This is a genomic window from Kitasatospora sp. NPDC002543, from assembly GCF_053594915.1.
In genome coordinates this window covers 1-50,338 of record NZ_JBSFWR010000060.1, presented here as the reverse complement: position 1 = coordinate 50,338, position 50,338 = coordinate 1, and the positions used below count along the sequence as shown (strand labels likewise).

The following is a 50,338-nucleotide window of genomic DNA, read 5'->3' as shown; positions in this document are numbered from 1 at the left end:
CGGCCCCGGGGGGGTGCCCCTCCCGCCCCCCGGGGGGGGGGGCCCCCCGGGCCCCCGGGCCCCCCGCCGCCCCTTCGCCGCCGGCCTGTCGGCTCCACCCGGTGGGTGTGAGGCCTTCTGTTGCGAGGTATTGCACCTTCATGAACAGTGGCCTTCAAAACCAAGGTCATCGAGGAATCTGACCTACGGTTGCCAGCATGCTGAGCACCAACAAGCGCCGGTACGCGGCCACCGCCATCGCCGGTCTCCTCGCGATCGCCACCCTCACCGCCTGCGAGGACAAGGACTCCCACGGAGCGGGCGGCCGGATCCGGATCGGAATCTCCGGCAGCAGCTCCGACTGGGACGTCCTGGCCCGCAAGGCCAAGGCCGAAGGCCTCGATGTCGAGCTGGTCACCTTCGACGACTACTCGCTGCCCAACAAGGCCCTGGCGGCCGGGGACATCGACCTCAACGCCTTCCAGCACCTGGCGTTCCTCAGCCAGTTCAACGCCGCCAACCACACCGACATCGTGCCCATCGGCGCCACCGCCGTCGCCCCGCTCGGCCTGTTCTCCAAGAAGTACAAGTCCGTCGGCGAACTCCCCGACAAGGGGCAGATCGCGATCCCCAACGACCCGACCAACCAGGGCCGGGCGCTGCGCGTCCTGGAGCAGGCCCAACTGATCAGGCTCAAGGACGGATCGGGCCTCCAGAGCACGCCCGAGGAGATCACCGACAACCCCAAGCACCTGAGGATCACCCCGATCGACGCGCAGCAGACCCCGCGTGCCCTGGAGGACACCGACGGCGCGGTCATCAACAACGGGGTGGCCGGCCAGGCCGGGATCGACCCGACCGGCTCGATCTTCCACGACGACCCGAACAACCCGTCCACCCGCCCGTACATCAACGTCATCGCGGCCCGGGCGAAGGACAAGGACAACCCGACCTACCGCAGGATCGTCGAGCTCTACCACTCGCCCGAGGTGCAGAAGGCCGCCGCCGAGGAGTCCAAGGGCGCCAAGGTGCTGAGCGACCTCGACCCGGAAGCGCTGCAGGCCGAGCTCGCCGGCCTGGCGAAGGCCGCGAAGGCGGGCTGATCCGTGATCGAGCTCCGCAACCTCTCCAAGACCTTCCCCGGAAGCGGGAAGTCCGCCCCCTTCACCGCCGTCGACGACGTCTCCCTCACGATCCCGCGCGGGAGCGTGTTCGGCGTCATCGGCCACAGCGGCGCGGGCAAGAGTACCCTGCTGCGGCTGATCAACCAGCTGGAGCGTCCCACCTCGGGCAGCGTCCTGGTGGACGGCCAGGAGCTGTCCGGCCTGAGCGAACGCCGACTGCGCGAGCACCGGCGCGGGATCGGCATGGTGTTCCAGCAGTTCAACCTGTTCGACTCCCGGACGGTGTACGGCAACACGGCCTACCCGCTGAAGCTCGCCGGACTGCCGCGGGCCGAGGTGCGGGAGCGCGCCGAGCAGGCGCTGCGCTTCGTCGGCCTGGCCGGCCTCGCCCGCCGCCACCCCGAGCAGCTCTCCGGTGGACAGCGCCAACGCGTCGGCATCGCCCGGGCGTTGGCCGCCTCGCCGAAGGTCCTGCTCAGCGACGAGGCCACCTCGGCACTCGACCCGGAGACCACCGGCGAGGTGCTGGCCCTGCTGAAGCGGGTCAACGAGGAACTGGGCATCACCATCGTGCTGATCACCCACGAGATGGACGTCATCCGCCGGATCTGCGACCGCGTCGCCGTGATGGACGGCGGCCGGGTGGTGGAGACCGGCGACGTCTACGAGGTCTTCGCGAACCCCCGGCACCCCACCACCGCCGCCTTCGTCCGCTCGGTCCTGCCCGAACGGCCCGCCGGCGAGGCGCTGGAACGGCTGCGCGAGCGGCATCCGGGGGCGCTGGTGACCGTCCCGTTCCGGCACGACGGCGACCTCGGGCGGGAGCTGTCCGGCCTGCTGCGCCGGCACGGCCTGGACTTCTCCCTCGTCTCCGGCGGGATCAGCGAGGTCGGCCGGCGGCCCCTGGGCAGCGTGACGCTCGAACTGCACGGCACGGAGGCCGAGGTGGCCGCGTTCCTGGCGGACCCGCAGGTCGTCGGCCTCACGTCCGCGGCGGACGCCCGCAAGGCGGTGGCGGCATGAAGGTCGACTGGGAGCTGTTCCGGCCCAAGCTCGTCGACGCCACCGGCGAGACCGTCTACATGGTGCTGGTCACCCTGCTGCTCTCCTCCGTGCTGGGGCTCGCCCTGGGCCTGCTGCTCTACGCCACCCGCAAGGGGAACCTGCTGCAGAACCGGCCCGTGTTCGCGGTGCTCAACCTGCTGATCAACCTGGTGCGCCCGGTGCCGTTCATCATCGCGATCATCGCGCTCGCGCCGCTCACCCGGGCGGTGACCGGCACGATGATCGGCACGGACGCCGCGGTCTTCCCGATGGTCGTGGTGGCGACCTTCGGCGTGGCCCGGATCGTGGAGTCCAACCTGGTCTCCGTCGACCCGGGCGTCATCGAGGCCGCCCGGGCCATGGGGGCCGGTCCGCTGCGGGTGCTGCTCACCGTCCTCGTCCCCGAGGCGCTCGGTCCGCTGGTCCTCGGGCTGACCTTCGTCCTGGTGGCCCTGATCGACTTCTCCGCCGTCGCCGGGATGGTCGGCGGCGGCGGGGTCGGCAACCTGGCGATGACCTACGGCTACCAGCGCTTCGACACCTCGGTGATGGTCGTCACCGTCGCGATCCTCGTCGCCCTGGTGCAGCTGGCCCAGCTGGCCGGCAACCTGCTCGCCCGCAAGGTCCTGCGCCGGTGACCCGTCAGGAGGCCGGGGCCTGACCGGCCCCGCGCTCGCGGGGGCCGGCACCGGGCCCGGGTGCGCCGGGCGCTGCGGCGGGCCCGCTGACCTCCACCCGGGAACGACCGGCAAGACGCCCCCGAGCCCTTCCCGGGCCCGGGGTTCCGTCATATCGTCGGTTTTCGCCGAAGGCGCCGGGTGCGCCGGACGCCGGGCCCGAGCCACCTCACCACAGCGGGGATGACGATGAAGAGTCTTGCGGCGCGACTGCTCGCCCTGGCCGCGGCCCTGCCGGTGCTCGCCGGCCTGGCGGCGGGGCCCGGGGTCGCGGCGCCCGAGGACGGGACCCGGGCCCCCGCGGCCGCGTCCTGGACCGGCCCGCTGAGCACCCGCGGCCGCTACGTCGTGGACGCCAGGGGGGAGCGCTTCAAGCTGAAGTCCGCCAACTGGGCCGGGGCGCAGGGCACCTGGCAGGGCAGCGGCAGCACCGACGACCCGGCGAACAACCAGGCCGGCCAGGTGTCCCACAACATCCCGCTGGGCCTGGACCGGGTGCCGGTGGCCCGGCTGCTGGCCGACTTCCGAGGCCTGGGCATCAACAGCGTCCGGCTGCCGTTCGCCAACGCGATGATCCACGACACCACGCCCGTCCCGGACTCCGCCGTCGCCGCCAACCCCCAGCTGCGCGGCCGGACCCCGCTCCAGGTCTTCGACGCCGTGGTGGCCGCGCTCACCGCCGACGGCTTCGCGGTGGTCCTCAACAACCACACCACGAGCTACCGCTTCTGCTGCGGCCTCGACGGCAACGAGCGCTGGAACAGCGGTCAGTCGACGGCGCAGTGGGAGGACGACTGGCTGTTCATGGTGAACCGCTACAAGGCCGACAAGCGGGTGGTCGGCGTCGACCTGCGCAACGAGGTCCGCCGGGACGTCTGGGACGACCCCAACTGGGGCCTGGGCGACGCCCACGACGAGTACGCCGCGTTCGAGGAGGCCGGCAACCGCATCCTCCAGGCCGACCCGGACCTGCTGGTCGTCATGGAGGGCATCAACTGGTACGGCGTCCCCGCCGTGGGGTTCAGCCACGGCCGCCCGATGCTCACCCCGGTCCGCACCCTGTCCCACACCCTGATCGACTCCGGCAAGCTCGTCTACTCCGCGCACTTCTACGGCTACACCGGCCCGGCCAACACCGGCGCGGGCAGCGGCCCGGGCTCCACCAGTGACCCGCGCTACCAGGACCTCACCCCCGAGCAGCTCGCCCGGGCGGTGGACGACGAGGCGCTGTTCGTCACCGGGGCCGGCCAGCACTTCACCGCCCCGGTGTGGATCAGCGAGTTCGGCGCGAACGGGCGCGGCTCGACCGACGCGAAGGAGCAGGCCTGGCTGCACTCCTTCACCGACATCCTGGTCCGCGACGACACCGACTTCGCCGTCTGGCCGCTGGTCGGCTGGGCCGACGCCGCGGGCCGGCCGCTGGACGGCTGGGCGCTGCTCTCCTACGGCCCGGACGGCACCCGGACCGGCCTGACCGACCCCGGGGACTGGCGGGCCGCCGACTGGAACCGGCTGGTCGGCGCACCGGCCGCGAGCGGCCCGGTGCCCGCGGTGGACCACTGGAACGTGCTGGCCCTCGACCACGCCGATCAGAACCTCTCCCGGCGGATGCTCGCCCGCGCGGACTGGAGCCCCGGGAACCGCAAGGGCGACTGCCCGGACGGCCAGCGCCTGACCGCCCTCGCCCGCGGCGACAGCCGGGCCCTGTGCACGGACGCGGGCGAGCCGGCCGTCGGCGGCGGCGACTGGACCACCGTCACCGACGAGCGCTACGTCACCGGGGGCGACTGGGCGTCCGGCTACGACAAGCTCCAGTGCCCCGACGGCGCCTTCGCGGTCGGCTACGGCGTGCGCGACAACGGCATGGCCGCCCTGCTGTGCGCCCCCGCTGCCGCCCCGCTGCCGCGCACCGGCCGCACCCTCTGGTTCGACCGGGGCGACAACCGGCCCGCCGCCGGCGGCTCGGTGGCGAGCGACTGGGCTCCGGGCCGCTACAAGGGCCAGTGCGCGGACGGCGAGTACCTGGCGGGCGTCGCCTCCACCTGGCAGCGCCTGCAGTACGGCGCCCCGGCCGCCCTGCTCTGCCGCCCGCTCGGCTGACCCCGGGGACCCCGGGTCCGGCGGGGGTGCCACCCGGGCGGCCGGTGTGACGATGACGAACGATCAGAAGTTCGTCGGTGAGGCCACGTTCCCGCAGGTTGGACGCGTGCATGACGTGTTTTCCGGAGGTCGGGACGACCCTTGACGGCACTGGGCTTCTCTGCCAACCTCTCGGCAGGTCTGGACCAAGATCGGTCTCTCCTCGGGGGAGGGGGCCGGCGCCGATCCGGTCGTCCGCAGGGGGGAACTGCGGGCCGGGAGGGTCGAGGCCGCAGCGGCCCGTCGGCCGCGCCGCCAGAGAATCCGCGGTGCCGGCCACGCCGGCGCCCGGGCACGGGGAACGCACCATTCACCGACTGCCGAATCGAGCCGCCCATGCCGCACACCCTCCCCCCGCAGGCCTCGCCCTCCCAGCGGGGCGTCTGGATCACCGAGTGCCTCGGCCAGGCGCACGGGGTGTTCCACATGCCCGTCCTGGTCTCCTTCGACCGGGTCGACACCGAGGCCCTCGCGCGGGCCGTCGCCGTGGTGACGGAGCGTCACCCCGCGCTGTCCCAGGTGTTCGTGGAACGCGACGGCACCCTGGTGCCGGAGGCCGGCACCCCTCCCGTCCTCGACGTGGTCGACGCCGCCGGGGACTGCGCGCGGAGCCGGGAGAAGCGGCTGGCCGAGGACACCGCCCGCCCGTTCGACCTGCGGCACGGGCCGTTGGCGCGGTTCACCCTCTACCGGGGCCCCGGCGACACGGCGGCCCTGCTGGTCGTCGTGCACCACGCGGTGTTCGACGGGGAGTCGAAGGACGTCCTGGTGGCCGAGCTCGCCGCGGCCTACGCGCACGCCCTGGACGGGGCCGCCCCGGCGCCCGGGCGGATCCCGCCCGCGCCCGTGGCCCCGCCCGACCCCGGGCTGGTGCGCCGCGCGGCGGACCGGTACGGCCCGCGCTGGGCCGCGGCGACCGATCCCGTCCTGCCCGGGCTGCCGCGGGCCGTCACGGCCCCGGCGTCCGGTGCCTCGGTCGGGTGGCGGACCGACGCGCCGGGGCGGGCGGCGCTGGCCGCCGCGGCGGAGCGCTGCGGCGTCACCGTCTTCGAGTTCCTGCTCGCCGCCCTGCACGGACTGCTGCTGCGCTACGGCTCCGAGGCGCCCACGGTCTCCGTGCCGCTGTCCGTCCGGACGCCCGAACAGGCCGGGGAGATCGGGCTGTTCGTCAACGAGCTGCCGGTGCACGCCCCGGCCGGCGCGGACGCCGGGACGCCCTTCGCCGCGTACGCCCGGGCCGTGCGCGCCGAGGCCCGGGGCGGGTACCCGTTCCGCGCGGTGCCCTTCGGCGAGGCGGTCGGCGGTCTGACGCCGCGCGCCGGGCTGGCCCCCGTGTCGTTCGGCTACCGGCGCGGCCGCTCCGCCGACCCGGTGTTCCCGGGCAGCACCGCCCGGGTGGACCGCGCGGTGTTCAACGGCGCCGCCCGCAACACGCTGCACCTCCAGGCCGTCGACACCGCCGAGGGGATCGCCTTCTCGCTCCAGTACGCCCCGGCGGTCCTGGCGCCGGAGGCCGCGGAGCGCGTCGCCGGGCACTACGCGGCCCTGCTGGCGGCCGCGACGGCCGAGCCCGAGGCCCCGCTGGGCACCCTGGAGCTCCTCGGCGAGGCCGAGCGGCACCTGGTGACCGAGGAGTGGAACGCCACCGCCTCCGCCTACCCGCACCATCGCACCGCCCTGGACCTGGTGCGGGAGCGGGCCGCCGAGGCGCCGGACGCCGTCGCCGTCAGCGCGGGCGCCGAGCGGCTGACCTACCGCGCGCTCGTGGAGCGGACCGACGAACTGGCCGCCGTCCTGCGCGGGGCCGGGGTCCGCCCCGGCGACGTCGTCGCCCTGCACCTGGAGCGCTCCGCCGACCTGCCCGCCGTCCTGCTCGCGGTGCACGCCGCCGGGGCCGGCTACCTGCCGCTCGACCCCGGCCACCCCGCCGAGCGGCTCGCCTTCCTGCTCGCCGACTCGGGCGCGGCCCTGCTGGTCGCCGACCGGAAGCCCGCGCCCGACGTGGTGGCGGCGGCACCGGCCGTACTCCGGCTCGGTGAGGGCCGGGCCGAACCGGGCCCCGCCGGGGAGGCGGCGGCCGCGCCCGGCACCCTCGCCTACGTGCTGTACACCTCCGGCTCGACCGGGCGCCCCAAGGGCGTGGAGATCGGGCACCGGGCCCTGGTGAACCTCCTGACCGCGTGCGCCCGGCTGCTCGGCTCCGGGCCGCAGGACGTCTGGCTCGGCCTGACCTCGCTCTCCTTCGACATCTCCGGGCTGGAGATCCTGCTGCCGCTGACCACCGGCGGCCGGCTGGTCCTCGCGCCGGACGGCGCCGCCCTGGACGCGCCGGGCACGGTCGGTCTGATCCGGCGCGAGGGCGTCACCCACCTGCAGGCGACCCCCTCGGGCTGGCGGGTGCTGCTCGGCGCCGGGCCGCTGCCGGCCGGGCTGACCGGGATCGTCGGCGGGGAGGCGCTGCCGCTGCCGCTGGCCCGGGAACTGCGCGGCTCCCTCGGCCGGCTGGTCAACGGGTACGGCCCGACCGAGGCGACGATCTACGCCACCTGGGCCGACGTCCCCGCCGGTGCGGACGCCGTGGTGATCGGCCGTCCGGTCGCCAACACCCGGGCGTACGTGCTGGACGCCGACGGCCGGCCGCAGCCGGTCGGCGTCCCCGGGGAGCTCCACCTGGGCGGCGACGGCCTGGCGGAGGGCTACCGGGGGCGGCCCGAACTCACGCAGGAACGTTTCCTCGATGACCCGTTCACCGGCGGCCGGATGTACCGCACCGGCGACCTCGCGGCCTGGACGCAGGACGGCGAACTGGAGTTCCACGGCCGGATCGACGACCAGGTGAAGATCCGAGGCCACCGGATCGAACTCGGCGAGATCGAGGCCGCGCTGCTCGACCACCCCGCCGTCACCGCCGCGGCCGTCGCCGTGCGCGAACAGGCCGACGGGGCGCCCGCGCTGGTCGGCTACCGGGTGCCCACCCCCGGCAGCGCGCCGCTGACCGACGCGGACCTGCGCGACCACCTGCTGCGCACCCTGCCCGCCGTCATGGTGCCCCGGCAGTTCGTGGCCCTCGACCGGCTGCCGCTCACCCCGAGCGGCAAGCTCGACCGGCGCGCGCTGCCCGCCCCGCCGCCCCTCCCGTCGAGCACCGCCGCCGAACCGGCCGGCGGCGAGCAGGCCGACGAGCTCACCGCGAGCATCCTGGCGATCTGGGAGGAGGTGCTGGGCACCTCCGGCCTCGGCCCCGACGACGACCTCTTCGACCTCGGCGGGCACTCGCTGACGATCATGCAGATCACCGCCCGGATCCGCGCCGCCCACGGGGTCGAGCTCGCCTTCGACCTGTTCTTCGACGCCTCCACCCCGGCCGCCCTGGCCGCCGTCGTCCGAGAGTCGCGTTGACCGCCGCCGACCGCCCCAGCGCGCCCTCCCCGCTCCACGCCCGAACGGACTGCCGATGACCGACACCCAGGACCTGCCCGCCGGCTGGTCCGCCACCAAGAGATCCCTCCTCGCCCAGCGCCTGCGCGGCGCCACGGCCCCGGTGCGGGCGGTCGAACCCCGCCCCGAGGGCAGCGCGCCACCCCTGTCCAGCGGACAGGAACGGCTCTGGTTCATGGACCAGTTCACACCCGGCGGGACGGCGTACACCCTCGCCCCGGCCCGGCGGCTGCGCGGGCCGCTGGACCGCGCGGCGCTGGACGCCGCCCTGACCGCCCTGGTGGCGCGGCACGAGGGCCTGCGGATGACCTTCCCGGTCAGCGAGGACGGCCGGGCCGAGGTCCTGGTCGCCGCCCCGGGCCCCTTCGCCGCCGCCTTCGTGGACGCCTCGCCCGACCCCGACCCCGGCCGAAGAGCCGCGGACGAGATCGGGGCACTGACCGCCACGCCCTTCGACCTCGCGGCCGGACCGCTGCTGCGCGCCCTGCTCGTCCGGCTCGCCGACGAGGACCACGTCCTCGCCCTGGTCATGCACCACATCGTCGGCGACGGCTGGTCGATCGACATCCTCAACCGGGAACTGGACCTGCTCTACGAGCGGTTCGCCCACGGCGCCGAGAACGAACTCCCGGCCCTACCCGTACAGTTCGGGGACTACGCGCGCTGGCAGCGGGACCGGCTGGACAGCGGCGCCCTGGCCGCCTCCCGCGACTACTGGCGCACCGAACTCGCCGACGTCCCCGCCCTGGAACTGCCCGCCGACCGCCCCCGCCCACCGCTGATGACCTACGGCGGCGCGGCCGTGGAACTGCACTGGAGCCCGGAGCTCGCCGGCGCCGTCGCCGAGTGCGCCCGCGCCCACGGGGCCTCGACGTACATGGTGCTGATGGCCGGGCTCCAGGTGCTGCTCGGCCGGCACACCGGCCGACAGGACTTCGCGGTCGGCTCCGCGGTGGCCGGCCGTCTGCACCGGGAACTGGAGGGCGTGGTCGGCGCCTTCGTCAACATGCTGCCGATCCGAGCCCGGCCGACGGACGGGCTCACCTTCGGCGGGCTCGTCGGCCGGGTGCGGGAGACCACGCTCAACGCCTACACCCACCAGGAGGTGCCCTTCGAGCAGATGGTCGCCGACCTGGACATCGAACGGGACGTCAGCCGCTCCGCCGTGTTCCAGGTGACCTTCGCCTACCAGAACTACGGCGACCGCGCGGCCGCCGCCGCACCCGCCGCCCCCGCCGAGGGATTCGGGCACGCGGCCACCACCAGCCACTCCGACCTCGCCCTCTACCTGCGGGAGAAGAAGGACGGCGGGCTCTTCGGCCTGATCACCTACCGCACCGACCTCTTCGACGCCGACACGGTGCGACGGCTCGTCGAGCGCTTCGAGGTGCTGATGACGGCGGCGACGGCCGACCCGGACCGCCCCGTCGACACCCTGCCGGTGTCCACCGCCGCCGAACACCGCGACCTGGTCGAACGGTGGGCGGCCGGCCCCGAACTCCCCGCGGACGGACCGGGAACGCTGACCGCACTGCTCTCGGCGGCGGCCCGGCAGGCGGGCGACCGCCCCGCGCTGGTCTTCGAGGACGCCACCGTCACCCACCGCGAACTCGACGCGCGGGCGACCGCGTTGGCCCGGCGGCTGAAGGCCCTGGGCGTCGGCCGGGACGACCGGGTCGCGGTCTGCCTGGAGCAGTCCCCGGAACTGGCCGTCGCCCTGGTCGCGGTGCTGAAGGCGGGCGGCTGCTACCTGCCGCTCGACCCGGAGCAGCCACCCGCGCGCCTCTCCCACCTGGTGGCCGACGCCGACGCGCGCGTGCTGGTGACGGACGCGCGGCTGCGGGACCGCTTCCCCTCGTACGCGGGCACCGAACTGCTCGTGGACCGGCCGGACGGCCCGCGGGACGAAGCACAGGACGGACCGCTCGCCGAGACCTCCGGACCGGACGACCTCGCCTACGTCATCTACACCTCCGGCTCGACCGGGCAGCCCAAGGGCGTCGCCGTCCAGCACCGCGAGATCCTCAACTACCTCACCGGCGTGCGGGACCGGCTGCGGATCGAACCCGGCGCCCGCTACGGACTGCTGCAGTCCCTGTCCTTCGACTTCAGCATCACCATGCTGTACCTGGCGCTCACCACCGGCGGCAGCGTGCACCTGCTGCCGCGCCGCATCGCCGGCGCCGAACTCGCCGACCACATCGAGGCCTCCGCCCTCGACTACCTCAAGATGACGCCCTCCCACCTGGCCGCGCTGTCCGCCGACGCCCCCGTCGAGCGCCTCCTGCCGCGCCGGGCCCTGGTGCTCGGGGGCGAGGCCTCCTCCTGGGCCTGGGCCGCCGACCTGGCCGGCCGGGGCGACTGCGCCGTGTTCAACCACTACGGCCCGACCGAGGCGACGGTCGGCGTCACCGTCCACGAGGTCCTCCCCGGGGAGCACGGACCCGGCAGCACCCCGATCGGCACCCCGCTCGCCGGTGCGCGCTGCTACGTGCTGGACGCGGCCCGCCGCCCGGTGCCGCCCGGCGTGACCGGCGAGCTCTACCTCGGCGGGGAACGGCTGGCCCGCGGCTACCTGGGCCGCCCCGACCTGACGGCCGAACGCTTCGTCGAGGACCCGTTCGCCGGCGGCCGGATGTACCGCACCGGCGACCTCGCCCGCCGGCGCGCGGACGGCGTGCTGGAGTACCTGGGCCGCGCCGACGACCAGATCAAGGTCCGCGGCTACCGGGTCGAACCCGGCGAGATCGAGGCCGCGCTCACCGCCCTGCCCGGCATCACCCAGGCCCACGTGACCGTCCGCGGCGAGGGGATCCGGCAGAACCTCGTCGCCTACCTCGAACACCCCGACCCCGCCACCGCCCCCGCCGCGGCCGACCTGCGGACCGCGCTCGGCGCCGTCCTGCCGGACTACATGGTCCCCGCCCGCTTCGTCGTCCTGGAACGCCTGCCGCTGCTCGCCCACGGGAAGATCGACCGCAAGGCGCTGCCCGAACCCGAGGACGCCGCCCCGGCCGCCGGACACGTCGAACCCGAGGGCGGGACCGAGACCCTGATCGCCGAGATCTGGGCCGAGGTGCTCGACACCGCCCAGGTCGGCGCCCTGGACGACTTCTTCGAGATCGGCGGGCACTCGCTGCTCGCCACCCAGGTCGTCGCCCGGCTGCGCCGCGCCTTCCCCGACCTGCCGACTCCGGTCGGCGTGATGGACCTCTTCCGCTTCCCGACCGTCCGCGCGCTCGCCGCCCTCGTCACCGACCCGGGCGCCGACCGGGGGCCGCGCGGACTGCTGCACCGGCTCACCCCCGAACGCCGCCGCACCACCGCCAGCGTGGTCTGCGCGCCCTACGGCGGCGGCAGCGCGCTGATCTACAAGCCGCTCGCCGACGCCCTGCCCGAGGACTGGGCGCTGCACTCCATCGCCGTCCCCGGACACGAACTCGGCGAGGAGCCGATGGACGTCGACGAGGTCGCCGACCGCTGCGCCCGCGAGATCGTCGAGAACGTCGAGGGCCGGATCGTCCTGTACGGGCACTGCGGGGTCGGCGTGCGCCTGGCCGTCGAGATCGCCCGCCGGGTCGAGGCCGCCGGCCGGGAGATCGACGCCGTCCACCTCGGCGGCATCTTCCCCTTCGCCCGGCCCAAGGGGCGCGGCGCGGCCGTCGGCGAGCGGTGGGCCCAGCTCCTCGACCGGATGCGCAGCGACCAGGACATGATCAACGGGCTGGCCGCCGCCGGGATGGACACCGACGACCTGGACCCGGAGCAGCTGCGGCTGATCGTCCGCAACCGCCGCACCGGCACCAAGGACGTCGAACGGTACTTCACCCGGATGTTCGGGACCGAGGGCGGACGGATCAAGGCGCCCGTGATCGCCGTCTGCGGCGACCGCGACCCGGCCACCGAGTTCTACCAGGAGCGCTTCCGCGAGTGGCACCGGATCGCCGACACCACCGCCGTGGTGGTCCTCGACGAGGCCGGCCACTTCTACCTCAAGTACCGGGCCGCCGAACTCGCGGACATCGTCACCGGCGTCCACCGGTCGATCGCCGCGGGGCGGGAGGACCGCCACCGCCGGACGGACGGCGCGACCTGGTGGCTGGCCGGGCTCTCCCGCGACGCCGAACGGCCGGCCGCGGACGACGCGCGGGCACCCGTCCGACCCACCATGCGCCGGTTCCTCACCGTCGCCTCCGGGCAGCAGGTGTCGATGATCGGATCGGCGCTCACCGAGTTCGCCCTCCCGGTCTGGATCTACCTGCGCACCGGCTCGCTCGCCCAGTTCGGACTGCTGGCCGCCTGCGGCCTGGTGCCCGGCATCCTCGCCGCCCCGATCGCCGGCGCCATCGTCGACCGGGGGGACCGGCGCCGCACCATGCTCCTCGGCGACCTCGCCGCCGGCGCCACCCAGGCCCTGCTGCTCGTGCTGTACGCCACCGGCGGCCTGGAGGTCTGGCACGCCTACGCGCTCGTCGCCGTACTGTCCGCCGCCCTCTCCTTCCAACGGCTCGCCTGGAACGCGTCCGTCCCGCAGCTCGTCCCCAAGCGCTACCTCGGCCGCGCCAACGGCGTGGTCCAGATGGCCTTCGGCCTCGCCCAGTTCCTCGTCCCGCTGTTCGCCGTCGGCCTGCTCGCCGCGATCGGGCTCGGCGGCATCCTCGCCCTCGACGTGGCCGGCTACGCCGTCGCCATCGGCGTCACCCTGGCCGTACGGTTCCCGGACGTGATGGGCGCCACCCGGCGGGAGAGCATCTCCGCCGAGATCCGCGAAGGCTTCCGACGGGCCCTCGGCAGCAGCCACTTCCGGGCGATGCTGCTGTACTTCGCCGTCCTGAACGTCTTCCTCTCCCCGCTGTTCCTGCTCACCACCCCGCTGGTGCTCTCCTTCGCCCCGCTCTCCGCGGCCGGCTGGGTCTCCACCGCGGCCGGCCTCGGCGCCGTGCTCGGCGGGATCACCCTGGTCGTCTGGGGCGGACCGCGACGGCAGAAGCTGCGCGGGGTCCTGCTGTCGACCCTCGCGGTCGCCGCGGCCTGCCTGCTCACCGGGCTGCGCCCGTCGACGTGGACGGTCGCCCTCGGGGCCTTCGGCATGACCTTCGCGCTCTCCCTGCTCAACGGCGCCTACGCGACCATCGTGCAGACCAAGGTGCCGCTGCGCTTCCACGGCCGGGTGATCGCGGTCAACACCATGGTCGCCTGGTCCACCCTGCCGGTCGGGTTCGCCGTGGTCGCCCCGTTCGGGCCCGGGCTCCTCCAGCCGCTGATGGACCGTGACGGCGCCCTCGCCTCCACCCTGGGCCGGCTCATCGGCACCGGCGACGGGCGCGGCATCGGACTGCTCTACCTGCTGTTCGGCCTCGCCATGGCCGCGCTCGCGCTGGTCTGCCTGGCCGTCCCGGTGCTGCGCCACTTCGACCGGGACGTGCCCGACGCCGAACCCGACGACCTGGTCGGCCTCAAGACCCTCCAGGACCGGGCGGCCGTCACCGCCGTGACCGAAGCCACCGCCGTCGCCGAAGCCGCCGCCGAGGCCGCCGAGGCCGCCGAGGCCGCCGGGGCCACTGAGGCCGCCGGGGCCACTGAGGCCGCCCGCCCGTACCGCTCCGACCTTCCGCACCGCTCCGAGACCGAGGTGACCGTCCGGTGACCACCGCCACCCACCCCCTGACCACCGAACAGCGCCGGCTCTGGTTCCTCCAGCAGCTCCACCCGGACGACGCCGGTTTCAACATGTACCTCAACCGGCGCTGGACCGGCCCGATCGACCCGGAGGCCCTGCGCACCGCCCTCGGTGCCCTGGCCGCCCGGCACGAGATCCTCCGCACCCGCTTCGTCGTCGACGGCCCCGACGCGGCGGAGCCCGTCCAACGCGTCCAGCCCCCCGCCGGGATCGACCTGGTCACGCTCCGGCTGCCCGAGGGCGCCACCGAGGCGGACTTCACCGAGGCCTGCCGCCCGTACGTCAACGCGCCCTTCGACCTCGCCGCCGCGCCGCCGCTGCGCGCGACCCTGATCAGCGCGGGGGAGCGGGAGCACGCGGTCAGCGTCGTCGTCCACCACATCGTGGCCGACGGCTGGTCCTTCCGCACGATGTGGCGCGAGCTGCTCGCCCTGTACCGCGAGGCGATCGGCGAGGCCCCCGCCGAGCTGCCGGAACTCCCGCTCCAGTACGGGGACTTCGCCCGCGCCGAACAGGCCAGGACGGGCGGGGAGGCGGGCGAGGAGGCGTTCCGGTTCTGGGCCGAGCGGCTCGCCGGCACCGGCGTGCTGCGCCTGCCCCTCGACCGGCCGAGGCCGGCGAACCCCACCAGACCCGCCGGATTCGTCAGCGTCGACCTCGGCCCCGGGCCGACCGCCGCCCTCGACCGGCTGGCCCGGCAGGAGCGCTGCACCCCGTTCATGGTGCTGCTCGCCGGCTACCAGTGCGTGCTCGCCCGCTGGACCGGCTGCCCGGACTTCGTGGTCGGCACCCCGCTCGCGGGCCGCACCGAGAAGGCGCACGAGGCGCTGCTCGGCTACTTCAACCGCACCGCTGTGATCCGGTCCGACCTCACCGGGGAGCCGGGCTTCCGCGAGGTGCTGAAGCGCACCAGGTCCGCCGCGCTCGCCGCGCTGAGCCGCCCCGACGCCCCCGCCGAGCGGCTCGCCGCCCACCTCGGCCTGCCCGCGGACACCGGAGCCGGGCCGCTCTACCAGGCCGTCTTCGTCCACCAGAGCCAGAACGAACTCGCGGACGGCTCCGGCGGGCCCGCGCTGCCCGCGGGCGTGCGCACGACGAGCATGGACTCCGGCTTCGAACAGGCCAAGACCGACCTGCTGCTCGACAGCTGGCGCACCGCCGACGGCGGCCTCACGCTGTCCTTCAGCTACGACCGCGAGCTCTTCGACCGGGAGACCGTCGAGGGGCTCGGCGGCCGCCTCCGCGAGCTGTACGCGCGGATCGTCGAGGACCCGGAACTGCCCCTGTACGGCGACTGGTTCGTGGGAGCGCGGGAACGGGAGGCACTGCTCGCCCTGGGGACGGGCCCGGCCGCGCCCGCCACCGTGCGCACGGTGCTGGAGCGGTTCGCGGAGCAGGCCGCCGCGCGGCCGGACGCGCCGGCCCTGGAGTGCGACGGCCGGACCCTCTCCTACGCCGAACTCGACCGGCGCTCCACCGAACTGGCGCACCGGCTCGGACCGGTGGCCGGCCGGGTGGTCGCGGTGTCGATGGCGCCCTCCTTCGACCTGGTCGTCGCACTGGCGGCGGTCTGGAAGGCCGGCGCCGCCTACCTCCCGCTCGACCCGGCCCTCCCCGAGGAGCGGCGGGCCCTGATGGTCCGCGAGGCCGACGCCGTCCTCACCCTCACCGGCACGGACCTGCCGGGGACGGTGGCCGCCGAGCCCGCCCCGGTGGACCGGGAGGGCCTGGCCTACGTCCTCTACACCTCCGGCTCCACCGGGACGCCGAAGGCCGTCGCCGTCGACCACGCGGCGGTGTCCGCCCGGGTCGACTGGATGGCGGGCCCCGACGGCTACGCGCTGGGCCCCGCCGACCGGATCGTCCAGTTCGCCTCCCTCGGCTTCGACACCCACGTGGAGGAGCTCTGGCCGGCGCTGGCGACCGGGGCGTGCGTCGTGCTGCTGCCCGGCGGCGGCCGGACCCTGCCCGACCTGCTGGACGGCCCCTCCGGACGGACCGTCACCGTGCTCGACCTGCCGACGGCCTACTGGGAGGAGCTCGTCGGCCTCGGCGAACAGACCCGCTGGCCGGACGCGCTGCGGCTGGTGATCGTCGGCGGCTCCGAGGCCCGGGCCGACACCGTCGCCCGCTGGCGCCGGCGGCACGCGGACACCGTCCGGCTGGTCAACACCTACGGCCCCACCGAGGCCACCGTGATCGCCACGGCGGCCGAGCTGACGGCCGAGGACGCCGAACGCCGGCCCTCGCTGGGCCGCCCGCTGCCCGGGGTCAGGCTCCACGTGCTGGACGAGCGCGGCGGCCCGCTGCCCCGGGGGTCCGAGGGCGAGCTGTACATCGGCGGCAGCGGCCTGGCCCGCGGCTACCTGGGCCGGCCCGACCTGACCGCCGCCGCCTTCCTGCCCGACCCCTTCGCCGGCGGCGTGATGTACCGCACCGGGGACCGGGCCCGGTGGCGGGCGGACGGCCGGCTGGAGTTCCTGGGGCGCGGCGACGCCCAGGTGAAGCTGCGCGGCTACCGCATCGAGCCCGCGGAGATCGAGTCGGCGCTGACCGCGCACCCGGCCGTGGCGCAGGCCGCCGTCCTGGTCCGCGACGGCCGGCGGCTGGTGGCCTACGCCGTCCCGGCCCCGGGCGCCGAGCCCGGGCCGGCCGAGCTGCGCGAGCACCTCGCGCTGCGGCTGCCCTCGTACATGGTCCCGGACACCGTGCTCACCCTGGCCCGGCTGCCGCTGACCCCGAACGGCAAGCCCGACCTCGCGGCCCTGCCCGACCCCGGGACGGCCACCGGGGCGGAGTACGTCGCGCCGCGCACCGATGCCGAGCAGCTGGTCACCGAGCTGTGGCAGGAGGTCCTCGGGGTGCCGAAGGTCGGGGTGTTCGACGACTTCCTGGCGCTGGGCGGGGACTCCCTGCTGGTCACCCGGGTCGCCGCGCGGATCCGCGCCGGGATCGGCCTGGACGTCCCCATCCGCGACGTCTTCGAGAGCAGCACACCGGCGGCCCTCGCGGCACGGATCGAGGCGCTGCTGATCGCCGAGATCGACGCGCTCACCGAGGAGGAAGCGGCGGGGCGCCTCACCGGCTGAGCGGCCGAACGGTCCGGGGCCCGGCGTCCGCGTGTCGCGGAGCCGGGCCCCGGCAGTGGTCCGGCCGGGCGGCGGTCAGGGGGTGCGGTCGGGTGGCGGTCAGGGGGTGCGGTCGGTGACGGCCGCACCCCCTCGGCACACCCGCGTCACACCCCGGCCGCCTCCGCCAGCGCGGCGGCGAGGTCCTCGGCCAACGCCGTCACCGTGCCCGGCTCGAAGGCGTGCTCGTTGTACCGCAGCCAGCACCGCAGCCCGCCGTCCGGCAGCTCGGTGACCGCGAGCTCCGGGACGTGCCGGTCGCCGCCGGGCAGCGGGTACGGCACGGTGGCGTTGCGCGGCAGCTCCCAGGCGGCGCAGGCCACCCCCGGCAGCTGGGCCGGCGCGCTCCAGCTCTCGTACCGCAGCCAGGCCGCGAACGGGGCCTGCGGGCTGAACTCCGCGAACGGGTACAGCTGGTGGTCGAGCGCGGCGGTGGCGGCGGCCCGGACGCGGTCGAGCAGTTCGGCGAACCCCGGCGCGCCCGACACGTCCACCCGCACCAGCAGCGACTGGACGAAGCAGCCGACCGCCCGCTCCGCCTCCGGGCGGGTCCGGCCGGGCACCGGCGTCATGAGGACGAAGTCCGGCTGCCCGCTGCGGGCGGCCAGCAGGCCGCTCCAGACCGCCGCCACCGCGAGGAACGGCGTGGCGCCCAGCTCCGCCGCCCGGGCCCGCAGCGCGCCCGCCTCCCGCGGCGGGACCGTGAACGCGTGGGCGGCGCTCAGCACCACCTCGGTGTGCCGGCGCCCGGGGAAGGGGTCGATCGCCTCGGGCGCGTGCGCGAGCGCCGTCGCGAAGTGGTTCCGGGAGTCCGGCCAGTGGGCGTTCGACCACTCCACCAGCTCGCGGTACTCCGGGCCGGGCCGGGCCGCCGGCGCCCGGCGGCCGTTGCCCAGCGCCGAGTACAGCACCCCCAGGTCGCGCAGGAGCAGGCCCAGCGACCAGCCGTCGCAGACCAGGTGGTGGACCGCCAGCAGGACGACGTGGTCCGCCGGGCCCCGGCTCACCACGGCCAGCCTGGTCATCGGTCCCACGGCGAGGTCCGTCAGCCGGTCGCGCACGGAGACCAGCCGGGCCGACACCTCGTCGTCGCTCTCGCCGGGCGCGTCCATCAGCACCACGTCCGCGTGCGGCTCGTCGTCCAGGACGGCCCGCAGCACGCCCGGTTCGGCGCCGGGCGTCCCCGGTCCGGCGTCGGGCACCGGGACGAACCGGGTGCGCAGCGCGGGGTGGCGGCGGAGCGCCTCGTGCAGGGCGTCGGCCAGCACGTCCGTCCGCAGGCCCTCCGTCACCCGGAACATCACCGCCACCGAGCCGACGTTGCGGCCCGGGACCTCGGCCATCCAGCGCAGGAAGTTCTCCTGCTGGGAGGTGAGCGGCAGGTCGTGCGGCTGCGCGCGCAGCGAGCGGAGGAAGGCCGAGACCTCGGCGCCCGCCCCTTCCGTCGGCCCGGCCGTGGAGGCCCCGGCCCGCTCCAGCCAGGCCGCCTGGGCCCGGAGCGAGGGACGCTCGAAGACGAGCGCGGTGCGGGCCGCCACGCCGAACTCGGCGGAGATCGCGGCGGCCAGCTGGACGGCGCGGAAGGAGTCCCCGCCGAGGGCGAAGAACTCGTCCTCCACCGCCCGGACCGGCCGTCCCAGCACGGTGCGCCACAGGCCCGCCAGGGCGAGCTCGCGCTCCGTCTCCGGTGCCCGTCCGGCCGCCGGGGCGTCCTCCTCGAACGCGGACCGCAGCCGGTGCTTGACCACCTTGCCGCTGGGGTTGCGCGGCAGGGAGTCCACCACCAGGACGCGGACCGGGAGTTCGGGACGGGCGAGCCGCCCGCTCAGGAACAGCCGCAGGCCGTCCAGGTCGATCCCGCCCGGCAGCGGCACCACCGCGGCCACCGGCACCTGGCCCATCACCGGGTGCGGCAGGCCGAGCGCGGCCGCGTCGGCGACCTGCGGGTGCTCGTGCAGCACCGCCTCGATCCGCAGCGTCGAGACCTTCAGCGCACCGGACTTGACGATGTCGCTCTCCCGGTCGACCAGGTGGAGGAAGCCGTCCCCGTCCAGCCTGCCGAGGTCGCCCATGCGCACCCAGCCGTCGCGGAAGACGGAGTCGGAGGCCGCTCCGGCGTACCCGCGCGGCGGGCCGGGCTGGCGCAGCCAGATCTCACCGGTCGCGCCCGGCGGCACCGGATCCCCGGACTCGTCCAGGATCCGCAGGTCGCCCGGGTCGGTCGGGCGGCCCAGCGAGCCCGGGCGGGCCGGGTCCACGACCGCGGATATCTGGGCCGGGGCGGCCTCCGCCGAGGTGTAGGTGTTGACGACCGTCGCCTTCGGCAGGGCGGCGGACAGCCCGGCGGCGACGGCCGGCGGGAGCGCGGCGGCGGTCGAGCCGACCAGCAGGACGCTGCCGAGGTCCCGGCGTTCGGCGATCCCGGAGTTCAGCAGTTCCACCGCCATCGACGGCACCAGGAAGACGGTGCCCGCCCCGGACTCCTCGACCACCCGCCCGAACTCCTCCGCGTCGAAGCGCGGCAGACAGATCGTCGTGGGCTGCGCGGTCAGCGCGTTCACCAGGACCGCCTGGGCGGCGTTGGTGCCGATCGGGAAGGCGTGCACCGCGTGCCGCGAGTGGGCGTACGGGCGGGGGCGCGGGTCGAGGGCCAGGCCGGCGGTCAGGCTCGCGTGCGCGGCCCGGACGCCCTTCGGGGTGCCGGTCGTGCCGGAGGTCCCGATGATCTGGGCGAGGTCCCCGGGGCCGACCCGGTGCGGCGGCTCCGCCCCGTCCGGGGCCCCGGGGGTCGTGGGGGCCTCGGGGGTCGTCGGAGCCTCGGGCGCCTCGGGGGCGAGCTCGTCGAGGACGAACGAGGGCAGGGCGGTGCGCGGGCCGCTCCCGCCGATCGCCCAGGCCGCCCCCGTGGCCTCGACGAGCCGTTCGACGTCGGCCGGGCCCAGGTCCTCGCGGATCACCAGCCCGGCCGCGCCCGCGTAGTGGGCCGCCAGGAACGCCACGGCGTACCCGTCCCACTCCCGGTTGGTGAACAGCAGCGCCACCGTGTCCCCGGGCCGCACGCCCGCCCGGGCCAGCCCGTGCGCGGCCCGCACCGCCCGCTCGCGCCACCGGCCGTAGGTGAGGCTCCCGCCGCCGGGCACCAGCAGGGCGGTGCGGTCGGGGTGGAGCGCCGCCCGGTGGTCCAGGAGCGCGGGGAGCGTGAGCGGGGCGGAGGCGGGCTGGGCGCTGATGACGACTCCCGGGAGGCTTTCGGAGCGCGGCGGAGCGAGGCGGAACGACGCCGCAGGAAGATCGGCCGCTGATTGGTCCAGACCGTATCGGAACGGTGAAGGAGGGCGCCAGATCCGTCCACGGATCGTCACAACCCGTACCGCGCACGCCCGGAGTGCCACGGCGCCGGGTGTCACGGGCCGGGCCGGCGGGCCCGCCGACCCCGGCCCGCCTGCCGTCAGCCGGCCGCGCCCCCGTCGCGACCGCCCGCCGGCCACTCCTCGGCGAGCAGCCCGAGCACGACCTGGTCCACGAACTCCCCGTACGCCCAGGCGGCTCGGCGCAGCCGCCCCTCGACGGTGAAGCCGGCCGTGGCGGCGGCCCGGAGCATCGGGGCGTTGTCCGCCAGGGTCTCCAGCTGGAGGCGGCGCAGGCCGAGCACCGGGAAGGCGTAGTGGCAGAGCACCCCCAGGACGTCGGGCGCGAACCCGCGCCCCCGGTGGCGCGGCCGCAGGGCGAGCCCGACGTGGGCGCTCCGGTTGTGGGAGTCGACGCCCCACAGCAGCGCCTCGCCGGCCAGCTCCCCGGTGGCCGTCTCGACCACGGAGAAGCACGCGGCCTCGTCGGCCGGCTCGGCGACCGCGTACGGGGAGTGTGCCGATCCCGGCGGGATCGGCCGCCAGGGCCGGGAGTCGGCCCGCGCGCGGGTCGGTACGTCGTCGTACAGCTCGGCCAGGAGCACCGGGAGGTCGGCGGTGTGACGGGCCCGGAGGGTGATGTGAACGCCTTGTAACATGTCACATATTTACCACCGGCCGCCCGACCGGGGCCAACGGGTTTTCGGGCGGTGAGGCCGCCGTCCGCTGCGGCTCACCGGCCTGCGCACCGCGCGGCCCGTCGCGTCCGGCCGCTCCGCGGGCCGGTGGCCACCGGGAGAGCCCCCCGGCGGGCGAGCGGGTGCCTTCGGCGCTCAGGCGTCGGCCGGGTCGCCGGCCGGGGCGCTGTCCGGGTCGCCGGCCGGGTCGCCGTCGAACAGCCACGACCCGCCCGGCCCGGCCGGTTTGCGGACGACCACCCGCAGCACGAGCTCCTCCTCATCGCCGGGCTCGACCAGGACGGCCCCGGCGGCGTGGAGTTCGTGGACGGCGCCGCGCAGGTCCGCGTCCCCGGGCCGGCCGCCCGGCAGCGCGGCGAGGTCCGTGACCGACAGCCGGCCGATGCCGCCGTCGGGGCGGCGCACCCGGAGGACGCCCCGGTCGACGGCGAGGTCCAGCCACAGGGCCTGCTCGGGGACCGTCGACCCGTACAACGGCGCCAGCCGGTGCAGACGCCGGGCCGTGGCCACGGCCTGCGGGCTGAGCCGGGTGTCCCGCACGGCCCTGCCGTAGGCGCCCGGGGCCACGGTGATCCACCGGTCGTAGCCGGGCGGCCGCAGCCGCCGCAGGGCGTACCCGGCCGCTTCCCCCGACCGGCGCGGCTTGCCGGCCTTGTCGCGTCCCATACCCGTCTCCGTCCTGCTCGCGTCCGCGCCGACCGGCCCGCCGGGCGTGCCGGGCGCGGATCCCGGCCGCCGCACGGCGCGGTGGGCCGGGATCCGCGGGCCGGGCCCCGGGGTAGCGTGGTCCGATTCCGTCGCCGCGGGCCGGCTCGGCGTGCCGACGATCATGTAACGAGTCTCGTGAGATGGGGTCACCGTGTCCTCGAACGTCTTCCGCACCGGGATCGGACGGCTGGTCCTCGGCAGGGGGCCCGAAGGGCTGCGCGTCTGGAGCGTGGAGCAGGCGCCGTGGAGCGCGCTGTACGGGGCTCCCGTCGAGGCCGCCATCCTGCTCGACGGCACCGATGACGTCGACCAGGCCGACCTCGCGCTGGTCGGCGAGGTCCTCGGCAGGATCGACCACTACCTCGAGACCGGGCTCCGCTTCGTGCGCGAGGCACTGGCGGCCGACCCGGCGTTCTTCGGCCTCACCGCGGCGCGGTCGGAGCCCTACCTCGGCCTGCCCGTCACGGACTTCCCCCTGGACCACCCGCGGCTCGACTTCCACGTCGACGAGTGGCACCTGCACTTCGCCGAGGGACGCCTGCCGATCTGCGACCCCTACGGTCTCGCGGTCGTTTTCGACGGGCAACGCCCGCTGAGAGTGGAGGACTTGAGCGACGCCACCGCCATGGAGCCCGTCGAGGCCGATGCGCCCGATGGAGCCGAGGACACCGCCGGCCCGGAGTGACAGGGCTCCCGGACCACCGGCCCCCGGCCGACCCGGCGGGGGCCGTCGGGCCCGCTGGTAGATTCCCGTGGTGAACGAGCGACTTCCCGGCGGCGGCATCGAGCTGTCACCCGACGAGATCGAATCCCTCCACACCAGGTGGTCGTCCAGCTGGACCCCCGGCGAGGTCGCGCGGCGGCTGGCCGGGGTCGGCACGCCCTGGTACGTGGCCGCGGGCTGGGCGCTGGACCTGTTCCGGGGCCGGCAGACCCGCGCACACGGGGACATCGAGATCGGGGTTCCGGCCGCGGGCTTCCCCGAGATCCGGGACCGCTTCCCCGGATACGTCTTCGACGCGGCGGGCAGCGGCCGGATCTGGGAGAACGCCGCACCGGAGGTGCTGGCCGCCGTGCACCAGACCTGGCTGCGCGACCCGGCCACCGGCGGCTACCTGCTCGACGTGTTCCGCGAACCGCACGACGGCGACACCTGGGTCTGCCGACGCGACGCGACGATCCGGCTCCCCTACGGCGACGTCATCCGCCGTACCCGGGACGGCATCCCGTACCTGGCGCCCGAACTGGTCCTGCTGTTCAAGGCGAAGCACGTCCGCCGGAAGGACCAGGCGGACTTCGACGCGACCGTCCCGCACCTGACCCCGCCCCAGCGCGCGACCCTGGCCGAACTGCTCGCCCGGGTGCACCCGGGTCATCCCTGGCTCGCCGGCCTGTAGACGCTCGACCACACCCGCCTGGAGCCCGAAGCCTCTCGTGCCCGCACGAATGCCGGCCGCCGTCGTGCAACCCATGCGGCGGCGCGGCGGTGAGTAGGGCAGAGCGATGATCCGGACGGGTCGTCGTACGGATGCGAAAAGGAATCGGATGACCGCGAGCGCATTGCACATCCCGGTGGGGGAGGAGCCACGGTCCGTCACGGCACCGGCCTCCGGGGGCGGCCCCGGCCCGAGGGAGCCGGACTTCGAGGCGTTCGCCGCCACGCGGTGGCGGCGACTGGTGCGGACGGCCTACCTGCTCACGGGTGACCACCACGAGGCCGAGGACGTCGTGCAGGCGACGTTCGCGAAGGTCTTCCGGAACTGGGCCCGGATCAGCCGGCTGGACGAGCCGGACGCCTACGTCCACCGGGCGCTGGTGAACAACAACCTGAGCCGGCACCGGCGGCGCCGGGTCCGGCAGCTGCTGGTCCCCGTCCTGCCCGACCGGGAGTCCACCGCGGGCGGTGGGCACCACGACGTCGAGCAGCGCTCGGTGCTGATCCAGGCGCTGGCCGAGCTGCCGCAGCGGCAGCGGGCCGTGGTCGTCCTGCGCTACTGGGAGGACATGGGCGAGCGCCAGGTCGCCGAAGTGCTCGGCTGCTCGCCGGGCAACGTGAAGAGCCAGGCCAGCCGGGGCCTGGCGAAGCTGCGCAGCCACCCGGCGCTGGCCGCGTACGCGAAGGACACCGGATCGACGATCGACGGCACGGACGGAGGCAACCGGTGACGGACACCGAGGACATGGTGCGCGACGCGCTGCGGGACGAGGCGGCCCGGGTCGCGGTGGGGGACTGGACCGCCGGACCGGTGCGGGAGCACGTGCGCCGCCAGCGGCGGGGGCGCCGGGTGGCGATGGGAGCCTCGGCGGTGGTGGCCGCCCTCGCGGTGGTGGCCGGTACGGGCGCGGTCCTGTCCGCGCGGGGCGGCGGCCACGCGGTCGGACCGGCCGCGGAGGCCCCCCGGGTTCCGGAGGGCCCGGCTCCCGAGGCCGTGGTAGTCGAGCCCGGCGGGCAGCTGCCCCTGGACCGCCAGGACTGGTGGATGCAGCTGAAGGACCGGGAGATCTGCGTCCACGACGCTCCCGCGTACCCGAGCGGTCCGGGGTGCGCCGGGTACTCCTGGGCGGGGGAGGCGACCGAGATCACCATGCAGTACTACGGGAACCCCCCGCAGCCCCAGGAGGGTCTGTACATCCTCGTCTACAAGGGGCCCGGGCAGGTGGCCCGGATGAGCATCGAGCTGGACGGCCAGGCCTCCTGGGCCACCGTCGCCTCGCTGCCCGGCGACCCGGGGTACGCCACCGGCCACGTCTGGGGCCCCGGCCGGAAGACCCCCGAGGACCGGACGGCGCACCCGCTGGAGGGCATCCGGTTCGCCGCGTACGACGCCCAGGGGAGGGTGCTGGCGAGCAGGACCGTCGCGCCCTGAAACAGGTGCGCGGGCCCCGGCCCGGGCCGACCGGTGAACCGGGGCGACCACCTCGCCGCCGCCCGGGCCGTCCGAACCGCCGTCCTGCGGGCGCTCCGGGGAGGGGCGCCCCGTGATCAACGGGGACGGCTCGGTGCGGGTGTTCCTGAACAAGGGCGGCGACGGCCACGGCGTCTGACCTGAGCGGCGGCCTCCACGGCAGCCTTCACGGTGGTCTTCACGGTGGTTTTCGCGGCGGCGACGTCCGTGAAGGCCACCGCTCCGCGCGCGTTCGCGCCCGGGGCGACCGGCCCCGCCCCCGCGCGGCGAGGACACCGGCGCCGAAGCCGCACACGGGCGCCACCACCGGTGGGCACCGGCGAACCGCCCTCGGCTAGCCTCCCCCCGTGGACGATCACACCGAAACCCCGACCCTGCGCGTCTTCGTCGCCCTGGCCCCGCCCGACGGCGCCAAGGACGAACTGGCCCGGGCGCTGCGGCCCGCCTGCGCCAGGTACCCGCGGCTGCGGTGGAACCGGATCGAGGACTGGCACATCACCCTGGCCTTCCTCGGCGAACAACCCTCCACGGTGGTGCCCCGGCTGCGAGCCGCACTCGCCGACCGGGCCACCGCGCGCCCCGCCCTGGAACTCGCCCTGCGTGGCGGCGGCCACTTCGACCAGCGACTGCTGTGGACCGGGATCGACGGCGACGTGGACCACCTGCACCAGCTCGCCACCGACGTCCGGGACCTGGTCAGGTCCTGCGGAATCGAGTTCAGGGAACGGCCGCTGCGCCCCCACCTGACCCTCGCCCGGTCCCGCCGCGACGACTCCGTCAGCGTCCCACTGGCCGCGGCCGGCCTCACCGGCTTCACGGGCCGCCCCTGGCACACCGCCCGCCTCCACCTCGTCGGCAGCAACATCGGCCGCGGCCCCGGCCCGATCCACTACCGCGACATCGAAGCCTGGCCCTTCGCCACCCCCACCGACCCGGCCCGCCACGACGGCACCCCCACCGAGCCCTGACCGACGGGCGGGGGTCCGAGCGCCCGCTCGGACGGACCGGTGCCGGGCGGGCTGTTGTCGGCGGGGTGTGGCAGGGTTCGCCGGGTGACTGATCAGGTGATGGATCCGGGTCCTTCGGCGGGCGGGGCGGTTGGGCGTACGACCGAGCGCCCCTTGGACGTGACGGCGTTCGTGCCCGGGCTCGCGGCGTGGGCGCGGGACACCGTGCGGCTGCATCCGAGGCCGGGTGCCCCGTCGAGCGGGCAGAGTTCGGTGGGCGGCCCGTTGTCGTGGCCGGTGGGGGAGGCCTGGCCGGTGTGCACCAGGCCGCACCGGGACGTCGGGGGCGGCCTGCCGAGCGTCTCGCCGGTGCCGCTGGTGCCGGTGGTGCAGGTGTTCCGTGCGGATCTGCCGGCCGGTGTGGTGCCCTTTCCGCAGGGCAAGGACGTCCTGCAGGTGCTGTGGTGCCCGTTCGGTCACGACTTTCCGGTGTCGCCGTGGCCGGTGGTGTTCTGGCGCGACTCGGGGGCCGTCGGGGCCGTCCTTCCGGCGCCGGCGGCCGATCCCGCCGCTGACCGTCGGCACGTGCCGGTGCCCTGCGTGGTGCACCCGGAGCGCGTGACGGAGTATCCGGCCTGGGAGCTGCCGGAGGAGTCGGCCGAGGAGTGGCGGGAGGACTTCCACCGGCTGAAGGAGGCCGCTCCGCTGCTCTCGTACGCGACGCACTTCGCGGAGGCACCGGGTACGAAGCTCGGCGGGTATCCGGCGTGGATCACCGGCCCGGCCGACCTCGGGTGCGAGCGGTGCGGCCGGCCGATGGACCACCTGCTGACCGTGGCCGGATGGGAGTGGGACGGTTCGTCCTGGCGGACGTGGCGGCCCGTCGAGGACCGGGACGACGAGGGCGCTCGGGGCGTGGAGCCCACCGGCCTCGACCTGGGTGGAGGCGGCACCGTGTACGTCCTGGAGTGCCGGTCCTGCCCGGACCGTCCCTTCACCCACTGGTTCGACTCGGAGTGACCGGCCCGCACCGGGCGCGGCCGACGGGGAGGCCCGGGCGGGGCGGCCCGGGCGGAGGGGATCGGAGATCTCCGGGCGGGGCAGGTATGAGGGGCCGTCCGGCATCGGGCCGCGACGGCCTGGACGCCGCGCCGGTTCGGGCCGGGGCGGCCATGAGGGGAGCGTTCGGCCATGGGTGAACTGGACGGCAGGACGGCACTGGTGACGGGCGGCTCGCGCGGGATCGGGCGGGCGGTCGCGCTGAGGCTCGCCGCCGACGGGGCGCTGGTCGCGGTGCACTACGGCGGCAACGAGAAGGCCGCGGCGGAGACGGTGGAGCTGATCGCCGGGGCCGGCGGCCGGGCGTTCGCGGTGCGGGCCCGGTTCGGTGAGAGCGGCGCGCTGGACGAGCTGTTCGAGGGTCTGACGTCCGGGTTGGCGGAGTACGGCGAGGACGGTCTGGACGTCCTGGTCAACAACGCGGGCGTCCACCTGGCCGGTTCGATCGGGCAGCTCACCGAGGAGGAGTTCGACCGGGTGATGGCGGTCAACGTGCGCACCCCGGTCTTCGTGATCCAGCGGGCCCTGCCGCTGCTGCGGGACGGCGGTCGGATCGTGAACGTGGCCTCGGCGGCGGCCCGCATCGGCTCGCCCGTCCAGATCGGCTACACCATCAGCAAGACGGCGCTGACGGCCCTCGCCGCGCCGCTCGCCAACGAGCTCGGCCGGCGCGGGATCACGGTGAACACCGTCAATCCGGGCGTGATCCTCACCGACATGACGTCCGAGTGGACGGGCGTGCCGGAGGCCATGGCCGGGCTGGAGTCGATCACCGCCCTGGGCCGGATCGGCCTGCCGGAGGACGTCGCGGACGTCGTGGGCTTCCTGGCGGGCCCGCGGGGCCGCTGGGTGACCGGCCAGGCCATCGACGCCTCCGGCGGCACCTACCTCGGCCCGATCCCGCCCGCGTGACCGCACCGGGGCGTCGAGGGACGCCCTGTCGCGATGGTCCGCCCGCCTGCCCGGGTGGGCGGACCGCCGCGGGCCCGGGGCCGGTTCAGAGTGCGGCGGACCGGTGGGTCGGCCGGCCGGCCAGGACGGTCAACAGCACCGGGACGTCCGCGAGTTCGGTGGCCGGGGTGGTGAGCGGGTCGGCGCCGAGCACGGTGAGGTCCGCGCGGTGGCCGACGGCGATCCGGCCGGCCAGCCGCTCCTCGCCGGCCGCGTGGGCGGCGTTGGCGGTCATCGCCAGCAGGGCCTCCGCGGCGGTGAGCGCCTGCCCGGGGTTGTGCGGGGCCTGGCTCAGGTCGCGGGTGGGGCGGCGGTGGCGGGCGCCCGCCATGACGCCGAGGGGCGAGTAGGCGGCGATCGGCCAGTCCGATCCGAGGACGACGGTGGCGCCGGCGTCCCAGAGGTCCCGGCAGCGCCAGGCGCGGTCGGCGCGTTCCTCGCCGAGGCGGCGGGACCAGTTGTCGGTGTGGTCGGCCCGGGTGAAGTCGCAGCAGTGGGTGGGCTGCATGGAGGCGATCACGTCCAGTTCGGCGAAGCGTCGGATCACCGCGTCCGGGACGGTCTCGATGTGCTCGATCCGGTGGCGGACGGCGCGGGCCTCCGGGCCCGTCGCCGTCCTGTCCGCCGTCCTGTTCGTCGCCTGCTCGATCGAGTCGAGCGCGTGCCGGACGGCCGCGTCGCCGATCGCGTGGGTGGCCGTCGGCACCCCGGCGCGGTGCAGTTCCCGTACGACGTGGGTGTAGTGGGCCGGCTCCGGCCAGAACGCGTGGGTGGACTCGCCGTGGTCGTCCGGCTGTTCCAGCCAGGCGGTGCCGTTGTCGATCGTGCCGTCCATGAACAGTTTGACTCCGTCCACCCGCCAGAGGCGGCCGCCCCGGCCCTGCTGTTCGACCAGCGCGCGCAGCCCCTCCGCGTCCACTCCGGGCTGGCACCAGGGGGCGACGCGCAGCCGCAGCGGCAGCGCGTCGGCCTCGTCCAGCTCGGCGAGGAGGTCGAGGCTGTCGCCGTTGGCGTCCATCGCGTGGCCGCCGGTGAGGCCGGTCGCGGCCATGGCGCGCAGGGCGGCGGCGAGGCGGTCGCGGCGTTCGGCGCGGGTGGGCTGTGGGGCGGCGCGCTCGACCAGCTCACAGGCGGCGTCCTCCAGCAGCAGGCCGGTGGGACGGCCCTGGGCGTCGCAGACCACCTCGGCGGCCTGGTCGAAGCCGCGCGGGCCGTCCACGCCGGCCAGCTCCAGGGCGCGCGGGCTGGCGAGCATGGAGTGGGCGTCGAAGAGCTGGAGCAGGGCTGGGACGCCGTCCAGGACGGGGGCCAGCGCGGCGGATTCCACGGGGCGGCCGCCGAAGACGTTCGGGTCCAGGCCCCAGGCGTGCAGCCAGGCGCCGGGGGTGAGGCGCCCGGCCTCGGCGGCGAGGGCGGCGCGGACGTCGGCCAGGTCGGTGCAGCCGGAGAGGTCCAGGCCGTGGGTGAGTTCGGCGCCGGACACCGGGTGCAGGTGGCCGTCGACCAGGCCGGGGGTGACCACGGCGCCCTTGAGGTCGATCACGGTGGTCGTGGGGTCGGCGAGTGCGCGGATGGCGCGGTCGTCGCCGAGGGCGGCGATCCGGCCGTCCACGACGGCGAGGGCGGTCTGCGGGAGGAGGCCGCCGGAGGCGGGATCGAGCAGGCGGGCGGAGAGGAGGACGAGGGAGGTGCGCACTTCGGCTCCAGGGGTGGTGCGGGCGTGGGGGAGTGGGCTGTGAGGGACGGGGCGTGCGGGGCCTGCGGGGCGGGTGTCAGGACTGCCCGGGGTCCGGTGAGTCCAACGCGCCTTCGGTCAGGCCCAGTTCGCGTTCGGCGGTGGCGGCGGCGAGTCGGGTGACGGAGGACGGGTGGTTGCGCAGGCCGGTGTTGGCGTGGCCGGCCAGGCCGTCGATCACGACGAGGATCCGGACGGCCGCCAGGACCGGGTCGTCGGCGTGGAACTCGCCCCGTTCGACGCCGGCGGCGATCAGGTCGCCGAGCCGTCCGCGCCAGGCGGTCTCCTGGTCGAGCACGCGGTCGCGCAGGACGGGGCGGTAGCGGCTGAGGTGGCGGGCGTTGAGCCACAGTCGGCTGACGTCGTCGTAGGAGGGGCCGGTGGTGCGGGCGAAGAAGCGGCCCAGGTGCCGCAGGGGTGAGCCGTCCCTCGGGTCGGCGGGCAGCAGTGCGTCGAGTTCGGCGGTGGCCGCGCTGCCGAAGGCCTCGGCGACGAGGTCCTCGACGGCGGGGAAGTAGTGGCTGATCAGGCCGGGCCGGACGGCCAGCTGGTCGGCGATCCGGCGGAGGGTGATGCACTCCAGGCCCTCGGTGAGGGCGACCTCGGCCGCGGCGCCGACGATCTCCGCCCGGCGGTCCTCGGGGGACTTGCGAACCCGCTTGCGCTGAACGCTTGACGTCATGTGCCGGATGCTATTGAGTGTGCGACCAATAAGCAAGCAGGTGGGCACGACACCCCCACGGAGGGCCCCCAATGGCGTCCACGCTCCCGGACCACCCCGACACCTCACCGGACCACCCCGACACCCCGCCGGACCACCCCCATGTCCCGCCGGACCTCGCCCGTGTCCCGCCGGACCTCGCCCCGCCGCCGGGCGCCCCGTTCGGACGGGAACGCGGCGCCCGGGTCGAGGTCCACGGCATCGACCGCATCCCCGACGGCGAACGGCGCGGGCGTCCCCGCGAGCTGTTCGCGATCTGGGCGGCGGCCGGCGTCAACTACCTCAACCTGGTGGTCGGCGGCACCCTGGTCCTGAGCGGCCTCGCCCCCTGGCAGGCCTTCGCCGTGGTCGTCCTCGGCAACCTGTTCTGGCTGGTCACCGGGCTGCTCGCGGTCTCCGGACCGGCCGCCGGCGCGCCCAGCGAAGTCATCACCCGCGCCATGTACGGAATCCGGGGCAACCGGGTGAACAACGCCGTCACCGGCTGGATGATCTCCGTCTGCTACTTCGCGCTGAACCTCGCCGCGGCCGCTGTCGCCGCCTTCTCGCTCGCCGAGGAGGCGGGGATCAGCCCCACCACCCCGATCAAGGTCGCCATCGTGATCGCGATCGTCGTGCTCACCCTCACCATCAGCGTCTACGGGCACGCGCTGATCGTCCGGCTCTACCTGCCGATCACCCTCGCCCTCACCGCGGTGTTCGCGGTGGTCGGGTACACCATCGTCACGCACGCCGACCTCGGCTGGACCCAGCCCGAGCCGCTCTCCGGCGGCCGGCTCCTGGCGGCCGTCCTGGCCGGCGTCACCCTGATCGCCTCCGGTCCGCTCTCCTACACCACCAGCGCGGACTTCTCCCGCTACCTGCCCGCGGCCACCGCCCCGCGCGCGGTCCTCGGCTGGACCGCCCTCGGGGGCTTCCTGCCCAGCGTGGTGGTCGGTGGCCTCGGCGTGCTCGGCGCCACCGCCGTCGACATGGCCGACCCGCAGGCTGCGCTCCGGCAGATCCTGCCCGGCTGGTTCGACCCCGTCTTCCTGCTCTCCCTGGTGGTCGGCACCATCGCCGTCAACGCCCTCACCGCGTACAGTGCGGGCCTCGCCCTCCAGGCGGTCGGCCTCCGCGTCCGACGCACCCGCAGCGTGCTGCTGGACGGCGCCGTCGCGGTCTCGCTGACGCTGTACGCCCTGCTGGTCTCCGACTTCCTCGACACCGTCAGCAACGTGCTCCAGCTGACCGTCGTACTCCTCGGCCCCAGCACCGCCGTGTACGCCACCGACATCCTGCTGCGCCGCAACCGCTACGACGGCCGCGCCCTCGGTGACGAGAGCCCCGGCAGCCCCTTCTGGTACCGCGCCGGCGTCAACCCGGCCGGCGCCGTCGCCGTCGCGGGCGGTGTCACGGCCGCGGCCCTCGGCGTGGACACCCTCTACACCGGCCCGTTGGCCGCGCTGGCCGGCGCGGACGTCGCGCTGCCGACGGGCGTGACGGTGGCGGCGCTCGTCTACGCGGTGCTGATGCGGCGCCGGCCGAGGTGAGACCGTCCGGCGTCGCGTCGCGACCCGGGCGGCCGGTCCGGCGTCGACGTCCGCGCGGCCGGGACGCCCGCCCCGTGCGACGCGCTGCCAGCGGCGCGTCGGCGAGGGGTCGGCCGCGCGGACGGCTGCCGCTATGCTCCGCAACCGGGAGGTGTCTCCGGCCGGAGCGGGAGCGAGGGCTTCGACGATCCTCGCAACCCGCCGGTCGCGGGCACTCCCGACGATGTGTCGGACACCACCTTTCACGACGGGACAATGGGGTGAGCGCGATGCCTCTCGAAGGCGAGTACGAGCCGAGTACGGCGCAGTGGGTGCGCGACCAGGTCGAGCTGTACGAGAGCTCGGGCGGCACGCAGGGGACGACGCTCCTGGACACGGGCCTGCCCGTCGTCATCCTCACGATGCGCGGGGCGAGGAGCGGCAAGATCCGCAAGGCTCCGGTGATGCGGGTGGAGCACGAGGGGCGCTACGCGGCCGTGGCCTCGAAGGGCGGCTTCCCCCAGCACCCGGAGTGGTACCGCAACATCTCCGCGGACCCGCACGTGGAGCTCCAGGACGGGCCGGTCCGCCAGGACATGACGGCCCGAGAGGTCACCGGGGACGAGCGGGCCGAGTGGTGGGAGCGTGCGGTCGCCGCGTTCCCGCCGTACGCCGAGTACCAGGAGAAGACCGACCGGGTCATCCCGGTCCTCGTACTGGAGCCGGTGCGCGGATAGCACCCCGCGCCCGCGGCGGCCGGAGGCGGTCGCGGGCGCGGGACGTCGTTCCGGTGCCGGTCCGGACGTCGTTCCGGTGCCGGTCCGGGCGGCGCGCCCGGCTGTGGGCCGTACGCTCCCGACGGGTGCGACCGCGTCGGGAGCGGGTGCCGGCCGGGGCGGCGCCTACCAGACCTTGTGGAGCTGGAACAGGTCGGCCTTGAAGGCTTTCTGGATCACGTGCGACCCGCTGTTGGTGCCGTCCACTGAGAGCCAGCGGCCGCTGTGCTTGGCCATGATCGCGCTCAGGTCGGTGCCCGGCACCGGCCGGACGAAGAAGACCTCGCTGTCCTGGTCGTTGCAGGGTTCGTCGATCAGCCAGTTGCCGTCCTCGTTCATGCCGCGGTCGATGCCGAGGCACCAGTGGCGCGCATGGTCCATCATTTTGTAGTACTTGCCATCGGTGCGCGTCGGATTGTTCTCGCCGCACAGGGTCCACTGCTGGCTGGCGGCGTCCTGCCAGGACGACTGGACGATCGAGCCGTTGTCCCACGAGGCCTGGGACCAGCCGAGAACCAGCGGCTGGCTCCCGGGAACGGAGTGCGGGGTGATGATGCGGTACCCGCCGCCCTCGCAGGTGTAGCCGTCCATCGGGTTCGCCGCGTGTGCGGCGGGTGCCGCGACGGTCAGCAGTGAGCCGGCGAAGGCGATGCTGCCGAGCACGGCTCCGATTCGCTGGGCGGAGCGCTTGCCGGACTTCGCCATGTTGTTCCCTCCTGGGTCGGACGTGCTCGGGTGTCAGTGCTTGCAGACTTCGAGGCGGGCCGCCTCGCGGACGGTGCCGGCCGGTTCGGGGTACGAGCAGATCACCACGCCCTCGCTCGGCGCCCCGTACGTCGTGTAGTAGCCCGAGCCGTTCGCGCTCGCGCTGGCGTTGACCCAGTACCCGGTGCCCTGGCCCGAGCGGGCGCACAGATAGCGGGTCCACTCGCCGTCGACGCGCAGGAACCCGCGGAAGATCCCGTAGTTGCCCGGCGCGTTGATGTTCACCGTCCGGAGCGTGTCCGTGGTCCGGGTGCTGCCCCGACCGGTTTCGACCTGGAACCCGGCCTTGATGCCGGCCTGGCCGAGGGTCGAGCTGTAGCTGAGGTTGAACTCGGCGGTGTTGTTGATCTTGGTGGTGATCGACGTCATCTCGGTGAGCCGCTGCTGCTGCTGACCCGTCGTCCCGGGGACGACGTTGAAGGACGAGAACTCGGTGACCACCGGGGTGACGGTGGCCCTCGTGATGTCGTCCCAGACCGATTCGATCTCGGGATTGCAGGTGGCGCGCGGCGGCGGGTCGGCCTGGGCGGGGGCCGCGGTGAGGCCGAGCCCGGCGACGGCCAGGAGAACGGCGGACCCCGCCGTGAAGACGGTCCGCCTGTGCTTGGGGGGTCGTGTCATGAGGAGCTCCCTCCGGAAGGGGAATGGTTCCGGCTTGACTACGGGAAGCCTCGTCCGCGGCCCGAGGCCCTGTCCATCCGAGTTTTCTGGGAGGGGAGCTGCGTATGCGACGGTTTTCGGCCGGGGTGCCCAGTGCGGTCGGCGGGCGGCGTCGCGGCGGCTGCGCATTATAGGAGGAGTGCCGCCGGGTCTTGCCGCCCCGGACTCCTTCGGCCAGTGTGGGAACGGTGCGTCAACTGGCCGGAACGCACCGAAAGTTGACCACGGAGGTGCCATGGGTTCCGAAGCAGCTCACCCCGGGAGCCGAGAGTCCGAGGCCGGCGGTGCGACGCGGGTGCGCGACGTGGTGCGCGACGTGGTGGCCGAGGCCGCCGCGGAGGAACTGCCGCTCGTCGTGTGGCTGACCCGCTTCGACGACGCCTCGGTCGTGCGCCGGCTCGCCGGCCGCAGCCGGAGCGAGGCACTGGGCTTCGGGCTCGGCGAGGTCGCCGCGCTGGTGACGCCCGTGGTGTGGCTGGCACTGGACGCGGTGGGGCAGAAGCTCGCGGGTGCCGCGGTGGACGGCGCCGCGAAGGGGATGAGGGCCGGGCTGCGCAAGGTCTTCCGCAAGGGCGCCGAGCCGGTGACGGTTCCGCCGCTGACGCGCGAACAGCTCGCCGAGGTGCGGCAGTCGGTGCTGGAGTCCGCCGCGCAGCGGGGCATGGCGGAACAGCGCGCGTCGGCGATCGCCGACGCGGTGGTGGCCCGGCTGGTCCTGGCCGAACCGGTCGGCCCCGCGCTCGACCCGGCCGCGCGGGACTCGACCGCATCGGACGCGGTCACGCAGGACCGGGCCGCACCGGAGCCGACCGAACCCGCCCCGACCGAACCCGCCCCGGCGGCGCAGGCCCCGGTGACCGACGGCGAGACGCGATGACCGACGTCCCCGCCGAAGCCACCCCCGAAGCCCGCGAAGCCCCCGAAGTTCCCGGACCCCCCGGACCCCCCGGACCCCCCGAGGCGGCCCCGCGCCCGGCCCCCGCCGCGCCCGACGAGCGGGTCCTCGCCGCCGGCACCACCCTGCGCTTCGTCCTGCTGCTGCTGCTCCTGGCGGCGGCCGGCGTCGAGATGGTCCCCCGGACCGTCTGGCAGCTCCTCGCCTCCTCCCCGCAGGCCGACAAGGAGATGGCCTGTCAGCTGGCCGCGGGCTTCGACCCCGGCGCGTCCGTGAACTCCGGCCTCGTCCAGTCCACCCGGAACGCGTCCGCGCTCAAGGCGTGCACCGCGCGCTACGTCCAGAACTTCGACGGCGTGTCCGTCACCGTGGGCGTGCTGCTGGTCGTCGCGGTCCTCGCGCTGTACTGGCTGCTGCCGGTGTGGAAGGCGCGCCGCACCCGGGTCGTCGCGGTGGCGGAACTGGACCCGACCGGACGGCTGCGGCAGCAGCTCGACGAGCTGGTGCGCACCGCCGGACTCGCCCGCGCGCCCCGCTTCGTGGTCGACCCGGTCGTGCCGGAGGTCGGCGCCGTCGTGTTCGGCCGCTGGCGCAGCCCCACGGTGTGCCTGTACGGCGGGCTGTTCGCCACCAGCGGCACGGACCGGGACCGCTTCCGCGCCGTGGTCCTGCACGAGCTCGCGCACCTCCGGAACAGGGACGTCGGCATCACCTACGCCACCGTCGCCCTGTGGCGCGTCTTCCTCCTGCTGGTGCTGCTCCCGTGGGCGGCGGTGGGGGTGAAGAACCTCTTCTTCACCGGAACCGCCGACGCCCGGGGCCATTTCGCCCCGTTCAACACCCACCAGCTGGTGCTCGGGCTGCTGATCGTGGTCGCCGTCCACCTCACGCGCGCCGGGATCCTGCGCAACCGCGAGATCTACGCCGACCTCATGGCCGCCCGCTGTGGCGCGAGCCGGGAGTCCTGGAGCGTGACCGCCGCGCCGCGCGCCGGCCGTGGCCTGCCCCGGGCCCTCGCCGGGTTCGTCGAACTCTGGCGCACCCACCCGTCCTGGGAACTGCGCCGCGCCTCGCTGACCGACCCGAAGGCACTGTTCGCGCTGGACGCCCTGCCGCTGTTCCTCACCGGGCTCGCGGCCGACATCCTCGTCTGGCAGCTCGGCAGCCTGCCCTTCGACGCCCTCCCCGCCAAGGCGGTGCTCATCGCGGCTCTCGTCGTCGGCATCGGCGGTGTCGCCGTGTGGCGCGCCGCGGTGTACGCCGTCCTCACCGGACGCCGGACCCCGACGGGGTGGCCCGCCGGCCTGTGGCTCGGCACCGGCCTGGTCGCGGGTGAGCTCCTCGGGCCCAGGGCGGCCCTGAACCACTGGTGGCCGGCCCACCCCGAGGCCCTGCTGATCCTGGTCGCCGCGCTCGTCCTGGTGATGGCGTGGACCGCCCAGAACGCCGGGTGGTGGATCGCCTCCTGGCGCGGGCGCTCGCTGCGCCCGGTCATGCTCGTGGGCCTGGCGGCCGCCTCGCTGGCCCTCGGCTGCGTGCTGTACTGGTGGTACACCCAGGGCGAGGCGCTGACCGCGGGATGGCCGTTCACCACGGCCGGGCTCCTGGGCGCGTACGGCCTGCCCGGCCTGCCGCCGGCCCACATCGGCCCGCTGCTGGAGGCCATCGCGGTGCTGGGCGTCCTGCCCGGCGCCCTCACCGCGGCGCACAGCCTGTGGTGGGCCGCGGCGCTGCTCTGGCTGCTGCCGCTGCTCGCCCTGGCGGTCGGGCGGCCGACGGGGCGGCCGAAGTGGCTCGCGCGGGCGCTGCCCGGTGGGCTGTCCGGTGCGCTGCCCGGTGGGCCGCTCGGCGCGGACGTGCCGCCGCCCGCGGCCGGACCGCCCGCGGCTGGTGACGCACAGCCCGAGCCGGCCGCGGTTCCCGAACCGTCCGCGCCTGCCGGCCCGGCCGCACCGCCGCCACCGTCCCCGGCCCGACCCGGGCGGCTGATGGCCGCGGGACTGGCGGGCGGCCTGCTCTGCTGGGCCGGACTGGCCGCGGCGAAGGCCCATCTGCACACGCCGTCCCCGGCGGCCGTGCGGAGCTCGGGCCCGTTCCAGGTCACGTACCTGATGGGGCCGGTCCTGGTGCTCTGCGCCGCGATGGCCCTGACCGCAGCCGTCGTCGCCGCCGTGGCCAGGTCGTCCTGGCTGCTCGCCGGGCTCGTCACGGCCGGTGTCACCGCCCTCGTCGGCACCGTGGGTTCCTTCCTCCTGATGAGCGCGGACGGCTGCGTCGGCCCGTTCAACGTCATGACCCACGTGTGCGGTTGGCGGCCGGAGGTGGTGTGGAGGCTGCTGCAGATCGAGACGGCCTTCGCGCTGACCCTGGGAACGCTGCTGGCGGGCCTGGCCGCCTTCGCGGGCCGGGGCGCGGGCCTGTTGTGGCGGCGGCGCGGCCGGGCCGGGCGGTGCGCCGCGGTACCGGTCGCCGGGCCGGGGCCGCACCGCCGGACGCGGCGGACGCGGCGGCACGCCGTACGGGCGGTCGCCGGCGCGGTGGTGGTGGCCGGGGTCGCGGCGACGGTGGTGATCGCCGTCCAGCTTCCCGGCCCGCGCGGTGGGGGCGGCCGGGGAGGGGAGTCGATGCTGGACCAGCGCACGACCGCTCCCTCGCCGGCGATCGCCCTGGCCCAGCGGCAGGCCTGGGCCGCGGTCGGCGGCCTGGACCACGTCAACGGGCTCTACACGGCGCAGCGCGACTACGCCGCCGCGATCGACGCCGTGGTGAGCACCGCCACGAACGGAGGCTCCGAGGCCCAGGTCGAGGCGGCGATGCGGAAGGTGGGCGACACCTGTGACGCGCTCGACGGCGCGACGCGGCGGGCCGGCGGGTACTTCACCGTGCCCGATCCGACCGGACAGCAGCTGTGGTCCCGAATGCTGGCCGGCTACCGGCAGTTGACCACCGTCTGCCGCGACCTCGCGGAACGGCCGGAATCCGCGGACCCGCAGGCCGCCGGCGTCGCGTACCACTCCGCCATCGACACCGGCGGGCGGATGGTCAGCTGGCTCCTCGCCTCGGGTGCGGTCCGGCAGACCGCGCCGCACTGACCCGGGACCGCCGCAGGACGCGCGCCCCGAGGCCCGGGCGAGGCTCGCCGAGGAGGAGCGGCTCGCCGCGCTCGTCGTCGACGACGGCGTCCGGCTGCCGTCCTGCGCGGTGGGCCGGTTCACCGACCGCATGCGCATGCCCGGACCCGGCCAGGGGCTCTCCGTGGGACACATCGCCTCCGTCGCGACGGACCCCGCCCACCGCCGCCGGGGACACGCCCGGCGGGCCGTCACGGCCGTGCACGACTGGCTCGCCGCCCGCGGCTGCGGCCGGATCGACCTCACCGCCTCCCCGGACGCCGAGGCCCTGTACCGCTCGCTCGGCTACCGGGGCGCCGCCGGACCGACCCCGCTGACCTGGAGCTTCCGCTGACCTGGCCCCCCGCTGACCGACCGGCCCGCGCTCGGCCAACCACCCTTCACTCAGCCGCCGTTCGACCTGACCGCCGAGGCCGGGGCCGCCGGAGTCAAGCGTCCGGCCACCGCCGTCCCGCGTTGACGCGTGCGGGCGGACGGGGTGGGGCGGAACCGGTGGGGCGGAACCGGGCCGGGGGCGCGGGCGTCCGTGGTTCACGACGGCGGTCGAAGATCACGGCCGTCGGCAGCCGCCCCTGGAAGGAGCACCGTGACGGACGGTAGGTCGAAGGGCTCGTCGCCCGCCCGCAGAGGCCGTGGGCGCGCGGCCGCGCTGGTGGGGTGCGGGGTGCTGCTGCTGGGCCCGGCCGTGCTCGCGGTGGTGCGGCTGTGCGGGTGGGACGACGGCACGGTGTGGGCCCTGCCGATGGCCGGGCTGCCGTACGCGGCGCTGCTCGGCGTGGTGCTGCTGGTGGTGGTGGCGGTGCTGCGTGCCCGGTGGCTGAGCCTGGCCGCGGCCGCGCTGGTGGTGCTGCACCTGTGGTGGCTGATACCCCGGCTCGTCCCGGACGCGGCCGACGCGCCCGCCGACGCGCCCCGGCTGCGGGTGGCGACCAGCAACAACTTCATGGGGCAGGTCTCGCCGAAGTCCCTGGTCGACCTGGTGCGGGACCAGCGGATCGACGTGCTCGCGGTCGAGGAGCAGAGCGACTCCGCCGCCGACGCGCTGGACGCGGCCGGCATCCGGGCCCTGCTGCCGCACCGGGAGCGGCCGGTCGGCACCGACACCGCGCTGTACACCCGGCTGCCCGTCGGCTCCGCCGCCGACCCGGCCTGGCCGACCACCAACCTGACCGTCGACGTCGGCGGCCGCCCGGTGCAGCTGGTCGCCGTGCACACCTACTACCCGCTCGGCGACGCCCGCCGCTGGGCCGAGGGACTGCACGACCTGCGCGCCGCCGCGCCCGGCCGTACCCGCAACGCCGTCCTGCTGGGCGACTTCAACGCCACCCTCGACCACAAGCCGATGCGCGACCTGATGGGCACCGGCCTGGCCGACACCCACGAGGAGCTCGGCGCGGGCCTCTTCCCGACCTGGCCCCAGGACCACCCGGACTACCGCGTCCCGGCCGTGATCCAGATCGACCACGTCCTGCACGGGCCCGGGCTGGCCGCCGTCGGCGTCTCCGAGCACGCCCTGCCGCGCAGCGACCACCGCGCGGTGGTGGCCGAACTCGCCGTCCTCTCCTGACCGCTGACGGCCCGGACTGCGGGCGGCACGCCGGGGACGGTCCCGTACCGTCCCCGGCCCGGTGTCATGACGGGTCGCCGGGAACGGCGGCCAGCAGGCTGTGCAGGATCGGCCCGGCCGACCCGCCGCCCGTCACGCCCTGCTCGACGACGCACGCCACCGCGACGTTGCCGCGCCGCGCGACCAGCCAGCCGTTGTTGGGGTCCTTCTCGGAGACCTCGGCGGTGCCGGTCTTCGCGCCGATCTCACCGGGCAGGTCGGCGAGCACGTGCGCCGTCCCGTCGGTGACGGTGGCCCGCATCAGCGAGCGCAGCTGGTCCACCACGGCGGGCGGGAGCGGCTTCGTCGAGGTGGTGTCCGCGCCGCCGGGGACGAGCGTCGGCTGGTGGAACCGTCCGGACGCCGCGGTCGCCGTGACGGACGCCATGACCAGCGGGTTCGCCTGGATCCGGCCCTGCCCGATCATCGACGCGGCCTTCTCCGTCTCGTCCCTGGACACCGGCACCGAGCCGTCGTACGACGGGATCCCGACGTGCCACTCCTGCCCGACCCCGAAGTAGTCCCGCGCGACGTCGCCGAGTTCGCTGTCGCCGAGCTTGCCGCGCAGGCTGATGAAGGCGGTGTTGCAGGACTTGGTGAAGTCCTTGCGGAAGGTGGCGCCCGGGAACTCGGACGTCTCCACGTTGTGGAACTCCTTGCCGACGGTGAGGTACTTGGGGCAGTCCACGACGTCGTCGGGCTTGACGGCGTTCTTGATCAGCAGCGCGCTGCTCGTCACGATCTTCCAGGTGGAGCCGGGCGCGTAGGTGCCGGAGAGCGCCCGGTTGAAGCCGGTGGCGGGGGAGTTGGCCATGGCGAGGATCTCGCCGTTGTCGACCCGCAGGGCGACGAGCGAGGCGTTCTTGCCGCCGGCCTTGTCGGCCAGGGCCTTGTCCGCCGCGGCCTGCCAGGTGGCGTCGAGCGTCGTGGCCGGCGGCTTGTCGGCCGGCTTCGCGTCCCCGGCCCCGAAGGTGGTCTCGGTGCCCGTGACCTCGCCGGTGGCGCGGTCGACGAGCCGGATCGCGCCGCGCGGCGCGGAGCCGCCCTTGGTGAGCTGGGCGAGCACCGGGCGCAGCGACGGCAGGGCGTCGCCCGTCAGGGCGGCCCCGTTGCGGTCGGTGACCTTCGGCGGGGAGGTGTCCTCCCGGTCCAGGCGGAACTTGGCGCTGTCGCTGAGGCGCGGGTGGACGAGTGACATCGACCAGTCGACCTTCCAGGCCCCGCCCTCCTGCTTCCGCACCGGCAGCTCGGACCGGTAGGTCCAGGTGCCCAGCCCGGTGACGGGCATCTTCGCGGTGAACGCGACCTTGACCGAGTGGTCGTCTTGCAGGCCGGCGGGCTCGGGGGTGAGTTCCGGCTTTCCGAGGTCGAGGCCGGCGGTGAAGTTGCGCAGCACCTCCTGGGCCTTGGCGGGGTCGGTGGTGCGGGAGGCCGCGCTGTCGAGCCGGCCGCCCGCCCAGTCGGCGAGGAAGGCCTGGGCCTCGGCGGCCGCCGCGGGATCGGGGGTCTCGGCGGCCTTGGGGGTGCCCGGCCCGGTGAGGGAGGTGCCGCAGGCCGCGGCGGCCGTGGCGGTGGCCGCCGCGAGGGCCACGGCGATGCCGGCCCGCAGGGCGCGGCGACGGCCCCGGTGCTGGTGGGTGGTGGTGGTCCAGGAGCCCGTGGCGGGAGAGGAGGAAGGGTGTGTCATGCCGTGAGGAGAACAACCGGCCCGGGTTCGCGTCCAATTCCGATATCGATCAGCGATTGATAAAAATCGCGTATGATCGCTGGTCGTGGACCTGATCCGGCACCTGGAATGCTTCGTGACTGTTGCAGAAGAGTCACACTTCGGCCGTGCCGCGGCCCGCCTCGGCATGGCCCAGCCACCCCTGTCGCAGCGCATCCAGCGGCTGGAACGGGAGCTGGAGGTGCGGCTCTTCGAGCGGACCAGCCGCCAGGTGGCCATCACCAAGGCGGGCCTGCTGCTGCTCCCCGAGGCACGCGAACTGCTCGCCCGTTCCGAGGCGCTGCGCGCGGCCGCGCGCCGCATCAGGGACGGCGACAGCGCCCTGCTGCGCGCCGGGCTGCCGCCCGACATCGCGGGCGACACCGTCGCCGCCCTCCTCACCGCGTTCCACGACCGCAGCCCCGGCGTGGAACTGGAACTGCACGAGCTGTCCACCGCCGACCAGCTCGCCCGCTTCGCCGCGCACGAACTCGACGTCGGGTTCATCCACCACCCCTGCGACGTCACCGGCCTCGAACTCGGCCCGGTCCTGCGACGCGAACTCGGCGTCCTGCTGCCGCGCGGCGCCGACGCCGCCCGGTCCGCCGAAGTGCCGCTCTCCGCGCTCGCCGGATTCGACCTGATCCTCTTCCCGCGGGCCGGAGCCCCCGCGCTCTACGACGACCTGCTCACCACCTGCGCCCGCGGCGGCTACCAGCCGCCCGCCGTCCGGCACGGCCAGGGCGCCAGCTTCGTGCGCGGCCTCGTGCGCTCCGCCGGCGCCGTCGCCTTCGGCGCGCGCGACGCCCACACCGCCGAGGCCGGCACCGCCGAAGCCGACACCGGCCTGGTCTGGCGCCCCCTCGCGGGCGCCCCGCTGGCCTGGCGGCACTCCGTCGCCTGGCCGCGCGGCCACGGCGACACCGCCGTACGGGCCTTCGCCGACGCGGCCGAGCACGCGCTGCGCACCACCACCGACGCCCGCCCCGACACCCCCACCCGTCCGATGCACCTGCGACCGGCAGCGGAGTACTGGCTGTGACCCCACCTGCGAACGTGTCCGACGCCACCGACCGCATCCGCGCGGCCTTCGCCGACGCCGGGGTCACCGGGTGGCTGCACGCCCTCGACATCGACTCGGCCGCCCGACTCGGCGTCGGCGCCGACCAGCCGGTCTGCACCGCGAGCGTCCACAAGCTCTGCCTGCTGGTCGCGCTGCACGAACAGGCCGCCCAGGGCCACCTCGACCTCACCGAACAGGTCGAGTGCCCGCCGGACGGCCGCACCCCGGGCCCCACCGGCACCGCCGCGATGCTGGACGCCGCCCGGCTGTCGCTGCGCGACCTCGCCTACCTGATGATGGCCGTCAGCGACAACGCCGCGGCGGACCTGCTCCTGGCCCGGGTCGGCCTCGACGCCGTCAACCGCACCACGGCCCGCCTGGGCCTCGACACGACGCGCGCCGCGCACTCCTTCGGCGAGATGCTCGCGAGTATCCGCGAGGACGCGGGCCCCGCCGGCGCCCGGGCGCTCGCCGACCCGCACGTCATCGCGCGGCTGCGCGCCCTCGACCCGGCCCGCACCAACCACAGCACCCCGCGCGACATGACCCGGCTGCTGGGCGCCGTCTGGCGCGACGAGGCCTGCACGCCCGAACACGGCGCCGCCATCCGGCGGATGATGGGCCTCCAGGTGTGGCCGCACCGGATGGCCTCCGGATTCCCCTTCGACGACGTCCACGTCGCGGGCAAGACCGGGTCGCTGCCGACGTTGCGCAACGAGGTCGGCGTCGTCGAGTACCCGGACGGGGGCCGGTACGCCGTGGCCGTCTTCACCCGGACCGCCCGTACCGCGGCCACCCTTCCCGCGGCCGACGCCGTCATCGGTACGGCCGCCCGCATCGCGGTGGACGCGCTGCGCAACCGGTAGCGCGCCGCACATCAGGGGCCGGGGCCCCGGCCCGCCTCAGCCGCCGGGGCGGGCCAGCTCGGCCATGGCCTCCCGCTCGATCCGCGCCAGTTCGCCCAGGAGCCGGCCGGCCCGCTCCAGCGGTGCCGCGTCCTGCGACTCCCCGGCCGCGCCGACCAGTCGGGCCACCTCGGTCCAGCCCGCCGCGGCCTCGGTGTACCGGTCGCGGGCGGTCCGGACCCGGGCGTCGTCGAGCAGCTCGGCGGACTCGGCGAGGAAGTCCCGGTAGAGGTTGCGGAACAGCGCGCCGCCCGTCCCGGCCAGCTCCATCATCCGGGCGGCCCGCGGCAGTTGCTCCCCGGGCCGCTCCGCCCGGGTGAGCCAGCCCGGCACCAGGGAGGCGGCCCTGGCGATGCCGCGGTGGCCGAGGTTGGCGATCGGCGGGTGCAGGAAGGCCGTCGCGCAGGCGGCCATGGCGGGGCCCAGCAGGGCGCGCACGTCCGGGAGTTCGCCCTGCCGGGTGAGGGTGAAGGAGCGGTGGCGGGCGGTCATCGGGCCGCGTTCGGCGCGCGCGGCCGCGAGCGAGGCCAGACTGGTGGTGACGGCGCCGCCCTGCTGGGCGGTGTCGACCAGATGCGCGTCGTTCGCGTCGTAGCCGCGGATCGCGACCACGTGCCCGCCGAAGCGCACCCTGGAGGTGAAGTACTCCAGGTGGTAGCTGTCCAGTTGGAGCCCGACCGGGCGCCCGGCGTCCAGCTCCGCCGTCACGTCGCGCCAGGCCCGGCCGGCGGAGGCGGTCTCGCGGACGTCCAGCCGCAGCCCGAGCCGGGCGGCCAGGGCGCGGGTCAGCTCGAAGGGTTTCACCCGGCCGCCGAGGAACGGGAAGTCCAGCCCCTTGCCGTCCCAGTAGACGAACGACAGCCCGGCCCCGAGGCCGAACAGCATCGGCTCGGACAGCTCGACGCCCTCGTGGCGCAGCAGCACGTCCAGTGCCGTCGTCTCGCAGTGCGAGCCACCCCGTGGCTCCGTCATGCCGCCTCCTCCGTCCGCTCCTCGGCGACCCGGACCACCAGCCGGGTCGTCCACTCCTCCGCCGGGGCCTCGCCCGGCCCGACCAGGTACGCCTCCCGCACCGGTGCCAGCGGCCGCAGCCCCCGCTCGTGCACGGCGGCCAGCAGCGCGTGGTAGGCGAGCGGCAGCCGGGAGTACGGGCCGTGGTGGACCGTCTCCACCACCGGCCCGCCGGGCAGCAGTTCGCGGTCCAGCCCGTCGGGCCCGCCTTCCGGGGCCGTCCCGTCCGTCCTGTCCGTCCTGTCCGTCCTGTCCGTCCCGTCCGCCTCGGCGCCGACCGCGATCCGCATGCCCTCGGCGAGGTCCAGCGGGAACAGCCCCCACAGCGGGGGCTGCCAGGGCGTGTCCCGCAGCCCCGCCAGCAGTCGGCCGACGCACGCGCCGGTCCGCTCCGCGAGCTCGCCCGGCCCGGCCACCGCCCGCGCGACGACCAGGCGCCGTTCCGGCTCCTGCCCGAGGGCGATCCGGTACTCGGGCGGTCCGCCGTCGGTGGCGAGGTGTTCCAGCAGCTCCAGCCGGGCCCGGTCGCGGACGATCCGCTCGGCGATCCGGTCGCGTTCGGCGCGCAGCAGGCGGGCCCGCTCCGGCTCGTCGGCGGCCAGGGTCGCGGCGACCACCGCGAGCGGCACGTCGAGGTCGCGCAGCAGGGCGACGGTGAGCGCGTCGCGGGCCTGGCCGGGCGCGTAGTAGCGGTAGCCGGTGGCGGGGTCGACCCTGGCCGGGCGCAGCAGGCCGGTGTCGTCGTAGTGGCGGAGCTGTTTCACGCTCAGCCGGCAGAGGCGGGCGAAGCGCCCGATGGTGAGGAAGTCGTCCTGGTCTCGCACGGGCCCATCGTGGACCCTCCCGCCGTGGGAGGGTCCAGCCCGGGCGCCCGCCCGCGGCGCAACGGCGCACCGGCCCGCCGCCGGCCGCCGGGCGCCGGGCGGCCGGTCCTGGCCGGGGAACGGCACGGCCCACGGTTCGGCGTCCGGCCGGACGCCGTTGGCGAGGTGGGCGATGGTGCGGTACCAGCCAGTGCGCACCAGGAGTTCCAGCAGCCGCGCGTCGTCGTCCGGACGCAGCGCGTCCCAGGCGGCCGGCGAGAGGTGGGCGGCGTCGTGCGGTTCGTCGACGGAGGCGAGCAGTGCCGCCCGCCGGGGCGACCAGGCGATCCCCGTCGCCATCGGATCGTCGGCGGCGGTGGCCCGGAGCTGTTCGCGGGTGAGCCCGGCCGTGGGGCGACGGCCGTGGCATGCCCGCCCCGTTTGTCGCCGCAGCCGGCCCGGGCGGTCGTCCGGGCGATCACCGGTTCGCGGTCCGCGTCGGGCAGGAGGCCGTGGCCGAGCAGGCCCGAGCCGAGGGCGAACATCCGGGAGGCGAGCCCGGGGTGACGGCGCAGCACGCGGAACAGCGCGAGTGGTTCGTGCGGTGTGCCGGGCGGCATCCGGCCGCGCGGGGACCGGTCGACGCCGCCCTGGACCCACTCACGGCCTGGAGCCACCGCTGGGCCGCCGAAGCGGACGCCCAGCACCCGCCCGCCGTTCGCGGTCCGGTGCTCCGCGCGCCCACCGCGCCGCTCCGGTGCCGGGCTCCGGACCGGGAGCGGAGCGGTCCGGTTCACCGTTGCCGGGGCTTCCGCTCCCGTCGTCGGCCCGTCACTCGAAGCGGCGAACTCGGCACGGCGGCGCCACGGGCGCGCCGACCGGCGGCCGACCGGCCGGAGGCCAGTCGGCGGGCCGACCCCGGCCGCCCGGACACCGGCCGGTCGCCCCGGTCGGCCGGCCACGGTTTCACCCGATGGGATGACGACGGAGCGGCCCCGGGCAGCCGCGACCGGTATACGTGACGTGATCCATCGTTCGGAGACCACCTGCGAGGGGCCCGCCCATGACCGATCCGGCCGACGCGTCGTCAAGGACGGCCACCGAGACGCTGCTGCCGGCCGCCTACGCTCCGCGGGTCGCCCTGATCCGGGGCGCCATGGAGGCCGGGGACACGGTCCTCGCGGCCCACCTGGCCGAGGAGCTCCACCGGCACGTCGCCCTGGAGCGCGGTGCCCTGCACCCCGAGGCGCTGCGCGCGCAGGAGGTGCGGGCGTACGTCGCGGCGGTCGGCGGGGACTCCCTGCGGGCGGCCGACCTGTTCGCGGCGACCGCCACCGCCTGGTCCGACCTCGGCGCATCGGAGCAGTGGGCGGCGTCGCGCAACGCCGAGGTCTGCCGGCGCCGGGCGGAGTCGGCGGCGGCCGCGCCCTCGGCGGTCCGCGTCACGTGGCGCCCGGCCGTCTGCCCGTCCCCGGTGCGGGCGTTCGGGCGCGGCACCGTCGTCGCGGTCGTCCTGGCGACGGCCCTGCTTTCGGGGGCGTCCGATGCCGGCCCGCGGGCCTACCTCGGGCCGGGCCCGCGATCGGCGCCGGACGACCAGCCGGGCGCCCCCGCCGTCGTGGGAGCCCTGGAACTCCCCGCGGCGTCGGTCTCCCCGACACCCGTCGCGGTGCCGCCCCCACCGCCGCCCACCCCCGAACCGGACGCCACACCCACGGGCGAGGCCGACGACCGGAGCGCCGTCCCCGACGACGGCGGACCCGAGGCGGGGCACACCCCGTCGCCCGGCGCGGGGCACCGGCCGGGCTTCCCGCTCGCCCACCCCCGGCCGCGTCCCGCCCCCGACGCCGCCCGGCCGCCCCTCGGCCGGCCCGCCGACGCCGGCACGGACCCCTGCGCCGCCGCCCGCGCGTACGGCGGCCAGTTCCTCGGCCCGCTCATCGAGCTGTGCCACCGCGCCGCCGGAGCCTCGGGCAAGCGGTTCCCGGCCCCCTGACCCGGCCCGGCCCGGCACCGGGCGGGGTCGAGAGGTTGTGTCCGGTCAACGCCCAAGAGCCAGCCGGACCGTCATGGCCGCCGTGGCGAGGAGTCCGAGGCCGGGAGCGATCCGGCACGGTCTCAGCAGCGGTGCCACCGCGGCGCGTTCCCCCCTCCCGTACGGCCGAGGGCCGGGACGGGTCCGGCGGACGCCATGGGCGGGACCGCGCCGCGGGGCGCGGCCCCGAGCGCGCAACGCCCCTGTGGAGGAACGGAGTTCGCGCCGGGATCCCGGGCCGGGGAGGGAAGTGTGCCGGTCCGGTGACGGTGAGGGGTGGGGTGCGTGATCATCGCGTCCGGCCACTCGTCATAATCGTTCCGTCCGCGAATCTCCGCGGGCCGACCCGCCTGACCGGGCCCGTGCCCACCGGGTCGCGTTTCCCGTCCCCACCCCGGAACCCCGGAGGACCACATCGTGCGCCCCAACCGCGCCAAGGGCATGCTCGCCGCAGGGCTTGTCACCGTGCTCGGCGGCCTTCCCGCCGCCGCCACCTCGGCTTCGGCCGCCACCGCCGGCTCCACCGACGAGATGCCCGGGGTGCTGAGGGTCGACGCCGGTAACCAGGCGTGCTCCGACTCCGGGCCGGGAACGGCGGCCAAGCCGTTCTGCTCCGTCGACGCGGCCACCACGGCGGCGCTGCCCGGCCAGACGGTGGAGGTGCTCCGCACCCCGTACGGCGCCGACAGCGTGGTCACCAAGTCGGGTGAGCCCGGCAAGCCCATCACCGTCAAGGGTTCGGTGGGCCGCGACCTGCGGCTGTCCGGTGTGCACGACGTCATCGTGCGGTCGCTGAACGCCGGGGTGATCACGGTCACCGGCTCCAGCCGGGTCACCGTGGTCCGCGCCGACGTCTCCGGGATCAAGGTCACCGACTCGCCCGGGACGACCCTCACCAACAACACGGTGGCGGAGGGCTGCACGGTCGGCATCGAGCTGGCCGGCGACTCCTCCGGCTCGAACCTGTTCAACAACCTGGTGCGCAGCCACTTCTCGCCCGCCGCGCCCTACACCTGCCCCAAGCCGGACGGCGCGGAGATCGTGGTCTCCGCCCCGTCCGCGAAGGACACCCGGGCCGGCTCGAACACCGTCGCGCCGTACTGGACGAACTTCAGCAACGGCACCCCGTACCTCTGGGCGGGCACCCGGTACGAGACGCCCGAGGCGCTCGAGGCCGCGACCGACGGCCGGGCCGGCCGGCTCGACTACGTGCTGACGCGCTGGCAGGACGGCAACGCGGAGAACAGCGAGGTCGTCGACTCCGCCGACGAGACCGCGCCCGGCTTCGTGCCGGTCGCGCACCCGGCCGACGACCCGTCGCGGCCGAACCTCGGCACCGGTCTGGGCTACCACGACCGCGGGGCGATCGAGCGCCAGGAGCCGATATCCGTCGCCCAGTTGTCGGCCGACCAGCAGCAGGCGCCGTACGGCACCGAGATCACGCTGACGGCGACCACCGGCAACGACGACGGCCACTGGCCGACCTCGGTGATGAGCTACCGCTACGACTTCGGTGACGGCACCCCCGCGGTCACCTCCGGCTCCCGGGTCGTCAAGCACACCTACGCCTCGGCCGGCACCTACTACGCCAACGTCACCGTGGACACCGGCGCCGGCCAGCCGTTCACCGGCCGGTACGCCGTGCAGGTGCGGGCCACGTACCCCGGGCCGCTGACCGCCCGCGCCACCGTCCAGCAGGTCGTCCCGGACCAGTTCGACACCGCCGACGCCCCGCCGCTGGGCGTGCGGGTCGACCCGTCGGGCACCTCCTCGCCGTGGCAGGTCGCCAAGGTCGTGGTGGACTACGGCGACGGGACCCCCGCCGTCACCCGCACCACCCTGGACGCGGACGTCCACGGCTACACCTCGCCGGGCGACTACACCGTCACGGTGACGGTCACCGACACCGCCGGCCACACCAGCACCGCCGCGTACCCCTTCCGGGCCGCGTACGCGCCGACCGGGTTCCTGCGCACCGAGCCGTACCGGCTCGTCGACACCCGCGAGGACCCGAAGCTCGACCTCAAGGGCGGCGCCGAGGTGCCCTTCGCGATCCCGACCGGCGCCGAGACCGGGCCGAACGGCGTGCCGGGGAACGTCACCACCGTCGTCCTGAACGTGACCGTCACGGACGCCACCGAGGACACCCACCTCACCGTCTGGCCGACCGGGCAGGCCCGCCCGATCACCTCGAACGTGAACGTGGCGGCCGGCCGCACCTCGTCCAACATGGTCACCGTGCCGATCGGTGACGCCAAGCGGATCAGCACCCTGCTCAACTCCGGCCGCGCCGAGGTGATCGTCGACGTCGTCGGCTTCTACCGCCCCAACGGCGGCCACCTGTTCACCCCGCTGGCGCCGAGCCGGCTGGTGGACACCCGGGAGAGCGGCAAGCTCGGTTCGGGCGAGACGCGCGCGGTGAAGGTCGCGGGCGTCGGCGGCGTTCCGGCGGACGCCACCTCCGTGGTGATGAACCTGACCAGCACCGACACCACCGCCGACAGCCACCTCAAGGTGTACCCGGGCGGCGGGACCAAGCCGGTCAGCTCCAACCTGAACCCGGAGCCCGGCAAGGACAAGTCCAACCAGGTCATCGTCCCGGTCGGCCCGGACGGCACCGTCAACGTGTACAACCACAACGGGTCCACCCACGTCATCCTGGACGTCTTCGGGTACTACGCCCCCAACGGCCAGGCCAAGTTCACGCCGACCGTGCCGGTGCGCCTGGCCGACACCCGCACCGGGGCGTTCGCCAAGCCGGGCCCGGACAGCACCACCGTCGTCGGCGGCATCCCGGCCGGCGCCCGGGCGGCCGTCCTCAACGTGACGTCCACCAACACCACCGGGGACAGCTACCTCACCGTGCACGCCCACGGCACCCCGCGCCCCGGCACCAGCAACCTCAACGTGCTGGCCGGCCAGACCGTGCCCAACCACGTGACCACGCCGGTCAGTTCGGACGGCAAGGTGGACATCTACAACCACCTCGGCAGCACCGACATCATCGCCGACCTGTTCGGCTACTACACGGACGCCTGGCCGAAGTCCTGACCCCGGCGCTCCCGCGCGGCGGCGGCCCGCACCCGAGGCAACACCCCGACACCGTCCGCCTCACCCTGGACGGCAGGGAACTGGCACCCGGCACCGCCCTGGACACCACCGCCCTCGCGCTCGGCAAGCACACCCTGCGC

34 protein-coding genes are annotated in these 50,338 nt (G+C 75.3%); 24 read left to right on the top strand and 10 right to left on the bottom strand.

Annotated elements, in window-relative coordinates; translation table 11 throughout:
* Nucleotides 1-197: 197 nt before the first annotated feature.
* The 7 genes from ACWD4P_RS23860 (at nucleotide 198) to ACWD4P_RS23830 (ending at nucleotide 17,170) form a co-directional block, all read left to right on the top strand.
* Nucleotides 198-1,082, top strand: coding sequence for a MetQ/NlpA family ABC transporter substrate-binding protein (locus tag ACWD4P_RS23860; protein ID WP_449780978.1), 885 nt, complete (start codon nucleotides 198-200; stop codon nucleotides 1,080-1,082).
* 3 nt (nucleotides 1,083-1,085) lie between these two features.
* Nucleotides 1,086-2,126: a methionine ABC transporter ATP-binding protein gene (locus ACWD4P_RS23855; RefSeq protein WP_359827517.1), complete on the top strand. Its 1,041-nt coding sequence runs from the start codon at nucleotides 1,086-1,088 to the stop codon at nucleotides 2,124-2,126.
* Entirely contained in the window at nucleotides 2,123-2,785 is a 663-nt protein-coding gene (locus ACWD4P_RS23850) for a methionine ABC transporter permease (protein ID WP_359827518.1), read from the top strand. The genes ACWD4P_RS23855 and ACWD4P_RS23850 overlap by 4 nt, the downstream gene beginning before the upstream one ends.
* 222 nt (nucleotides 2,786-3,007) lie before the next feature.
* Entirely contained in the window at nucleotides 3,008-4,924 is a 1,917-nt protein-coding gene (locus ACWD4P_RS23845) for a glycoside hydrolase family 5 protein (protein ID WP_449780977.1), read from the top strand.
* 375 nt (nucleotides 4,925-5,299) lie between these two features.
* Complete coding sequence (locus ACWD4P_RS23840) at nucleotides 5,300-8,362, top strand: non-ribosomal peptide synthetase (protein ID WP_449780976.1); 3,063 nt, start codon at nucleotides 5,300-5,302, stop codon at nucleotides 8,360-8,362.
* A 55-nt stretch (nucleotides 8,363-8,417) separates the two neighbouring features.
* A complete protein-coding gene (locus ACWD4P_RS23835) occupies nucleotides 8,418-14,048 on the top strand; it encodes an amino acid adenylation domain-containing protein (RefSeq protein ID WP_449780975.1) in 5,631 nt (1,876 codons plus the stop codon).
* On the top strand, nucleotides 14,045-17,170 hold the full coding sequence (locus tag ACWD4P_RS23830; RefSeq protein WP_449780974.1) for an amino acid adenylation domain-containing protein: 3,126 nt from the start codon (nucleotides 14,045-14,047) through the stop codon (nucleotides 17,168-17,170). The genes ACWD4P_RS23835 and ACWD4P_RS23830 overlap by 4 nt, the downstream gene beginning before the upstream one ends.
* A gap of 146 nt (nucleotides 17,171-17,316) precedes the next feature.
* On the opposite strand, the gene ACWD4P_RS23825 is transcribed toward ACWD4P_RS23830, so the two are convergent.
* The 3 genes from ACWD4P_RS23825 to ACWD4P_RS23815 all read right to left on the bottom strand — a co-directional run bounded on the left by ACWD4P_RS23825 (nucleotide 17,317) and on the right by ACWD4P_RS23815 (nucleotide 21,920).
* The gene (locus ACWD4P_RS23825; protein ID WP_449780973.1) at nucleotides 17,317-20,571 is read right to left on the bottom strand and encodes an AMP-binding protein; all 3,255 of its coding nucleotides are present in this window, start codon (nucleotides 20,569-20,571) and stop codon (nucleotides 17,317-17,319) included.
* Nucleotides 20,572-20,657: 86 nt separating this feature from the next.
* A complete protein-coding gene (locus ACWD4P_RS23820; RefSeq protein WP_449780972.1) occupies nucleotides 20,658-21,215 on the bottom strand; it encodes a GNAT family N-acetyltransferase in 558 nt (185 codons plus the stop codon).
* Between the two features lie 174 nt (nucleotides 21,216-21,389).
* Nucleotides 21,390-21,920 carry a hypothetical protein gene (locus tag ACWD4P_RS23815; RefSeq protein WP_449780971.1) on the bottom strand — a complete coding sequence of 177 codons (531 nt, stop codon included), beginning with the start codon at nucleotides 21,918-21,920 and terminating at the stop codon, nucleotides 21,390-21,392.
* 193 nt (nucleotides 21,921-22,113) lie between these two features.
* Between ACWD4P_RS23815 and ACWD4P_RS23810 the strand changes: the two genes are divergently transcribed.
* From ACWD4P_RS23810 to ACWD4P_RS23780, 7 genes are all read left to right on the top strand, one after another.
* Entirely contained in the window at nucleotides 22,114-22,647 is a 534-nt protein-coding gene (locus ACWD4P_RS23810) for a hypothetical protein (protein ID WP_449780970.1), read from the top strand.
* Between the two features lie 70 nt (nucleotides 22,648-22,717).
* The gene (locus ACWD4P_RS23805; RefSeq protein WP_359830183.1) at nucleotides 22,718-23,359 is read left to right on the top strand and encodes a nucleotidyltransferase domain-containing protein; all 642 of its coding nucleotides are present in this window, start codon (nucleotides 22,718-22,720) and stop codon (nucleotides 23,357-23,359) included.
* A 148-nt stretch (nucleotides 23,360-23,507) separates the two neighbouring features.
* Nucleotides 23,508-24,128 (top strand): SigE family RNA polymerase sigma factor, encoded by a 621-nt coding sequence (locus ACWD4P_RS23800; RefSeq protein ID WP_449780969.1) that lies wholly within the window; start codon nucleotides 23,508-23,510, stop codon nucleotides 24,126-24,128.
* A complete protein-coding gene (locus tag ACWD4P_RS23795) occupies nucleotides 24,125-24,829 on the top strand; it encodes a hypothetical protein (protein WP_449780968.1) in 705 nt (234 codons plus the stop codon). Before ACWD4P_RS23800 ends, ACWD4P_RS23795 begins: the two co-directional genes overlap by 4 nt.
* Nucleotides 24,830-25,215: 386 nt before the next feature.
* Nucleotides 25,216-25,836 carry an RNA 2',3'-cyclic phosphodiesterase gene (gene thpR, locus ACWD4P_RS23790; RefSeq protein WP_449780967.1) on the top strand — a complete coding sequence of 207 codons (621 nt, stop codon included), beginning with the start codon at nucleotides 25,216-25,218 and terminating at the stop codon, nucleotides 25,834-25,836.
* 294 nt (nucleotides 25,837-26,130) lie between these two features.
* On the top strand, nucleotides 26,131-26,835 hold the full coding sequence (locus ACWD4P_RS23785) for a DUF1963 domain-containing protein (RefSeq protein WP_359830193.1): 705 nt from the start codon (nucleotides 26,131-26,133) through the stop codon (nucleotides 26,833-26,835).
* 171 nt (nucleotides 26,836-27,006) lie between these two features.
* Entirely contained in the window at nucleotides 27,007-27,786 is a 780-nt protein-coding gene (locus ACWD4P_RS23780) for an SDR family NAD(P)-dependent oxidoreductase (RefSeq protein ID WP_449780966.1), read from the top strand.
* Between the two features lie 85 nt (nucleotides 27,787-27,871).
* On the opposite strand, the gene ACWD4P_RS23775 is transcribed toward ACWD4P_RS23780, so the two are convergent.
* Together ACWD4P_RS23775 and ACWD4P_RS23770 are read right to left on the bottom strand one after the other, a co-directional pair.
* Nucleotides 27,872-29,521, bottom strand: coding sequence for an amidohydrolase (locus ACWD4P_RS23775; protein WP_449780965.1), 1,650 nt, complete (start codon nucleotides 29,519-29,521; stop codon nucleotides 27,872-27,874).
* Between the two features lie 76 nt (nucleotides 29,522-29,597).
* Nucleotides 29,598-30,242, bottom strand: coding sequence for a TetR/AcrR family transcriptional regulator (locus ACWD4P_RS23770; RefSeq protein ID WP_449780964.1), 645 nt, complete (start codon nucleotides 30,240-30,242; stop codon nucleotides 29,598-29,600).
* 71 nt (nucleotides 30,243-30,313) lie between these two features.
* On the opposite strand from ACWD4P_RS23770, the gene ACWD4P_RS23765 reads away from it, so the two are divergent.
* Together ACWD4P_RS23765 and ACWD4P_RS23760 are read left to right on the top strand one after the other, a co-directional pair.
* Nucleotides 30,314-31,813, top strand: a complete 1,500-nt coding sequence (locus ACWD4P_RS23765; protein ID WP_449780963.1) for a purine-cytosine permease family protein — start codon at nucleotides 30,314-30,316, stop codon at nucleotides 31,811-31,813.
* Between the two features lie 269 nt (nucleotides 31,814-32,082).
* The gene (locus ACWD4P_RS23760; protein ID WP_359829415.1) at nucleotides 32,083-32,529 is read left to right on the top strand and encodes a nitroreductase family deazaflavin-dependent oxidoreductase; all 447 of its coding nucleotides are present in this window, start codon (nucleotides 32,083-32,085) and stop codon (nucleotides 32,527-32,529) included.
* A 165-nt stretch (nucleotides 32,530-32,694) separates the two neighbouring features.
* Here ACWD4P_RS23760 and ACWD4P_RS23755 read toward each other — a convergent pair whose 3' ends face one another.
* Nucleotides 32,695-33,273 carry an RICIN domain-containing protein gene (locus ACWD4P_RS23755; protein ID WP_449780962.1) on the bottom strand — a complete coding sequence of 193 codons (579 nt, stop codon included), beginning with the start codon at nucleotides 33,271-33,273 and terminating at the stop codon, nucleotides 32,695-32,697.
* Nucleotides 33,274-33,306: 33 nt separating this feature from the next.
* Nucleotides 33,307-33,954, bottom strand: coding sequence for a hypothetical protein (locus ACWD4P_RS23750; RefSeq protein WP_449780961.1), 648 nt, complete (start codon nucleotides 33,952-33,954; stop codon nucleotides 33,307-33,309).
* Nucleotides 33,955-34,228: 274 nt separating this feature from the next.
* Here ACWD4P_RS23750 and ACWD4P_RS23745 point away from each other — a divergent pair, with 274 nt between their 5' ends.
* The 4 genes from ACWD4P_RS23745 (at nucleotide 34,229) to ACWD4P_RS23730 (ending at nucleotide 39,586) form a co-directional block, all read left to right on the top strand.
* On the top strand, nucleotides 34,229-34,870 hold the full coding sequence (locus ACWD4P_RS23745; protein ID WP_449780960.1) for a hypothetical protein: 642 nt from the start codon (nucleotides 34,229-34,231) through the stop codon (nucleotides 34,868-34,870).
* A complete protein-coding gene (locus tag ACWD4P_RS23740) occupies nucleotides 34,867-37,980 on the top strand; it encodes a M48 family metallopeptidase (protein ID WP_449780959.1) in 3,114 nt (1,037 codons plus the stop codon). Before ACWD4P_RS23745 ends, ACWD4P_RS23740 begins: the two co-directional genes overlap by 4 nt.
* On the top strand, nucleotides 37,952-38,353 hold the full coding sequence (locus ACWD4P_RS23735) for a GNAT family N-acetyltransferase (RefSeq protein WP_449780958.1): 402 nt from the start codon (nucleotides 37,952-37,954) through the stop codon (nucleotides 38,351-38,353). The genes ACWD4P_RS23740 and ACWD4P_RS23735 overlap by 29 nt, the downstream gene beginning before the upstream one ends.
* Before the next feature lie 252 nt (nucleotides 38,354-38,605).
* Nucleotides 38,606-39,586 carry an endonuclease/exonuclease/phosphatase family protein gene (locus ACWD4P_RS23730; protein WP_359829421.1) on the top strand — a complete coding sequence of 327 codons (981 nt, stop codon included), beginning with the start codon at nucleotides 38,606-38,608 and terminating at the stop codon, nucleotides 39,584-39,586.
* Between the two features lie 64 nt (nucleotides 39,587-39,650).
* Here ACWD4P_RS23730 and ACWD4P_RS23725 read toward each other — a convergent pair whose 3' ends face one another.
* Complete coding sequence (locus tag ACWD4P_RS23725; protein WP_449780957.1) at nucleotides 39,651-41,312, bottom strand: penicillin-binding transpeptidase domain-containing protein; 1,662 nt, start codon at nucleotides 41,310-41,312, stop codon at nucleotides 39,651-39,653.
* A gap of 85 nt (nucleotides 41,313-41,397) precedes the next feature.
* Between ACWD4P_RS23725 and ACWD4P_RS23720 the strand changes: the two genes are divergently transcribed.
* On the top strand, nucleotides 41,398-42,372 hold the full coding sequence (locus ACWD4P_RS23720) for a LysR family transcriptional regulator (RefSeq protein ID WP_449780956.1): 975 nt from the start codon (nucleotides 41,398-41,400) through the stop codon (nucleotides 42,370-42,372).
* A gap of 14 nt (nucleotides 42,373-42,386) precedes the next feature.
* Nucleotides 42,387-43,259: a serine hydrolase gene (locus ACWD4P_RS23715; RefSeq protein WP_449780979.1), complete on the top strand. Its 873-nt coding sequence runs from the start codon at nucleotides 42,387-42,389 to the stop codon at nucleotides 43,257-43,259.
* Nucleotides 43,260-43,295: 36 nt separating this feature from the next.
* On the opposite strand, the gene ACWD4P_RS23710 is transcribed toward ACWD4P_RS23715, so the two are convergent.
* Complete coding sequence (locus tag ACWD4P_RS23710; protein WP_449780955.1) at nucleotides 43,296-44,270, bottom strand: BtrH N-terminal domain-containing protein; 975 nt, start codon at nucleotides 44,268-44,270, stop codon at nucleotides 43,296-43,298.
* Nucleotides 44,267-45,472 carry a MerR family transcriptional regulator gene (locus tag ACWD4P_RS23705; RefSeq protein WP_449780954.1) on the bottom strand — a complete coding sequence of 402 codons (1,206 nt, stop codon included), beginning with the start codon at nucleotides 45,470-45,472 and terminating at the stop codon, nucleotides 44,267-44,269. Before ACWD4P_RS23705 ends, ACWD4P_RS23710 begins: the two co-directional genes overlap by 4 nt.
* Nucleotides 45,473-46,175: 703 nt before the next feature.
* Between ACWD4P_RS23705 and ACWD4P_RS23700 the strand changes: the two genes are divergently transcribed.
* The gene (locus ACWD4P_RS23700; protein ID WP_449780953.1) at nucleotides 46,176-47,108 is read left to right on the top strand and encodes a hypothetical protein; all 933 of its coding nucleotides are present in this window, start codon (nucleotides 46,176-46,178) and stop codon (nucleotides 47,106-47,108) included.
* Nucleotides 47,109-47,564: 456 nt separating this feature from the next.
* Entirely contained in the window at nucleotides 47,565-50,198 is a 2,634-nt protein-coding gene (locus ACWD4P_RS23695; protein WP_449780952.1) for a PKD domain-containing protein, read from the top strand.
* Nucleotides 50,199-50,338: the final 140 nt, after the last annotated feature.

Excerpts from the sequence above, each read along its gene's own strand:
- ACWD4P_RS23860 (WP_449780978.1), top strand. The coding sequence starts at position 198 with ATGCTGAGCACCAACAAGCGCCGGTACGCGGCCACCGCCATCGCCGGT.
- ACWD4P_RS23850 (WP_359827518.1), top strand. The coding sequence starts at position 2,123 with ATGAAGGTCGACTGGGAGCTGTTCCGGCCCAAGCTCGTCGACGCCACC.
- ACWD4P_RS23845 (WP_449780977.1), top strand. The coding sequence starts at position 3,008 with ATGACGATGAAGAGTCTTGCGGCGCGACTGCTCGCCCTGGCCGCGGCC.
- ACWD4P_RS23840 (WP_449780976.1), top strand. The coding sequence starts at position 5,300 with ATGCCGCACACCCTCCCCCCGCAGGCCTCGCCCTCCCAGCGGGGCGTC.
- ACWD4P_RS23835 (WP_449780975.1), top strand. The coding sequence starts at position 8,418 with ATGACCGACACCCAGGACCTGCCCGCCGGCTGGTCCGCCACCAAGAGA.
- ACWD4P_RS23820 (WP_449780972.1), bottom strand. The coding sequence starts at position 21,215 with ATGTTACAAGGCGTTCACATCACCCTCCGGGCCCGTCACACCGCCGAC.
- ACWD4P_RS23815 (WP_449780971.1), bottom strand. The coding sequence starts at position 21,920 with ATGGGACGCGACAAGGCCGGCAAGCCGCGCCGGTCGGGGGAAGCGGCC.
- ACWD4P_RS23800 (WP_449780969.1), top strand. The coding sequence starts at position 23,508 with ATGACCGCGAGCGCATTGCACATCCCGGTGGGGGAGGAGCCACGGTCC.
- ACWD4P_RS23780 (WP_449780966.1), top strand. The coding sequence starts at position 27,007 with ATGGGTGAACTGGACGGCAGGACGGCACTGGTGACGGGCGGCTCGCGC.
- ACWD4P_RS23770 (WP_449780964.1), bottom strand. The coding sequence starts at position 30,242 with ATGACGTCAAGCGTTCAGCGCAAGCGGGTTCGCAAGTCCCCCGAGGAC.
- ACWD4P_RS23765 (WP_449780963.1), top strand. The coding sequence starts at position 30,314 with ATGGCGTCCACGCTCCCGGACCACCCCGACACCTCACCGGACCACCCC.
- ACWD4P_RS23760 (WP_359829415.1), top strand. The coding sequence starts at position 32,083 with ATGCCTCTCGAAGGCGAGTACGAGCCGAGTACGGCGCAGTGGGTGCGC.
- ACWD4P_RS23755 (WP_449780962.1), bottom strand. The coding sequence starts at position 33,273 with ATGGCGAAGTCCGGCAAGCGCTCCGCCCAGCGAATCGGAGCCGTGCTC.
- ACWD4P_RS23750 (WP_449780961.1), bottom strand. The coding sequence starts at position 33,954 with ATGACACGACCCCCCAAGCACAGGCGGACCGTCTTCACGGCGGGGTCC.
- ACWD4P_RS23745 (WP_449780960.1), top strand. The coding sequence starts at position 34,229 with ATGGGTTCCGAAGCAGCTCACCCCGGGAGCCGAGAGTCCGAGGCCGGC.
- ACWD4P_RS23740 (WP_449780959.1), top strand. The coding sequence starts at position 34,867 with ATGACCGACGTCCCCGCCGAAGCCACCCCCGAAGCCCGCGAAGCCCCC.
- ACWD4P_RS23725 (WP_449780957.1), bottom strand. The coding sequence starts at position 41,312 with ATGACACACCCTTCCTCCTCTCCCGCCACGGGCTCCTGGACCACCACC.
- ACWD4P_RS23710 (WP_449780955.1), bottom strand. The coding sequence starts at position 44,270 with ATGACGGAGCCACGGGGTGGCTCGCACTGCGAGACGACGGCACTGGAC.
- ACWD4P_RS23705 (WP_449780954.1), bottom strand. The coding sequence starts at position 45,472 with ATGGCGACGGGGATCGCCTGGTCGCCCCGGCGGGCGGCACTGCTCGCC.
- ACWD4P_RS23700 (WP_449780953.1), top strand. The coding sequence starts at position 46,176 with ATGACCGATCCGGCCGACGCGTCGTCAAGGACGGCCACCGAGACGCTG.